We start from the raw sequence: 53,798 nt of genomic DNA, 5'->3' as shown, positions 1-53,798 counted from the left end.
CGGCGGATGCTGTCCCCGTCGAAGCCCCGTCGGGCCAGCAGGTCCGCAGCCTTGCGACGCTGCGCCAGGTCCTGCGGGCCGGTTTCGCCGAAGCGGCGGCGGACCAGGTCGCGGGCGTTCTCCTGCCAGTCGCCTTCATAACTGTCCATTGCCGCGGCGATCGCCTCGCTGTCCAGGCCATGGGTGCCGAGCTCGGCGCGCACGTGGATCGGCCCGTAGCCGGTATTGGCACGCATCCGCACCAGGTTCTCGGCAAAGCGGGTGTCATCCTGCCAGCCCGCCTCGGTCAGCTTGGCAACAGCGGCTTGCGCGGCCTCATCCTCGATGCCACGGGCGGTCAGTTTGCGGGTCAGCTCTTTGCGCGAGTGTTCGCGGCGGACCAGCAGGCCCAGCGCCCGTTGTACGGGGGTCTGCTCACGCGGCCGTCGCTTGCGGCCGGCGGGAATGTCTTCGGCGTCGGACATCGGTGCTCCAGGGGTGGCGCCATCCGTGGCGCCCTGCCCGTCCATGGGCGATTCGAACCTGCGGAGCAGGGCGACGTCACTGACGGCGCCACCCTGCCCCACAGCAAGCCTTATTCGTCGTCGCCTTCGTCGTCGCCTTCTTCGCGGGCAGCTTCAGACGGCTGGAACTTCTCGCGCAGCTCGGCTTCGAGCTTGGCGGCGACGGTCGGGTTGTCGCGCAGGTAGCCACGGGCATTGTCCTTGCCCTGGCCGATACGCTCTTCGCCGTAGCTGTACCAAGCGCCGGCCTTCTCGACCAGCTTGGCATCCACGCCCATGTCGATCAGTTCGCCTTCGCGGCTGATGCCTTCGCCATACAGGATCTCGGTGATGACCTGCTTGAACGGCGGCGCCAGCTTGTTCTTGACGACCTTGATCTTGGTCTGGTTGCCGATGATCTCGTCGCCCTTCTTGATCGCGCCGATACGGCGGATATCCAGACGCACCGAGGCATAGAACTTCAGCGCGTTGCCGCCAGTGGTCACTTCCGGGCTCTGGCCCGGCATCATCACGCCGATCTTCATGCGCAGCTGGTTGATGAAGACCACCAGGGTGTTGGAGCGCTTGATGTTGCCGGTCAGCTTGCGCAGCGCCTGGCTCATCAGGCGGGCCTGCAGACCCGGCAGCTGGTCGCCCATCTCGCCTTCGATTTCGGCCTTCGGGGTCAGCGCGGCAACCGAATCGACCACCAGGATGTCCACCGAGCCCGAACGGACCAGCATGTCGGCGATTTCCAGCGCCTGCTCGCCGGTGTCCGGCTGCGACAGCAGCAGGTCGTCCACGTTGACGCCCAGCTTGGCGGCGTAGATCGGATCCAGCGCATGCTCGGCGTCGATGAAGGCTGCAGTGCCGCCCAGCTTCTGGCACTCGGCGATGGCCTGCAGGGTCAAGGTGGTCTTGCCCGACGACTCCGGACCATAGATCTCAACGACACGGCCCTTCGGCAGGCCACCAATACCCAGCGCGATGTCGAGCATCAGCGAACCGGTCGGAATGGCTTCGACGGGTTCGACCACGCGGTCGCCCATGCGCATCACCGAGCCCTTGCCGAACTGCTTTTCGATCTGGCCCAGAGCTGCAGCGAGGGCGCGCTTCTTGTTCTCGTCCATCGGATTGGTCCTTGCAGAGGTCGTGTCGTTGGAGGTGCTGTCTTTGGGGGTCTTCTTTGCCATGGGTTCACTTTAAGTCGGACGTATCGCACAGGCTGAGATTCTGCCCGGCGCTCTGAAAAGAATTATCGGACATCCGTACCAACCTCAGTGGAACCAGAGAATCGCCACAAAAGACCGCGGGGTAATGCGCTATGGAACAGGTCAACGGTTGGGTCGTAACAGGCCGCAATAGAGGCCTTCGATCGAGAAGTCCTGGTCCGGCAGCACCTCGATCGGCTTGTAGTCGGGGTTGCGTGGCAGCAGGCGGATACGGTCCTTGGCGATCTTCAGCAGCTTGACGGTGATCTCGTCATCGATGCGGGCCACCACGATCTGCCCGGAATGGGCATCGCGGGTGCGGTGCACGCCGATCAGGTCACCGTCGAAGATGCCCTCGTCGATCATCGAATCGCCCTGCACCTTGAGCAGGTAATCCGGCGCCGGCGAGAAGAACACCCGGTCCAGCACCACGAAATCATCCGAGCCGATGTCGGCACCGATCGGCAGACCTGCTGCGACCCGGCCGAGCACCGGCAGGCGCAGAACGTTGTCGGGCAGGCCCGGCTCGGCCAGCTTCTCCAGCGGTGGCGCCTGCACCAGGCGGATGCCTCGGGCCTGGCCCGGAATGCGACGGATCGCACCGGCCTGCTCCAGGGCTTCCAGGTGGTACTGGGCCGCGCGGACGCCCTTGAAGCCGAATGCACGCGCGATTTCAGTCTGCGACGGCGGTGCGCCTTCGCTCTCGATACGCTCGGCGATCAACTGCAGGATCGCCTGCTGGGTGTCGGTCAGGTCCATGATTAGTAGTATTACTACTAACGAACGGGACTGCAAGTGCTGGTTGCGACACGGCGGGATGCAGGACTGACGGGGAACGACCTATTGCGCCGAGCCATGCTCGGCGCCGTCGCCGTCGCCGGGCATGGCCCAGCTGGTAGGGGCAAAAGCAAGAGCAGCCGACCAGCGGTCGGCTCTACAGGAATCGCGCAGCGATTCCGCAGTTCCCGTTGGGAACCGCTGCGGCAAGCACACTAGGTGTGCTTGCCGCTTCTCCATATCGAAAACAGGATCCACACGCCGCAGAAGCCGGCGCCGATGAAACCGCATACGCCCAGCGCCAGCAGCCAGCGGCTGGAAACCCCGCCGACGCTGTGCATCACGATGGATGAGCCGATGATCAGGGCGGCGGTGACGATGCCCATCACCAGCCGGTTGGCGGCGCGGTTGACCTGTTCGCCGAAGCCCTGCAACGCCGTGGTTTCCACCTTCAGCTGCAGGCGCCCACGGCGTGCGGCCTGGACCAGCTTGCGCAGGTCACGGGGCAGTTCGCCGGCGAAATCAACCAGGCCCAGCAGGCTGCGCCGGCCACGCTTGAGCAGCGCCTTGGGCGCATAGCGCTGCAGCACCACCCGCTCCAGGAACGGTCGCGCGGCGCTGGCCATGTCGAAATCCGGGTCCAGCTGCCGGCCCATGCCTTCCAGGGTCAGGAACGCCTTGATCATCAGCGCCAGGTCGGCCGGCAGGGTCAGGCTGTAGCTGCGCAGCAGCTGGGTGATGTCGCCCAGCATCAGGCCGATGCGCAGGTCCTTCAGTGGCACGCCCCGGTACTGGTCGACGAACTGGCTGATGTCGTGCTGCAGCCGGTTTTCGTCCACTTCCACGCCGCCGGCCCAGTCCAGCAGCACGTCGGCCACGCCCTGCGGGTCCTGCTCGACCAGCCCGTGCAGCAGCTGCGCGACCTGGAAACGACGCACTTCGGACAGCGCACCGACCATGCCGAAATCGATCACGCCGATGCGGCCGTCGCGCAGGTAGATGATGTTTCCCGGATGCGGATCGGCGTGGAAGCTGCCGTCCTCCAGCACCATCTTCAGCACGATGTCGGCACCACGCCGCGCCAGTTCGCGCCGGTCCAGCCCTGCGGCGTCGACGCCGGCCAAGTGGCGGCCGGGAATGCCATCAACGTAGTCCTGCACATTCAGGCTTTCGCAGGTCCACTGCCAATGCACGCTGGGAATCAGGATATCGTCGCGGCCTTTGAAGTTGCGCGCGATGCGCTCGGCGTTGCGGCATTCGGCGGCGAAATCCAGCTCGCGGCGCAGCGACACGGTGAACTGCTGCACGACCTCGGCCGGACGGTAACGATGCAGATCCGGAAGGCGCGCCTCGACGATCTCGGCCAGGCGCGCCAGCAGCCGCAGATCGGCCTCGACCACATCGCGGATGCCGGGGCGACGTACCTTCAGCACCACCTCCCGACCGTCCTGCAGGCGCGCGCGATGGGCCTGCGCCAGTGAAGCCGCAGCCATGGGCGTTTCATCAAGGAAGGCGAACACCTCCTGCGGCGACGCACCGAGGTCGGACTCGAGCTGCTCGCGGATGTCCGCGTACGGCAAGGCCGGCACTGCGTTCTGCAGTTCGGAAAGCTCGGCGATCCATTCCGGCGGCAGCAGGTCGACGCGCGTCGCCAGCACCTGGCCAAGCTTGACGAAGGTTGGGCCGAGATCCTGCATGGCGCTGCGCACGCGCACCGGTGCGGTCATCCGCAGCAGTTCCTGGCGCTCTTCGTTCCAGTGCAGCAGGCGCCCTGCCCGCTCCAGCACCGTGGCCAGGCCGATGCGCCGCACCACATCGCCGAAGCCATAGCGGATCAGGACGACGGCAATTTCCTGCAGTCGGCCCAGGTCACGGACCGTGCCCAGCGTTTCCCACATCATGCGTGCTCCGGACGATTACCGGAGCAGCATGTCACAGCTGGGCGTCGATACCGCGCAATGCCGCGGACACGGTTTGCCGGCGGATGGCTTCGCGGTCGCCATCGAACTGGAACAACTCGGCGCGGGCGTAACCTCCACGGCGCTTCCAGCCGATCCAGACGCTGCCGACCGGCTTGTCAGGGCTACCGCCACCAGGGCCAGCGATACCCGTCACCGCCACGGCGATGCCGGCGCCGGAATTGACCAGCGCACCGGACACCATCTCCAACACGGTTTCGCGGCTGACCGCACCAAACTGCTCCAGGGTCTGCGCGCGCACGCCGAGCAGACGCTGCTTGGCCTCGTAGCTGTAGACCACCATGCCACAGTCGAAGAACGCCGAGGAACCGGCGATGTCGGTCATGCACTTGGCGATCCAGCCGCCACTGCAGCTCTCGGCGGTCACCAGCTGCAGCGAGGCCTGCTGCAGGCGCTGCCCGAGCGCGGCGGACAGGGCATTGAGTTCAGCGTCGGTGGGAATGGGCATCGGCATGACGGTGGGGTGAAGAACCTGCACGTTGTACCGCAGATGACGGCCGCGTGTCGCGGGCCTCCGTGACGGCAGTCGCCGGGCAGGGCCCGGCGCTACCTCACCACTCCGGCAGTTTCTCAGGCAGCAGCGCCCGGATCGGCGCGCCGTCGGCACTGGCGGCCAGCTTTTCGGCTTCGGCGATAGGCAGGTCGACCTGCAGCAGCCAGCCGTCTTCATCGGCCTGCTCGCTGCGGATCACTTCCAACTGGTGCAGGCGCGCGCGCAGACGGCCGGCATCCGGCGGCAGCCGCAGTTCACCGGTCACGTGCTGCAGGCCAAGGCGCTTGCCCAGCACGCTCTGCAGCAGGTCCAGGCCGTGTCCATCGCGTGCGGAAATCCACACCCGCTCGCGGCGTGACTCGTCGGGAACGCCGTCCTGGCCATCGTGGCGGACGTCAGCACCGTCGATGCGGTCAATCTTGTTGAACACCAGCAGCTGCGGCAGATCGCCGGCACCAACCGCGGTCAGCACCTCGTCCACCTGGGCGATGCGCTCCTCGCGGTGCGGATCGGCGGCATCAACCACGTGCAGCAGGAAATCGGCCTCGCGCGCCTCGGACAGAGTCGAGCGGAACGCGGCGACCAGATCATGCGGCAGATCACGGACGAAGCCGACGGTGTCGGCCAGCACCACGTTGCCGCCCGGCACCGCGATGCGGCGCACGGTCGGGTCCAGCGTGGCGAACAGCTGGTCGGCGGCATAGGCCTCAGCGCCGGTCATGGCGTTGAACAGGGTCGACTTGCCGGCGTTGGTGTAACCCACCAGGGCCACGCGCGGCAGCTCGCTGCGCACACGCGCACGGCGCATCTGGGTGCGCTGCACTTCCACCTTTTCCAGCCGCTTCTGCAGCTGTTCCACCCTCTTCTGCAGCAGGCGGCGGTCGGTTTCCAGCTGGGTTTCACCCGGGCCGCGCAGGCCGATGGAACCGCCGCGCTGGCGCTCCAGGTGGGTCCAGCCGCGCACCAGCCGCGTGGCCAGGTGACGCAGCTGTGCCAGCTCGACCTGCAGCTTGCCTTCGTGGCTGTGCGCACGCTGGGCGAAGATGTCCAGGATCAGACCGGTACGGTCGATCACCCGGCGCTCCAGAAACCGTTCCAGGTTGCGCTCCTGGCCCGGGCTCAACGCATGGTTGACCAGGATCAGGTCGGCGCCAGAGGCATCTGCCGCAGCCTTGATCTCGTCAAGCTTGCCGCTGCCGATCAGGGTCGACGGATTGGGCCGATCCAGGCGCGCGGTGATCGTGGCGGCGATGCTGGCCCCAGCCGAGCGGGCCAGATCACCGAACTCTTCCAGCACATCGTCTTCCAGCTTGCCGAAATGCGGCTGGATCAAGAGGGCGTGTTCGCCCTTTTTCGAGCGGTCAAACATTCACCGCTCCAGTCTTACTCGTCTGCTTCATCACCCGCCTGACCACCTTCACCCGACTGCACATAGCCACCACCCGGTCCGACCTTCACGTTGCGTGCCGGTACCACCGTGGAAATGGCGTGCTTGTAGACCATCTGGCTGACCGTGTTGCGCAGCAGGACCACGAACTGGTCGAACGACTCGATCGTGCCCTGCAGCTTGATACCGTTGACCAGGTACACCGAAACCGGCACGCGCTCGCGCCGCAGTGCGTTCAAGAAAGGATCCTGCAGCGATTGTCCCTTGGACATTGCACACTCCTGATTATTGTTCTTATTGGGTTGCCGACGGTTGCCGCGGCCCCCGAGCCGCCCACCGACCGATGATGTTACACGGCTGGCGGGGGTTCAGCGTGCGACGAAGGCCGACACCGCGCCGGCAAGGCGCTCCTGGTCGATATGGGGGTCGAACCAGCGCGCATCAAGTTCACCGCGCAGCCAGGTCAGCTGGCGCTTGGCCAGCTGCCGGGTGGCGAAGATCGCCTTGTCACGGAAGCGGGCGGCATCGCCCTGCCCGTCCAGGTACTCCCAAGCCTGGCGATAGCCGACCGCGCGCACAGCCGGCAGGTCCAGTGGCGCCTCCGCGGCGGCCAATTCCGGCATCGCGCGCAGCGCCCGCACCTCGTCAAGGAAACCCTGCGCCAGCATGGCGTCGAAGCGCGCCTCGATGCGCTGGTGCAGTACCGCGCGGTCACGCGGGGCCAGGACCAGCTTGAGCGTGCGCACCGGCAACGGCGCCACGCCCGGCCGGCGCTGCCACTCCGTGATGGGGGTACCGGTCAGGCGATAGACCTCCAGCGCCCGCTGGATGCGCTGCGGGTCGGTGGCATGGATGCGTGCGGCGGCCGCCGGATCAACCTTGGCCAGTTCCGCATGCAGTGCCGCCCAGCCGCGTTCGGCGGCTTCGGCGCTGAGCGCTTCGCGCGTCGCCGGATCGGCCTCCGGCATCGGCGACAGGCCCTGCAACAAGGCGCGGAAGTACAACCCGGTGCCGCCGGCCAGGATCGGCATCTTGCCGCGCGCCAGGATGTCGGCCACGACGCGACCGGCATCGGCCGCGAACTCGGCCGCCGAATAGGTCTGCCAGGGATCGCGCAGATCCAGCAGGTGGTGCGGCGCCTGCGCACGCTCGGCCGCATCGGGCTTGGCCGAGCCGATGTCCAGGTGGCGATAGACCAATGCCGAATCGACGCTCACGATCTCGCCATCCAGCTGCCGGGCCAGGGCGATCGCAGTCGCGGTCTTGCCACTGGCGGTCGGTCCCATCACGGCGATCGCCAGCGGCCGCTGGTCGATCCCCATCAGTCTTCGTCCGGCCAGCGGATCGTCGGCGTGGCGTCGGCGCGCGGCGTCGGTACGGCCTCCACTGCCTGCCAGATCTTCAGTGCGTCGACCGTGGCGGCCACGTCATGCACGCGCACGATGCCCGCACCTCGCTGAACTGCGATCAGGTGCGCGGCAACCGAAGCAGCCACTCGCTCAGACGGCGTGTCGCGACCGGTCAGTTCACCCAGGCTGCGCTTGCGCGACAGGCCAGCCAGCATCGGCACGCCCAGTTCCAGGAAGCGCTCCGAACGCGCCAGCAGGGTCATGTTGTGGGCGGTGGTCTTGCCAAAGCCGAAGCCGAGGTCGATCAGCAGGTTTTTCTTCTCGATGCCCGCCATCTCGGCAGCGAACAGGCGCTGCACCAGGAAACCGTGCACCTCGGCGACCACATCGTCGTAATGCGGATCGGCCTGCATGTGGCCCGGCTCGCCCTGCATGTGCATCAGCACCACCGGCACGCCGGCCTCGGCAGCCGCGTCCAATGCGCCTTCCTGGCGCAGGCCGAAGATGTCGTTGATCATGCCGGCGCCGGCCGGCACTGCCGCCCGCATCACGTCGGGCTTGAAGGTGTCGATGCTGATCGGCACCTGGGTTCGGGCAGCCAACTGCTCGATCACCGGAATCACCCGGCGCAGCTCCTCCTCCACCGATACCGGCGCAGCGCCCGGCCGGGTCGATTCGCCGCCGATGTCCAGCAGGTCCGCGCCCTCCTCGACCAGCTTGAGGCCATGTGCGACCGCGGCCTCGGTGGTGTCGTGCGCGCCGCCATCGGAGAACGAGTCCGGGGTGACGTTGACGATGCCCATGACCCGGGCACGGTCGAGACGCAGGATGCGGCCGGCGCAATCGAGCTGGGGCGAGGTATCGAACATGGGCAATCCTGCAGGGACAACGGCGGGTAGTTTAGTTCGGCAGGGCGGCGCCCTGCACCCGCAGAGGCAACGGCCACAGCAAGAGCCCAAGCAACAGCAGAAGCTGGTTTCCTGAGGGTAGCCGGGGTGGGTCCGGTTGCGGGAGACGCCGTAAACCCATCCATGGGGGCTTGGCCGCGGCATCCATGCCGCGGACACTCCCGCAACCGGACCCACCCCGCCTTCGACAGATTTCTGCGATCTTTCGGAGCAGCTCTTGGGGTCAGATCCGTTTTCCTGCGGAAAACGGATCTGACCCCATTCTTGTACATCGATATCTGACAGATGTGTCGACCAAGGTCGACACCTACCAACAGCTCCCGAAATCTGTCAGAGGTGGGGCGGTGTCGGAGTGCGGGGTGTCAGCCGCATGGATGCGGCTGCCAAGCCTACAGGGACGTACTCGCGGCGTCCCCGCACTCCGACACCGCCCCGCCAAACCACGGAATGCACGCTGTTGCCGTTGCCGTTGCCGTTGCTCTGGCTCGTAGCAGGTGCAGGGCGCAGCCCTGCCGATACCCATCAACGGCGGCGGCGCTTGCGGTCCACGTACAGGGTCTTGGCGATGCTCAGCACGATGCCGACACCGATACCCACCACACAGCCCAGCAACAGGTTGTCGGCACCAAGGCCTACACCCACGCCGACCACGGTGGCGATGACCATCTCGACGGTGTGGGAAATCGGTTCGGGCTTCGGGGTGGACATGCGGGCTCCAGCATCAGAACGGTTCTTCGGGATGGGCCAGTGGCCCGGAAACAACGAGGCCGGGTTGCCCCGGCCTCGTCTGGTATTACCTGCAGCGGGCCGTCAGTGCGACTCGGCCGGGCCTGCGATCGGCGGCAGCGGACGGGCGTCGCCACCCTTGTCGTTGCCACCATCCTTGTTCGACTTGTTCCAGCCGGCCGGCGGCGGCGGATCGCGGCCTTCCATGATGGCGTCGATCTGCGGCGCGTCGATGGTCTCGTACTGCAGCAGCAGCTGGGACATCGCGTGCAGCTTGTCCAGATTGGCCGTCATCAGCTCGGTGGTGCGTGCGTAAGCCTCGTCGAGGATGTTGCGCACTTCCTCGTCGATGCGGCGCGCGGTGTCGTTGGACACGCTCTTGTGCTGGGTGACCGAACGGCCCAGGAACACCTCATCGTCCTCTTCGCCATAGGCGATCGGGCCGAGCTGGTCGGACAGGCCCCACTTGGTGACCATGTTGCGGGCCATCTTGGTGGCACGTTCGATGTCGTTGGAGGCACCCGTGGTGACTTTGTCGGCACCGAAGATCAGCTCCTCGGCCACGCGGCCACCGTACAGCGAGCACAGCTGCGACTTGATCGCCACGCGGTTCATCGAGTACTTGTCGCCTTCCGGCAGGTACATGGTCACACCCAGCGCACGGCCGCGCGGGATGATGGTGACCTTGTAGACCGGATCGTGCTCGGGCACCAGACGACCGACGATGGCGTGACCGGCTTCGTGGTACGCGGTGAGGGTCTTCTCCTCCTCGCTCATGGCCATCGAACGACGCTCGGCACCCATCAGGATCTTGTCGCGGGCACGATCGAAGTGGTCCATGCGGACCTCCTTCTCGTTGCCACGGGCGGCGAACAGGGCGGCCTCGTTGCAGAGGTTGGCCAGGTCGGCACCGGAGAAACCCGGGGTACCACGCGCGATCACCATGGGCACGACGTCGTCAGCCAGCGGCAGCTTGCGCATGTGCACCTTGAGGATGTGCTCGCGGCCCTTCACGTCCGGCAGACCGACCACCACCTGGCGGTCGAAACGGCCCGGACGCAGCAGCGCCGGGTCCAGCACGTCCGGACGGTTGGTCGCGGCGATCACGATCACGCCTTCGCCGCCTTCAAAACCGTCCATTTCGACCAGCAGCTGGTTCAGGGTCTGCTCGCGCTCGTCATGACCGCCGCCCAGGCCGGCACCACGGTGACGGCCGACGGCGTCGATTTCATCGATGAAGATGATGCACGGCGCGTGCTTCTTGGCCTGCTCGAACATGTCGCGCACACGGCTGGCGCCGACGCCGACGAACATTTCCACGAAGTCCGAACCGGAGATCGAGAAGAACGGCACCTTGGCTTCGCCGGCGATGGCCTTGGCCAGCAGCGTCTTGCCGGTACCCGGCGGGCCCACCATCAGCACGCCACGCGGAATCTTGCCGCCCAGCTTGGTGAACTTGGACGGGTCGCGCAGGAAGTCGACCAGCTCGCCCACTTCTTCCTTGGCCTCGTCGCAGCCAGCGACGTCGGCGAAGGTGACCTTGATCTGGTCTTCGCCCTGCAGCTTGGCGCGCGACTTGCCGAAGGACATCGCGCCCTTGGCACCGCCGCCACCGCCCTGCATCTGGCGCATGATGAACAACCAGAAGCCGATGATCAGGATGACCGGCAGGAAATTCATCAGGATCGCGCCGAGGGAGATGCCGCTGGACGGCTCTTCCTGCACGATTTCCACGTTCTTGGTACGCAGCACGTTGATCAGGTCACGATCGAACGGTGCGGTGATGGTGGCCGACTGGCCGCCACGGGTGGTGTAGGTCAGCTGGCTGGTGCCGCCGCGCATGTCGCCGCCGAAGGCGACCTTCTGCACGTTGCCGCTGTCCACCTGGTCCAGGAACTGCGAATACGACGCGCCCTGCGCCCCAGCCCCGGAGGTCTTGGGCGAGAAGCTCTGGAAGACCACCATCAGCACGACGGCGACGACCACCCATAGCAGGAGGTTCTTGGTCAAGTCGTTCATCCTCATTGGCTCCGGTGTTCCTCTTAGTGCTGGCGTTGCGTTGGGGTCGAACTTGCGTACGTTGCGAGCTTACTTCATGTGGGCGCGTTTTCCCTGACCCAAGGCATACACCTCGGGAGAGCGCTTGCGCGACGCTTCCGGCTTGCGGATGGAGACCTTGTCGTACCGGCGGCGCATGTCACGCACGTAGTCGTCAAAGCCTTCGCCCTGGAACAGCTTGATCAGGAACGCCCCACCGGTCTTCAGGTGGTTGTCGGCAAAATCCAGGGCCAGCTCCGCCAGGTGCATCATCCGCGGCTGGTCGACCGCGCCTACACCACTCTTATTGGGGGCCATGTCCGACAGCACAAGGTCTACCGGCTGATCACCGAGCATGGCTTCAAACTGCGATAGGACGGTTTCTTCCCTGAAGTCACCGTGAAGGAACTCCACGCCGGCCAGCGGCGGCATGTCCAGGATGTCCAGGGCCAGCACACGGCCAGTATCGCCGATCTGTCTCCGAACCTGCTGAGACCAACCGCCCGGGGCCGCGCCAAGGTCGACCACGACCATGTGCGGCTTCAGCAGCCGGTCACGTTCGAGCAGCTCTTCAAGCTTGTAGGCGGCGCGCGAGCGCATGCCTTCGGCCTGCGCCTTCTTCACGAAGGGGTCGGAGAAATGTTCCTTGAGCCAGCGCTGGCTGCTTTTGCTGCGGGTAGCCATTGAAAATAGGGGCTGATGGGGTCCTCATGATACCCTGATCGCCCCATTCAACCGTGTTTTCCTGCATGTCCATCGCCCTGACCGCTTCCCAGACCCGTTTCCTGCGCGGCCAAGCCCACGACCTGAAGGCGCTGCTGCAGACCGGCGGCAAGGGCGTGACCCCGGCCTTCATCGCTGAGCTGAATGAAGTGCTGGAGCGCCACGAGCTGGTCAAGGTGAAGGTCGCTGCCGAAGACCGCGACGCCCGGGACGTGATGATCGGCGAGATCGTCGAAGCCACCGAGAGCGCGTTGGTGCAGCGCATCGGCCACGTCGCCGTGCTGTATCGCCCGAGCAAGGAACAGCGCCAGATCGTGCTGCCGCGCGGCTGATCGCCCGACTCCCATGCAGCTGAACCACGAACCGCCCGATTACGCCTACAGCCTGCGCGCTGCCGACGGGCGCTCGGCCAGGGTCAACGACCAGGTGCTGGGCAGCAGCTTCTTCCTGACTCCGGACCAGCTGGTCGCGCAGTGGCCGGTGACACGTGCCGCCGAGCTGCAGCTGGCCGACCTGGAGCCGATCCTGGCACTGAATCCGGTGCTGATCGTGCTGGGCACCGGCGACCGCCAGGTGTTCCCGCCGGCGGTGGTGATGGCTGCATGCCTGAGCCGTGGCATCGGTCTGGAAGTGATGAACAACCCGGCCGCCGCGCGCACCTTCAACATCCTGGCCGGCGAAGGCCGTAAGGTCGCTGCCGCCTTCATTCTGGAAGGCTGAGGAACAGAGCCGCCAGGCATGGCCCGGCGCTACCTTGGATCACACGTAGCCTGTAGCGCCCGAGCCGATGCTCTGGCGGCGTTGTTTACCGGCGAAGAGCAGCCGAGCATGGCTCGGCTCTACACACACAACGCAGCTCCGGCACCTGTAGCGCCCGAGCCCATACTCGGGCGGCGCCGCTTCGCGGCGGAAAGACGCCGGGCATGGCCCGGCGCCATCAACGTCAACGCGCCGGCAGGTACTGCTGCGGGTCGACCGGCTTGCCGTTGTAGCGGGTGCGCCGACGGCGTTTGCGGCCCATGGGCCGCGCCGACGGCAAACGCCCGGCGTGCTACGCCGGGCCGGGGATCCGCCCAGATGGCGAATCGACGATCAACGCGCCGGCAGGTACTGCTGCGGGTCGACCGGCTTGCCGTTGTAGCGGGTGCGCCGACGGCGTTTGCGGCCCATGGGCCGCGCCGACGGCAAACGCCCGGCGTGCTACGCCGGGCCGGGGATCCGCCCAGATGGCGAATCGACGATCAACGCGCCGGCAGGTACTGCTGCGGGTCGACCGGCTTGCCGTTGTAGCGGGTGCGCCGACGGCGTTTGCGGCCCATGGGCCGCGCCGACGGCAAACGCCCGGCGTGCTACGCCGGGCCGGGGATCCGCCCAGATGGCGAATCGACGATCAACGCGCCGGCAGGTACTGCTGCGGGTCGACCGGCTTGCCGTTGTAGCGGATCTCGAAGTGGACCATGTCGCGGTTCGCGCCGGTACGGCCCATCTCCGCGATCTGCTCGCCAGCCTTCACGCTCTGTCCTTCATTCACCAGGCGCTTGCGATTATGACCGTACGCCGAAAGCCACTGGTCGCTGTGCTTGATGATGATCAGCTCGCCGTAGCCGACCAGGCCGGCACCGGAATACACCACCACGCCATTGGCGGTAGCCTTGACTGCCTGGCCGCTGGTGCCCGCGATGTCCACGCCCTGCTTGGTCGCATCACCCGCAACGTAGCGGCCCACGACGGCGCCATCGGCCGGCCAGCGCCAAGCGATGTTGCTCTTCACCGGACCGGCCGGCGCCGTGGTCGGCGCGGTACTGCCTGCGGTGCTGCCGCCGGAGCGCGGCGGGGTCACCACCGTGGTCGGTGCGCGGCCACCGCTGGCACCGGCCGGATACAGGCGGATCACCTGCCCCGGATGGATCGATGAGGGATTGTCCAGGCTGTTCCAGGCAATCAGGTCAGCCGGGGTGATGTCGTGGATGCGGGCCAGCGCATAGATGGTGTCACCCTTGCGAACGACCACGGTCTGGCCCGGCTTGGGCACCGAGGTCTTCGGCGTGGTCACGCCGCCACCGGTGCTGCCCCCACCAGGACGAACCACGGTAGCGGTGCCGCAGGCGGCCAGGGTGGAAACCAGCAACGCCAGCGCGCCGATGCGCACTCCCTTGCTCAGACGATCAGGATTCATGCGAACTTCGACCTCCATACAAGCCAGGCGATCAGCACCACCACCAACGCGGTGGCGATCCAGCCCAGCGGTTCAATCCAGCGACGCAGCGCCGCTTCGGCACGCGCACCACCGATACGGATGACCGCAGCCAGCACGAACACGCGCTTGCCACGACCGATCAGCATGCTCAACAGGTACTGCGGCATCGGTACGCCGACGATACCCGATGCCCACGTGAAGACCTTCATCGGGATCGGCATGAAGCCGCCCAGCACCAGGAAGGTGAACACCGCCCACGGCGACTCGGCCATCTTGGCCTGCACGGTGGTGATGCCCTGCTCGATCGCCGGCAGCATGCCCAGTGCCTCGAACAGTGGCTTGATCGCCTCGAAGGCGAAATGACCCAACGCGTAGCCGACCACCGCACCGACCATTGAACCGGCCAGGCTGAGAGTCGCGAACCACCAGCCGCGCTTGGGCTGGGCCACGCACATCGGCGCCAGCATCACTTCCGGCATCACCGGGAAAATGATCGCCTCGAAGAAACTCAATACCGTGAGGTAGGTCGGCGCGCGTTCGTGCGCCGCCCACTTCATCGCCCGCTCGTACAGCGGCCCGAAAATCTTCATGCAACCCTGCTCCGTGGATTAGTCCAGCATGCCAGACAGCAGCGGTACGAAGGTGACCGGCGCCAGCACGTGTTGTTCGATGCTGCCGTCGGCCTTGCGGTCCAACTGCACCAGCGACTGCGCACTGGGGCCGCCGACCGGGGCCACCAGGCGGCCGCCTTCGGCGAGCTGCTCGATCAGTACATCGACCAGCGCCGGCGCCGCTGCGGTGACCACGATGGCATCGAACGGACCGTGCTCGGCCCAACCGACGCGGCCGTCATCATGCTTGGTACGGATGTTCATGCCCAACGCACGAAAACGCTTGCGCGCCTGGCGCAGCAGGTCTCCGATGCGCTCGACGGTGTACACCTCCAGACCCAGTGCACCGAGCACCGCGGCCTGGTAGCCCGAACCGGTACCCACTTCCAGCACCCGCTTCGGTGCCACCTGCAGGACAGCCTCGGTCATCCGAGCGACCACCCAGGGTTGCGAAATGGTCTGGCCATGGCCGATAGGCAGTGCGGTGTCTTCGTAGGCCCGTGACGCCAGCGCCTCATCGATGAAAAGATGGCGCGGCACCACCCGGATCGCATTCAAGGTTGATTCGTCGGCGATGCCCGCTTCACGCAGGCGATCGACCAGGCGGTCACGCACACGTTGCGAGGTCATGCCGATGCCGACAGCTTCCGGTTGCAGGCGCAGGCGCGGGCTCATGCCGGCTGGTCCAGCGCAGCACTGAGGCCGCCGACCCAGCTGGCCACCTTCTCCAGTGCCTGGTAGCGGGTCAGGTCGACCTGGATCGGCGTGATCGAGATGTGGCCGGTGCGCACCGCATGGAAATCGGTGCCGGGGCCGGAGTCCTGCTCGCGGCCAGCTGGCCCGATCCAGTACACATCATTGCCGCGCGGGTCTTTCTGCGCGATGCAGCCTTCGGCGCGATGGCGGTTGCCGAGGCGGGTGACCTCGAAGCCCTTGACCTCGTTCCACGGCAGATCCGGCACGTTGACGTTGAGGATGGTGTCGGCGGGCAGCGGGTCGGCCTTGAGGCGGGCAACGATCTCGACTGCGGCACGCGCGGCGGTCTCGAAGTGCTTCGGATCGTGATTGCGGCTGACCAGCGAGACCGCTACTGCCGGCAAGCCGAGGAAGCGACCTTCCATCGCCGCCGAGACGGTTCCGGAATAGATCACGTCGTCGCCGAGGTTGGCAGCGTTGTTGATGCCGGACACGACAATGTCAGGTTCGAATTCAAGCAGGCCGGTCAGCGCCAGATGCACGCAATCGGTCGGCGTGCCGGCTACAGAGACGGTGTAGTGGTCGATGCGCTTGAGGCGGATCGGCAGGTCCAGGGTCAGGGAGTTGCTGGCGCCGGAGCGGTCGCGGTCAGGTGCGACCACCGTCACTTCGTGACCGGCTTCGCGCAGGACCGAGGCAAGCATCCGGATGCCTGCGGCGTCGACACCATCGTCATTGCTGACCAGGATTCGCATCTTCGATTTAACCGCTTGATTTTCCAAGAATTCGATTCCATCACCGTGCAGTGTGGGCGGGACCGTCGCGCTTCCCTGCGGAAGCCGTCGACCCTGCAAGGGCATCGTCTATTGTGCCGCATGCGAGCCGCCGGTCCTACCCTGCCGGCGGTCACGGCCGACTTCGAATCGTCATAGGCAGGCTCACGCCAGCGGTTTACCCTGTGCGCATGTCGCACCCTGAAGATGAAGATCCGGCCGCGTTGTTCCGTGCAGCCATCGGCGAAGTGACGCCGCTGCGTAAGGATGCCGAGCCGGCGCCCGCCGCGCCGCGGCCGAAACCGCGCGCGCGCATGGCCGAGCGTGACGAGGCGGAAGCCGCTGGCGAGTTCGCCCGGCTGTTGCGCGACAGTACGCCGCTCGAAGCCGGCGACGTGGCCAGCTATCGACGCGACAACCTGCCGCCGCGGGTGTTCCAGCGCCTCAAGCGTGGCCAGTACTCGGTGCAGGACGAGCTGGACCTGCATGGTGCAACCGCAGCGCAGGCAGAGGCGTTGCTGCGCCAGTTCCTGCTGGAAGCGCATGCGCAAGAATACGGCTGCGTGCGCATCATCCACGGCAAGGGCCTGCAGTCCGATGGCGGTGCGCCGGTACTGAAAAACCTGGTCGATCGCCTGCTGCGGCTGCGCAACGACGTGCTGGCGTTTCATTCGGCGCCGACCGGACAAGGCGGCACCGGCGCGATGCTGGTGCTGCTGGCACGCAGATGAAAAAGGGGACGGAGGGAATTAAGTCGTTTGTGCCACAAACGACTTAATTCCCTCCGTCCCCTTTTTCTGTCAGGCCTGCGAGGCGTCTTCGACCGGGCCGAGCTCGTGCAGCACGGCAGTGGCATAACAGCCCGGCGGCAGTGCGAACGATAGTTCCAGCACGTCATCCGCCAGCCACTGGTGCTGCAGCAACGCTGGACGCAGGCGCAGTGCGCGGCGCTCCTGCTTCAGGCGCGCGTCTTCCAGGCCGGCACGCAGCGCCTTGGATTCGTCGTCATCCAGCGTCGCCAGCTCCAGCGCGCGTGCCGCTTCGGTGCTGCGCAGTTCACCCTCGCCCCACAGCGGTGCGCTGGGGTGGATGTCGAAGCGCGCCAGGCGCTCGGCCAGTACATCGGTGTACGGCTCGGGGCCGAACACGCTGCGGCTGCCATCGAGCATCCACACTTCGCCATCCAGCGGCTGGTCCCAGTTGCCCTGCTCCACGCGCGCGGCCAGCACGCGGTTGAACAGCGCCGAGCGGGCCGCCGACAGCAGCAGTGAACGCTGGTCCTTTCGCATGCGGCGGCCACCGAACATCGCCAGCGCCGCCGGCACGTTGCCACCGTCGCGGCCAAAACGCTGCTCGCCGAACCAGTTCGGCAGGCCCCGCTCTGCGATCTGCTGCAGGCGCTCACTGATCGCGGCGGCATCACCCTGCACGTCGCGCAGCACCAGCTTGAAACGGTTGCCGGCCAGCGCACCGCGCTGCAGCTTGCGGTTGTGCCAGGTGGATTCGATCACTTCGATTTCATCACTGGCCAGCGATGCCAGGTCAGGCGCCACGCGCTTGGGCAGGTGCACGCTGAAGCGCTGGGTGGTGACCGCGTGCCGATCCTTCATGCCGGCGTAGCTCACCGCCATTTCCGGCAGGCCAGCCCATGCGGCCAGCAGCTTGGCCACGTGCACGGTGTTGGCACCGCGCTTGCGGATGTGCAGCAGCAGGTGCTCACCTTCGCCGGTGGCCTCGAAGGCCGGCAGTTCATCAACCTGGAAATCTTCCGGCGTAGTGCGGATGCGTGCGCTCAGCAGCGGCGCGCCGAACGCGAGCGGCAGCGGAATCATGCCGCCACCAGCAGCACCACCGCCTGCGCGGCGATGCCTTCGCCACGGCCGGTGAAGCCCAGCTTCTCCGAGGTGGTGGCCTTGACGCTGACCGCGTCCAGCGGCAGCTGCAGCAGTTCGCCGATGCGTTCGCGCATGGCCAACGCGTGCGGGCCGACCTTCGGCCGCTCGCAGATCACGGTGATGTCGGTGTTGCCGACGCGCCAGCCGCGCTCGCGCAGCAGGCTGTCGCAGTGGCGCACGAAATCGCTGCTGTCGGCACCCTTCCAGCGGTCGTCGCTGGGCGGGAAATGCTGGCCGATGTCGCCCAGCGCGATCGCACCCAGCATGGCATCGCACAGCGCATGCAGGATCACGTCGCCATCGCTGTGTGCGAGCACTCCGCAGCTGTGCGGCACGTTCACTCCGCCGAGCATGATGTGGTCGCCTTCACCGAAGGCATGGACGTCGTAGCCCTGGCCGATACGGACGGGCGGGAACGGTGCGGTGCTCATGGATACAGCCCTTGCAGCAGGGCCGCGCGGGCGATCAGCCGGCGCGGCGGGAAAGTACGAATTCAAACCGGTCCAGATCGGCCGGGGTGGTGACCTTGAAGTTGTCCTCGCTGCCTTCGACCAACAGCGGGCGCTGGCCCTGGCGTTCCATGGCCATGGCCTCGTCGGTGACTTCCACACCGGCGGCAGCGGCTTCGGACAGCGCGCGACTGAGCTGGTGGCGGCGGAACAGCTGCGGCGTCAATGCGCGCCACAGACGCTCGCGCGGCTCGGTACCATCGATGCCACCATCGTCGCCAGCGCGCTTGAGGGTGTCACGCACCGGTGCCGCGAGAATCGCCCCGACCGGGTCGGCACGACCGACTTCGAGCAGGCGGCCGAGATCGGCCGGCGACAGGTTCGGGCGCGCCGCATCGTGGACCAGCACGAATTCATCGGCGCGCACCGTCTCCGGCAGCGCCTGCAATCCGGCCAGCACAGAGGCCGCACGGGTAGCGCCACCGATACAGGTCAGCACCGGCTTGCCGGCCCATTCGCTCCAGCCCGGCCAGTCGGCATCGTCCGGGCCGATCACCACCATCGCTCCGGCCACCGCCGGATGCGCCAGCAGTGCATCCAGGGTGTGGGCGAGCAGGATCTGCCCACCCGCCTGCAGGTACTGCTTGGGCAAGGGCGCACCGAAACGGGCGCCACGACCGGCGGCCGGAACCACCACCCAGATCGCCGCGCTCATGGCACGTCCGCCGGATGATCGCCCGCCTGCGCGCTGACACCCGTCGCGGGCTGTACCGGATGGACCGGTGCATCCTCGACCACGCGGTAGAACTTCTCGCCAGGCTTGATCATGCCCAGTTCGCTGCGCGCGCGCTCTTCGATGGCGGACTGGCCTTCCTTGAGGTCCTTCACTTCGGCAGCCAGCGCGTCATTGCGCTGCTGCAGGCCCTCATTGTCACGCTCTTGGTTGGTGACTTGGGCTTCGAGCATCATGACTTCACCCGAATTGCCCGGACCAAACCAGAAGCGATACTGCAGCCAGCCCAGCAACAGGGCCAGCAACAGCAGCATCCAGCGCCAGTCGCGCATCGGATCAGCGCTTCAGCGAAACGAACGCGTCACGACCGGCGTAACGCGCGCCGGCGCCGAGAGCTTCCTCGATGCGCAGCAGCTGGTTGTACTTGGCCACGCGATCGCTGCGGCACAGCGAGCCGGTCTTGATCTGGGTGGCGGTGGTGGCCACCGAGATATCGGCAATGGTGGTGTCTTCGGTTTCGCCCGAGCGGTGAGAGACGACGGCGGCATAGCCGGCGCGGTCGGCCATCGCGATCGCTTCCAGGGTCTCGCTGAGCGTACCGATCTGGTTGACCTTGATCAGGATCGCGTTGGCGGTGCCCGAGTCGATGCCTTCCTGGAAGATCTTCGGGTTGGTCACGAACAGGTCGTCACCCACCAGCTGCACCTTCTTGCCGATGCGATCGGTCAGCAGCTTCCAGCCGGCCCAGTCGTTCTCGGCCAGGCCGTCTTCGATGGTGATGATCGGGTACTGCGCGGCCCAGTCGGCGAGGAAGTCGACGAACTGCTCGGAGGTCAGGCGCTTGTTCTCGCCGACCAGGTTGTACTTGCCGTTCTCGAAGAATTCGCTGGAGGCCACGTCCAGGCCCAGCAGCACATCTTCACCGGCGGTGTAGCCGGCCTTGCCGATCGCTTCGAGGATGGTGTCCAGCGCCTCGACGTTGCTGCGGAAGTCCGGCGCGAAGCCGCCTTCGTCGCCAACCGCCGTGCTCAGGCCGTGGCCCTTCAGCACCGACTTCAGTGAATGGAAGATTTCGGTGCCGGCGCGCAGGGCTTCGGAGAACGAGGTGAAGCCGACCGGCAGCACCATGAATTCCTGGAAGTCGACGTTGTTGTCGGCATGTGCGCCGCCGTTGATGATGTTCATCATCGGCACCGGCAGCGACGGGGTCACGCCAGTCCTGGCGGCCAGGTACTGCCACAGCGCCTGCTTGCTCGATGCAGCGGCGGCATGCGCGGCGGCCATCGAAACACCCAGCAGCGCGTTGGCGCCGAGGCGGCCCTTGTTCTCGGTGCCGTCAAGGTCGATCAGGCGACGGTCGAGGCCTTCCTGGTCGGAGGCTTCAAAGCCCTTCAACGCGTTGGCGATGGTGGTGTTGACGTTGTCGACCGCCTTGCGCACGCCCTTGCCCAGGTAACGGGTCTTGTCGCCGTCGCGCAGCTCCACCGCTTCCTTGGTGCCGGTGGAGGCACCGGAGGGAACTGCGGCGCGACCGAACGAACCGTCCTCCAGGGTGACTTCGGCTTCCAGCGTGGGGTTGCCACGGCTGTCGAGGATTTCACGGGCATGGATGCTGCGGATCGTACTCATGGTCGGGCCGGTTACCTGTATGGAGAGGGGGCGACAAAAACGAATGCCGCGTGATTATCCCCGGCTACCCGCCGCTTGCCAAATGGCCTGATCGGCATCAGCCCCAGCTGGACCCGATCACGATCAGCACCAGCGACACCAGCATCACCAGCAGGGCACCGGCAATCGCCGCCCAGATGGGTCCTCGCTGCCGCCGCCAGGCCAGCACCATCGCCACCAGACTGCCCAGAAAGGACAGCACCAGCGTGACCAGCGCGCCCAGCACCCACCACTGCATGGCCTGCACGCCGTTGTCGCCGTCCCCCGGGGGACGGAAGCTGGCTGCAAAGGCCACTACGGCGGTCAACAGGCTGCTCCAAGCGAGCACCGACAATCCCAGGGCGACCAGGCCCCAGGGCCAGCCTCGTGGCGGTGTCGTCGTATTCATCAGAACAGGTCGTGCAGCAGCACGCCAAGCCACAGCGAGAGCAGGACCATGGCAAGCGCGGCGGCCGCCCTGCCCCGGTTCAGTCGCCAACCCAGCACCGACGCAACGATGCCGGCGGAAACAGTGAACAGTTCGGCCACGGCGAGGGTGATGACATAGGGCTTCAGGTTGAGGCCCGCGCCGTCACCGGGCGGGCGCATCGCCGCTCCCACCAGCATGAAGATGAAGAACGCACCCGACAGCGACAGCAATGCCAGGCCAAGTGCGATCAGGCCCCACGGCCACTGCTTCCAGTGCCAGCGACGACGCTGGGTTGCCAGCGCCGCCCACGGGTCACGACTCACGCGAAGCGCGAGAAGCCGTGCTTCTTGGTCACTGCATCCAGCTCCATCAGGGTCTCGAGCAGCGCTTCCATCTGGTCCAGCGGCCATGCATTGGGGCCATCGGACAGCGCCTTGGACGGGTCCGGATGGGTTTCGGCAAACAGGCCGGAGATGCCCACGGCAACCGCGGCACGCGCCAGTACCGGCACATGCTCGCGCTGGCCACCGGAACTGGTGCCCTGCCCGCCCGGCAACTGCACCGAATGGGTAGCGTCGAACACCACCGGGCAACCGGTATCGCGCATCACCGCCAGCGAGCGCATGTCGCTGACCAGGTTGTTGTAGCCGAAGCTGGCACCGCGCTCGCAGACCATGATCTGCTCGTTGCCGGTGGCCTTGGCCTTTTCCACGACCGGCTTCATGTCCCACGGCGCCAGGAACTGGCCCTTCTTGATGTTGACCGGCTTGCCGGCCGAGCACACCTTGCGGATGAAGTCGGTCTGGCGGACCAGGAACGCCGGGGTCTGCAGCACGTCCACCACCGAGGCCACTTCATCCATCGGGGTGTATTCGTGGACGTCGGTCAGCACCGGCACGCCGATCTGCTTCTTGACCTCGGCCAGGACCTTCAGGCCCTCTTCCATGCCCGGGCCGCGGAACGCGGTGCCCGAGGTGCGGTTGGCCTTGTCGAAGCTGGACTTGAAGATGAAGTTGACACCGAGCCGGTCGGTGACTTCCTTCAACTTGCCGGCGGTATCGAGCTGCAGCTGCATCGACTCGATCACGCAGGGGCCGGCGATCAGGAACAGGGGCTGATCCAGCCCGACCTCGAATCCACACAGTTTCATGGCATTTCCTTGGTTGTCCACGGCAGCGGCCGGGCCGATGCACTGGGGTTGAAGCGAGCAAGATGGGGGCTCAGGGCCCCCATCACAAGTCAGGCGCGGACTTCCTGCAGCAGCTTGCCGCCGGCCTTGCGCTCGCGCGCGGCACGGATGAAGCCGATGAACAGCGGGTGGCCATCACGCGGCGTGGACAGGAATTCCGGATGTGCCTGGCAGGCCAGGAACCACGGGTGCGCATCGCGCGGCAGCTCGACCACTTCCACCAGGGTGTCGTCCATCGACTTGCCGGCGATCACCAGGCCCGCATCTTCCAGCTGGGTACGGTAGCGGTTGTTGAACTCGTAGCGATGGCGGTGACGCTCGGCCACCACGTCCTTGCCATACAGCTCACGAGCCAGCGTGCCCGGCTTCAGGCGCTGTTCCTGCAGGCCCAGGCGCATGGTGCCGCCCAGGTCACTCTTGTCGTCACGCTTCTCGACGTCGCCGGTGGCAGTGCGCCATTCGGTGATCAGGCCGATCACCGGGTTCGGCGACTGGCGGTCGTTCTCGGTGCTGTTGGCACCCTCCAGGCCGACCACGTTGCGCGCGTAATCGACCACCGCGGCCTGCATGCCATAGCAGATGCCGAAGTACGGCACCTGCTGCTCGCGGGCGAACTTCGAGGTCAGCACCTTGCCTTCGAAACCACGGTCGCCGAAACCACCCGGCACCAGGATGCCATCGACATCGGCCAGCGCGGCCATATCGGTGCCTTCCAGATCCTGCGCTTCCAGCCACTTCAGGTTGACCTTGGTGCGCTGGCGCAGGCCGCCGTGCTTGAGTGCCTCGCCGACCGACTTGTAGGCGTCCTGGTGGTCGACGTACTTGCCGACCACGGCGATGGTCACTTCGTCCAGCGGGTGCAGGGTCGCGTCGACCGCGTCTTCCCACATCGACAGGTCGACCGGACCGACCTTGTCGGCCAGCTTCAGCTGGTTGACGACGATCTCGTCCAGGCCCTGGGCATGCAGGCCCGACGGAATGCGGTACAGCACGTCCACGTCCGGCACGCTGATCACCGCGCGCTCGGAAACGTTGGTGAACTGGGCGATCTTGCGGCGCTCCGAATCCGGCACGGCCTGTTCGGAGCGGCACAGCAGCACGTCCGGCTGGATGCCGATCGAGCGCAGCTCCTTCACCGAGTGCTGGGTCGGCTTGGTCTTCAGCTCGCCGGCGGCGCCGATGTACGGCACCAGGGTGAGGTGCATGAAGAGTGCCTTCTCCGGGCCACGCTCGGTGCGCACCTGGCGGATCGCTTCCAGGAACGGCAGCGATTCAATGTCGCCGACAGTGCCGCCGATCTCGACCAGGGCCACGTCGTAGCCTTCGGTGGCTTCATCGATGCAGCGACGGATCTCGTCGGTGATGTGCGGGATGACCTGCACGGTTGCGCCCAGGTAGTCGCCGCGGCGCTCCTTGCGGATCACGTTCTCGTAGATGCGACCGGTGGTGACCGAGTTCTTGCGGCTCAGGCGGGTGCGCACGAAACGCTCGTAGTGGCCCAGATCGAGGTCGGTCTCGGCGCCGTCGTCGGTGACATAGACCTCACCGTGCTGGAACGGGCTCATGGTGCCCGGGTCGACGTTGATGTACGGGTCGAGCTTCATCATCGTGACCTTGAGGCCACGGGCTTCGAGAATGGCGGCCAGCGACGCGGCGGCAATGCCTTTGCCGAGCGAGGACACCACGCCGCCGGTTACGAAAATCAAGGGAGTCATGGCTGCAAGCATCCTGTCTGGAAATGGAAAACGGCAGCACCACGCGCACCCGGAGGGCGGGCATGGTGCTCAGAGGGGGTTTTCCGGTTCGCTGGGACAGCGAGGGAGGTGCCGTTCCATGCGGCGGCAGGCGCCGGACGGGGACCACCGTGCGAGGTCGGGGTGGCCGTGCCGGTCAAATCGACCGTCACCTGCGACCCGCCATGCTGGAAGCCACGCTTGGCCGCTCCAGCCCATTCGCAAATGGTGGACACGCACTTACTCCCGGAAAGCCATAGTTTACAGATTGATGGCCGCCAACCCAAGGGGCTTGTGCGTCCCATCCAACAAAAAACGCCCCGCTGGGCGGGGCGTTCCGGAGCGCAACCCTTGTCGCAAGGGCGCCTGGCAGGTTGTGGGATCAGCGCTTCTTGCGCGCTTCTTCCTCTTCTTCCTGCTGCGGGACCGGCTGGCCCTTGGCCTTCATTTCGGCATTGGCCTGGGCGCGGCGCTTGGCCTTGGCGTCCGCCTCGGACTGCGCCTTGTCGGCCTGGTCGCCCTGCTGCGGGGCCGGCTGGCCGGCGTTCTGCGCCAGCACCAGCGGCACTGCAACGGCAGCGGCGGCCAGGATCGCAATGGTCAGCAACTTCTTCATGGAGTCCTCCTCGCGGTATGGCTTGGACATATCGGTCCAACTAGGGGCGCCGGCGTTCAGATTCCAGCGGGTGCCATTTTACCCCCTTGCGCGCTCCAAGGCTGAACCGCAGGCGTGCAAAATCACGGGCCAGACCGCACACTTGCGCGTCGCTCCAAGCTTTCGAAGACAGATGAACGCCCGCTATAACGCCGCCGATATTGAAGTCCTGTCCGGCCTTGACCCGGTCAAGCGCCGCCCCGGCATGTATACCGACACCGCGCGCCCGAACCACCTGGCGCAGGAAGTGATCGACAACTCGGTGGACGAAGCCCTCGCCGGCCACGCCCGTTCGATCGAGATCACCCTGTTCAAGGACGGCAGCGTAGAGGTCAGCGATGACGGCCGCGGCATGCCGGTGGACATCCATCCGGAAGAGAAGATCCCGGGCGTCGAGCTGATCCTCACCCGCCTGCATGCCGGCGGCAAGTTCAACAACAACAACTACACCTTCTCCGGCGGCCTGCATGGCGTCGGCGTCAGCGTGGTCAATGCGCTGTCGACCCTGGTGGAAATCCACATCAAGCGCGAAGGTGCCGAACACCGCATCACCTTCCGCAACGGCGACCGCGCCTCGCCGCTGGAAGTGGTCGGCACCGTCGGCAAGAAGAACACCGGTACCCGCCTGCGCTTCTGGCCGGATCCGAAGTACTTCGATACGCCCAAGTTCGCCGTGCGTGCGCTCAAGCACCTGCTGCGCGCCAAGGCCGTGCTGTGCCCGGGCCTGACCGTGAAGCTGACCGACGAAGCCACCGGCGAAGTCGATACCTGGTACTACGAGGACGGCCTGCGCGATTATCTGAAGATGGAGCTGGGCGACCGCGAATCGCTGCCGGCCGATCTGTTCGTCGGCAACCTGAAGAAGGACACGGAGATCGTTGATTGGGCCGTGGCCTGGCTGCCGGAAGGCGAGCTGGTGCAGGAAAGCTACGTCAACCTGATCCCGACCGCGCAGCACGGCACCCATGCCAATGGCCTGCGCACCGGCCTGACCGAAGCGCTGCGCGAGTTCTGCGATTTCCGCAACCTGCTGCCACGCGGCGTCAAGCTGGCCCCGGAAGACGTCTGGGACCGTGTGTCGTTCGTGCTGTCGCTGAAGATGACCGACCCGCAGTTCAGCGGCCAGACCAAGGAACGCCTGTCCTCGCGCCAGGCCGCCGGCTTCGTCGAAGGCGCCGCGCATGATGCGTTCAGCCTGCTGTTGAACCAGAACGTGGAACTGGGCGAGAAGATCGCGCAGATCGCCATCGAGCGCGCCAGTGCGCGCCTGAAGACCGAAAAGCTGGTCGTCCGCAAAAAGGTCACCCAAGGCCCAGCCCTGCCCGGCAAACTGGCCGACTGCATCAGCCAGGACCTGTCGCGCACCGAACTGTTCCTGGTCGAAGGTGATTCGGCAGGCGGCAGCGCCAAGCAGGCCCGCGACAAGGATTTCCAGGCGATCATGCCGCTGCGCGGCAAGATCCTGAACACCTGGGAAGTCTCGTCCAACAGCGTGCTGGCCTCGGAAGAAGTACACAACCTGGCCATCGCCATCGGCTGCGATCCGGGCAAGGATGACATCAGCGGCCTGCGCTACGGCAAGGTGGTGATCCTGGCCGACGCCGACTCCGACGGCCTGCACATCGCGACCCTGCTGACCGCACTGTTCCTGAAGCATTTCCCGGCGCTGGTCGATGCCGGCCACGTGTTCGTGGCAATGCCGCCGCTGTTCCGCATCGACGTGGGCAAGCAGGTGTTCTACGCCCTGGACGAGGAAGAAAAGCGCTCGATGCTGGACAAGATCGAACGCGAGAAGATCAAGGGCGCGGTCAACGTGACCCGCTTCAAGGGCCTGGGTGAAATGAATCCGCCGCAGCTGCGTGAGTCCACCATCCATCCGGATACCCGCCGGCTGGTGCAGCTGACCGTGGACGATCGCGAGCAGACCAGTTCGCTGATGGACATGCTGCTGGCCAAGAAGCGTGCGTCCGACCGCAAGGGTTGGCTGGAAAGCAAGGGCGACCTCGCTTCGCTGGAAGCCTGATCGCTGAGCGGGGTCAGAGCCGTTTCCCACCGGTGAACGGCTCTGACCCCGTTAACCGGTGGTGCCAGCCAGCGGCCGGCACCACCGGTTCATGCGCCACGGTGCCATTACACCCCCATCGGCAAACCCTGCGGGTCCATAATGCGCGCTCATCTGCGTGGACGACTGAATTGCCCGCCAACTCGCTGCTGTTCCCCGGCCTGCCGCTGCACAGCGCGCGCCTGATCCTGAGCCCGATCCGCCGTGATGACGCGGCTGCGCTGTTCACGCTGCAATCCGACCCGGCGGTGATGCGCTGGTGGAACCATCCGGCCTGGAAACGACCTGCCGAAGCCCGCGAGCAGATCGACGACGACCTCGCGGCACACGCCACCGGCACCCAGCTCAAGCTGGCCGTACGCGAATCGCTGGAGGGGCCACTGCTGGGCATCTGCGTGGTATTTGCCGTCGACCGTGACGCTGCCCGCGCCGAGATCGGCTACCTGCTGGCGCCTGGCCTGCAGGGTCAGGGTTACATGCACGAAGCGTTGCAGCAGGTGCTGGCCTACCTGTTCCACACCCTGCGCCTGCATCGCGTGGAAGCCGAAATCGATCCGCGCAACGCGGCCTCCGCGCACGTGCTTGAACGCCTCGGTTTCCACCGTGAGGGCCTGCTGCGCCAGCGCTGGCGCATCCAGGGTGAACTGGCCGATTCGGCGGTGTACGGGCTGCTGGCCGACGACGAAGCGGCCGCCGCCCTGCCCACTTGACCCAATCTGGCCGCAACAGGCGACAACGCCTGGCCATGGCTTTGGACACATACGGCGCGGCACCGTAGCGGCCTAGCATCGGAACCCCTTCCGCTGCCGATCCGGTGCCATGAAGTCCCTGCTGCACACTGCCGCGCTCTGCGTCGGCCTGCTCATTGCTCCCGCCAGCGTGCTGGCCGCGCCCGCCGCCGAAACCAAGTCCGATGCCAAGGACGACAAGACCGAGGTACCTGCGCTGCCGGCCGATGCGTCCGCTCGCCAGAGCATCCGCCTGGCCGGTCGCGCCCTCGACTACACCGCCACCGTTGGCACCCTGCCGGTGCGCGATGAGAAGGGCAAGGTGATCGCCGATGTGGTGTTCACCGCCTACACGATGCCGGGCAAGGACCGGCCGGTGACCTTCGCGCTCAATGGCGGCCCCGGCGCTTCGTCGGTCTACCTCAACATGGGCGCGATCGGTCCCAAGGTGGTGACCTTCGGTTCGGAAGGCGACAGCGCCTCGGCGCCGGCCACCCTGCACGACAACCCGGGCACCTGGCTGGACTTCACCGACCTGGTATTCATCGATCCGGTCGGCACCGGCTTCAGCCGCGCACGCATCGGCGATGACGAGGCCAAGGAGCAGTTGTACAACCCCAACGCCGACATCGAGTACCTGTCGCGCTCGATCTACGACTGGCTGCTGCGCAACCAGCGCATGGCCTCGCGCAAGTACCTGACCGGCGAAAGCTACGGTGGCTACCGCGGCCCGCGCATCACCCACTACCTGCAGACCCGGTTGGGCGTGGCGATGAACGGCCTGGTGCTGGTGTCGCCGTACCTGAGCCCGACCCTGGAAGACAACGCCGATGTCTCGCCGATGGCGTGGATGCAGACGCTGCCGTCGATCGCCGCCGCGCACCTCGAGCGCCAGGGCAAGCTGACCGACGCGGCGATGCGTGACGTGGTCGAGTACACCCGCGGCGACTACGCCACCGCGCTGATGAGGGGCCGCAGCGATCCGCAGGCCACCGAGGCGATGCTGCGCCGGGTGACCGAGCTGACCGGCCTGGATCCGCAGTTCGTGCGTCGTGCCGGTGGCCGTCTGGAAACCCAGGCGTACCTGCGCGAGGTGTTCCGCGACAAGGGCACGCTGGGCAGCCGCTACGATTCCAACGTGACCGCGTTCGATCCGTTCCCGAACGATCCGGAGCAGCGTGCCAACGATCCGCTGCTGGACAGCATCATCGCGCCGACCACCACGGCGATGGTCGACTTCGTCACGCGCGTGGTCGGCTGGAAGGTGGATTCCCGCTACCAGGCGCTGAACTACGAGGTGAACCGGTTGTGGGACCGCAACGGTGATCTGCGCCAGGGCGCGGTGACCCAGCTGCGCCAGGCGGTGGCGATCGATCCGCACCTTCAGGTCTTGATCGTGCATGGCTGGAACGACCTGTCGTGCCCGTTCATGGGGTCGATCCTGACGGTGGACCAGATGCCGGCGATGGGCAGCAATCCGGACCGGGTACAGGTACGCAGCTATCCGGGCGGGCACATGTTCTACAGCCGGGCGGACAGCCAGGCGGCATTCCGGAAGGATGTGCAGGCGTTGTTCCAGCGTAACTGAGGGGTTCGGCCGCGCCTGCGGCCCGGCACCCGCCGGATCAACTGCAACTGCAACAGCCGGGATTTCGTGGGTTGGCGGGGTGGGTCCGATTGCGGGGGACGCCGTAAACCCGTCCATGGGGGCTTGGTCGCGGCATCCATGCCGCTCACACCCCCGCAACCGGACCCACCCCGCCTTCGACAGTTTCCTGCGATCTGTCGGAACGGCGCGGGGTCGGATCCCGTTGCCTGGCAACGGGCTCTGACCCCGGTTCTGCTCTGGTAGGCGTCGACCTTGGTCGACACGATGGGTGCAGAAAAAATGTTCCTCCAATGAAAAAAGCCCGCCGGAATCCGGCGGGCTTTTTCGTTTACCGGGCTGCTGGCCTCAGGTCCAGCCGAACAGCTCGAACAGCTTCAGGATCAGGTACGCACAACCACCTGCTGCCGGAATGGTCAGGATCCAGGCCCAGACGATGCGTTCGATCACGCCGAACTTCAGCGAACGCGGGTTCTTGGCGAAGCCGACGCCCATGATCGCGGTGGAGATGCTGTGCGTGGTCGAGACCGGCATGCCGAAGTGGGCCGCCAGGGTCAGGATGGTGGCCGAGCTGGTCTCTGCGGCGAAGCCATGGATCGGGTGCAGCTTGACCATCTTGTGACCCAGGGTCTTGATGATCTTCCAGCCGCCCGAAGCGGTACCGGCAGCCATCACCACCGCGCAGGTCAGCACGATCCACATGGCGATGCCATCGCCGGCATGCGCGTCCGGATGCATGAAGGCCAGCCACGACGGCAGGTCATTCAGTGCACCGGTTGCTTCGGCACCGATCAGGGTCATCGCAATGATGCCCATGGTCTTCTGCGCGTCGTTATGACCGTGTGCGAAGCCCATGTAGGCCGCCGAGGCGATCTGTGCCTTGCCGAAGAAGGCGTTGACGATGCGCGGACGGGCCAGGCGGCCGATGGCACCACCGATCTTGGCCAGGCCGGCGATCAAGCCCCACAGCAGCACCATCACCACGATGCCCAGCAGGAAGCCGGCGATCGGCGAGGTGATCATCGGCACGAACACCTTCCACAGCAGGCCCTTGTTCTGCGCCCAGCTGCCCAGGCGCTCGGACCAGATCAGCGCGTCCCAGTTGTTGTGGGCCGCAGCCAGGCCGGCGCCGCAGAGGCCACCGATCAGGGCGTGCGAAGACGAAGACGGCAGGCCCTTCCACCAGGTGATCAGGTTCCAGATGATGCCGCCCAGCAGCGCGCACAGGATCACCTGCGGGGTCACGTCGACCACGTTGGTGTTGAGCAGGCCCGAAGCGATGGTCAGCGCCACCGCTGTACCGGTCAGTGCACCGATGAGGTTCATGAAGGCGGCCAGCATCACCGCCCAGCCGGGCGAGAGCACTTTGGTCGCCACCACAGTGGCAATGGAGTTGGCGGTGTCGTGGAAGCCGTTGATGAACTCGAAGACGAGTGCGGCCAGGATCACCACCAGGACAAGGGTCAACATGCGGCGGCGTCCGTCAGCTGTTCTTCAACACGATCTGGTATGCCACCACGCCGGCCTCGCGGCAGCGGTCGATGGCCTTTTCCAGGATCTCGAAGAATTCCTTCAGCAGGAACATCTGCAGGTTGTCCAGGCGGCCCGAATAGATGTCGCGGTACAGCTCGAGCATCAGGCGGTCGGCCTCGTTCTCCAGCGAGCGCAGCTTCTCGTTGAGCGCGGTCATCCGGTCCAGGTTCATGTGGCGCAGGTCGGCCACCATCTCCACCACCACGCCGGCAGCCTGCTCCAGCATCGCCGCGCGCGGCGCGAAGTCGATGTGCTCCAGGTGGGTCGTGGCCAGCGAATAGCGATCGGCGAACTTCTCGATCTGCTTGGGAATCTTGTACAGCGCCGAGCCCAGCGCTTCGATGTCCTCGCGCTCGATCGGGGTCATGAAGCTGTCCACCAGCGCCTGGCTGATCTTGTCCGAGGCCGCGCGTTCGCGCAGGCGGGCCAGCTTGAAAGCGTCCAGCGCGGGCTGGCGGTCGGCCTCGCGCAGCATGGAGTGCAGCGCCTTGGCGGCATCGGACGCCGCGACGGCAGCCTCATCGAGCAGGGTGTAGAACTGTTTGCCGGAACCGAAAATGGTCTGCAGAGAGAACATTGAGAAACCTGTCAGCCGTCGCGGGAAGGACGGCACCAGACGGAATTATGACGGCTAGATGACCATCTCGGGTATCCCCGCCTCCTTTCGGGGGCTGGGGACCCTCAACCTGAACAGGCGGTTGCCACCCTGCCACGGCCCTTTGCTAAGATGCCAGCGCGCCCTCGGGCGCACCTTATGGACGACGACCCTTATCCCCCTGCGCCGCGCCGGACCCTGTTCCTGAGCGCCTGCCGCCATCGCAAGCACCCGCCCTCCCTGCCACCAACCGGGGACGATGCCCGTGTTTGAAATGATCCTGATTGTCTTCGCGCTGGTTCTGTTGAACGGCTTCTTCGCCATGTCCGAGATGTCGGTCATGACCTCGCGCAAGAGCCGCCTGAAGCAGATGGCCGGCACCTCCAAGCGCGCTGCCAAGGCACTGGAGCTGTCGGAGAAGCCGGAGAGCTTCCTGTCCACCGTGCAGATCGGTATCACCGTGATCGGCGTGCTGACCGGCTACCTCGGCGGTGAAGCGCTGGGTGAAGCCTTCGCCGGCTGGATCCAGGGCCTGATGCCCGGCTTTGCCTACGCCGGCAACGTCGGTACCGCGCTGGCGGTCAGCCTGATCACTTTCATTACGCTGATCTTCGGCGAACTGGTGCCCAAGCGCTTGGCGCTGACCCGTTCGGAGGCCATTGCCAGCCTGGTGGCGATGCCGATGAGCTGGCTGGCCAAGCTGGCCCTGCCCTTCGTCTGGCTGCTGTCCAAGACCACCCAGCTGGTGCTGCGCCTGTTCGGCCTGGGCAAGGATGAAGTCGCCTCGGTGACCGAAGAAGAGATCCGCATGCTGGTGGCCGAAAGCCACGAGGCCGGCGTGATCGACGCCCACGAGCGCGACATGATGAACCGCGTCATGCGCCTGGGCGATCGTACCGCCGACAGCCTGATGACCCCGCGCAACCGGATTGCCTGGCTGGACACGCAGGGCGGTCTGGACAAGAACCTGGAGATCATGGCCGAGCATGAGTTCTCGCGGTACCCGGTGTACCGCGACAACGACATGGACGTGGTCGGCGTGCTTGAACTGAAGTCGTTGGCCACACGTATGGCGCGCGGTGACAACGCGCTGTTCCAGACCCTGCGCGAGCCGCTGTACGTGTCTGAATCCACCCACGCGATGAAGCTGCTGGAGATCTTCCGCGAGGAACAGCAGTCGATGGCGCTGGTGGTGGACGAGTACGGCGAGATCCAGGGCCTGGTGACCATCAGCGATCTGATGGGCGCGGTGGTTGGCCGTCTGCAGGCCACCGAAAATGCCGACGAAGATGCGCTGGTGGTGACCCGCGAGGACGGCTCGCTGCTGGTGGACGGCTCGCTGCCGATCGAGGACCTGCGCGAGCTGATCGGCAGCAACGACCTGCCCGATGCCGAGGATGGCGACTACTACACGCTGGCCGGCATGTGCATCCACTACTTCGGCCGTATCCCGCACGCGGGCGAGTACTTTGACTGGGCCGGCTGGCGCTTCGAGGTGGTCGACCTGGACGGTGCCCGCGTGGACAAGCTGCTGCTGCGCACGCTGTCGGACGAGCAGGCCGATGAGCTCACCGCCTGAGGCCGGCCAGGGTCCGGGCGTTGAGCGCCCGGCCTACCGCAACGAGGGCATCCGCACCCTGCTGGAGATGTTCGCCTCCGGCGACCCGGCCGAGCACATGCCGCTCGGCCAGATCCTGTGCAACCTGCAGCAGAGCGCCTTCGGCGTGTTCCTGTTCGTGGCGATCCTGCCATCGTTCATCCCGATTCCGGGCATGGGAGGCGCGGTCAGCGGCCCACTGGTAATTCTGATCGGAGTGCAGATGCTGTGCTGCCTGCGCCGGCCCTGGCTCCCGGGCTTCATTGCCCGCCGCGGCCCCAGACGCAGCACCATGCACCGCTTCCTCGACCGCATCGATCGCCCGCTGCGGCGGCTGGACCGGATGTTGAAGCCACGGCTGCCGCAACTTCTCACGCCACTGCCGGCGCATGCCTTCACCGGCCTGCTGCTGGTGCTGCTGGGCCTGCTGCTGTCGCTGCCGATCCCGTTCACCAACTTCCTGTTCGGTTTCCAGCTGCTGCTGTTCTCGCTGGCACTGCTGGAACGCGATGGCGCGCTTATGCTGTTCAACTGGATCGCAGCGCTGGCAGCGATCGCGTTCTTCGGTATCAGTTCCGGGCAGCTGGTGGGCTATACGGTGGAGTTGTTCCAGCGCTGGTTCTGAGCCGGAACCCGTTACAGCCGGCCGCTGGCCGGCCGCCACGTTTCCAGGATTGCCGGCCAGCGGCCGGCACTACCAATACCGGACATCGGCCATCACCGAAGGTCAATGAACCCGTTGTCGGCCAACTGCCCGGGCTCGTCCTGCACTGCTGACAACACGAACGTCAGCGCCTTGCCCAGCAACGTGCCCGGGCCATCCCAGTACTCGGCCGAATCGGCGCGCACATGGATCAGGCGAAGGTTGGGATCATCCTTGCCACCGGGGAAGAACAGTTTCATCGCCGGCGACCACAATTCCTCGATCTTTGCGCGGTCATCGACGACGCGCGCACGCCCCGCGACCGACACGTAAGTATTCTTCGACGGCGAGGCATAGGCCACGTTGACGTGCGGATCGAGCGCGATTTCAGCCACCTTCGGACTGTCGGCAGTGATGACGAACCACAGGTCGCCGTCGAAGGCGACCTGCTGGGTGGCCAGCGGCCGGCTGTAGAGGCGGCCATCGACACCGGTGGTGGTGAACATCGCCACCTCCACGTCCCTGATCAGTTCAGCCAGCTGGGCAATGTGTTCAGTGCGGGCGTTGGACATGTGGGGGCTCCATGAGTGGGAGCCCCATCAGACCGTGCATCGCTGCAACAGCTCGTGACGCAATTGTTCAGCCCGCGTGGCGGGCGTGCCAGGCCTGCATCGCCAGTTCGAACGAGCGCAGGCGCGCGCGGTGGTCGTACAGGTTCGCGGTGAGCATCAGCTCGTCGGGCTTGTGCCGCTCAACGAAAGCGGCGATGCCCTCGGCCACCTGCTGCGGATCGCCGAGGACGGTGCAGGCCAGTGCCCGCTCCACGCCCAGCTTCTCATGCGGCTCCCAGAACGACTCGATGTCGTCGATGGGTGCCGGAATCTTGCCCGGGCGGCCGCGACGCAGGTTCACGAAACTCTGCTGCTGGCTGGTGAACAATCGACGCGACTCGGCTTCGCTGTCGCTGGCGACAACGTTCAAGGCCAGCATGGCGTGCGGTTGCTTCAACGTCGCCGAAGGGCGGAACTCACGGCGGTACACGGCCAGCGCTTCGTCCATCACGTCCGGTGCGAAGTGCGAGGCGAACGCGTACGGCAGGCCCATCGAGGCGGCCATGCGCGCACCGAACAGGCTGGAACCGAGGATCCAGGTCGGCACCCGCAGGCCACCACCCGGAACGGCCTGCACCGCTTGCCCGGGCTGCACCGGCTCGAAGTAGTGCAGCAGCTCGCGAACGTCCTGGGGGAACTGGTCGGCGCTGTCGAAGTAGCGGCGCAGTGCACGCGCGGTCGGCTGATCGGTGCCCGGCGCACGGCCCAGGCCGAGATCGATGCGGTCCGGATACAGCGAGGCGAGCGTGCCGAACTGCTCGGCCACCTGCAGCGGCGCATGGTTGGGCAGCATGATGCCCCCTGCACCGACGCGGATGCGCTTGGTGCCGCCGGCGACATGGCCGATCAACACCGCAGTGGCGGCGCTGGCGATGCCGGGCATGTTGTGGTGTTCGGCCAGCCAGTAGCGGCGGTAGCCCAGCCCATCAGCATGCTGGGCCAGCTCCAGCATATTGGCGAAGGCGGCGGTGGTGTCACTGCCCTCGCAGACCGGGGCCAGGTCGAGAATCGACAATGGAATCATCAGGCGGTTTTCCGTCACAGGATTCCCCATGCATGGGGACGGCGAGGCGCGGCGGCCAGTGACGGTAGCGGGATGCTGATTCCCGTGGGGCGGGTTCAGGGCCGCCGGGCATGGCCCGGGGTGCCATGCGTGTTGGATAGTGCCGGTCGCTGGCCGACAGGCGGAGAGCCCTTGCAGCCGGCCAGCGGCCGGCTCTACCGGCGCCCTGTCAGAACGCGCTGGGGCGCGGCTCCGGCATCGGCTGGTCGACCATCGGCTTCAACTCGGCATCCAGCGCCACGCGCTCGTCGAACACGAAACAGCGCCCTTCGTAGCCCTCGCCCCCCACCTCCTCGAAGTAACCGAGGATGCCGCCGTCGAGCTGCAGCACGTTGTCCATGCCGTCGTTGACCATCCACAGCGCAGCCTTCTCGCAACGGATGCCACCGGTGCAGAAGCTGACCACGGTGCTGTCCTTCAGCGCCTCGCGGTGCGGCGCCAGCGCCTCGGGCAGGTCGGTGAACTTGTGGATGGGCAGCACCAGCGCATCCTTGAAGGTGCCGTACTCCACTTCCTGCAGGTTGCGCGTATCGAGCATCACCACCGGCTTGCCGACGTCGTCATGCCCCTGCCGCAACCAGCGCTGCACGGTGGCCGGATCGATCGCCGGCGCGCGCGGGTAATCCAGCGGCTGGCCGTCGTCGCGACGGAAGCTGATGATCTCGTCCTTCACCTTGGCCTTCAGCCGCGCGAACGGCTGGTGCTCACTGAGACTGGTCTTGACCCGCATATGTGCAAAGCGCGCATCGGCACGCAGCGCCACATAGAAACCCTCGACGGCCCCAGGCGCACCGGCCAGGAACAGGTTCAGCCCCTCGCCTGCCACCAGGATCGTGCCCCGCAGCCCAGCCGCCTCGGCACGCGCCAGCAGCTGGTCGCACAGGGCCTGGGGGGCGTCGATGACGGCGAAATGGTAGGCGGCGGTATTGGCGATCATCCCGCCATTTTAGCGCCTCCCGCCAGCACGGACAGATTCAGGGGTCAGAGCCCTCTGCGCAGCAGAGGGATCCGACCCCAAGCCCGGCAGACACCCGGAATCTGTCAGGGGTGGGGCGGTGTGGGCAGGCGGGGGCGCAGAGCACCATGGGCCCGGGGCATGCGCCGGGCGGGTTGGGCAGGACGCCCAACCCCGGTCTTGCCGTGTGCGCAGGACAGCGCACACGAGCAAGGCGCTCTACGAGGCAGGCAGGAGCAATTTTTGCCGTCCCCCGCCTGTCTACACCGCCCCGCCCTCCCACTTAAGCCCGGCTTTTGACGTTGCCGTTGCCGTTGCGGGTGCCGGGTGCAACCCGACCGGAAGTCCCCCTTACCCCCGCAACAGCACGAACGGCAGCAGCACCAGCGCCGCCGCACCGGCCATCGCCAGCAGCACCAGCACCACATATGCCGGTCGGCGCCGGAACAGGCTGCCGAAGGTCTCCGCCGTGCCCTCGCGCAACGCCTGCTCGCGCTCGGCACGGATGCGCGGCCCGCGTTCGGCCTGGTATTCGGCCATCAACGCCTTGGCGCGCGGATGATCGGCATCCTCGCGCAGCCACAGGCCGCCATTGGAGATGCCCCACGGGCTGGGTTCGGTGCGATACCAGGCGATGCCGTGCTGGTCGAGCAGCGTGCAGACATCGGCATATTCGTCGTTGCCGACATTGCGCAGATTGAGCAGGAGTTTTGCCATGCGCCCATGATACCCGGCGCCGATGCGCTACCCTTGCCGCCCTCGCCCTGCGCCCTTCCGGAGACGCCCGATGCGCCGCCTGCTGCTTCCCCTGCTGCTGTCCCTCGCCGCCGTTGGCTGTTCGAGCGAACCCGCCGGCCCGCCGCCGGGCGGCACCCTGACCACCTTCGAGCGCATCGATACCGTGCCTGGCACCGGCACCGAAGCCGTTGCCGGCAACAAGGTCACCGTGCACTACACCGGCTGGATCTACGACAACCGCACCGAAACCAAGCACGGCAAGACCTTCGACAGCTCGGTCAGCCGTGGCGAACCGTTCACCTTCGCGCTCGGCGCCGGCCAGGTCATCCGCGGCTGGGATGAAGGCGTGGCCGGCATGAAGGTCGGTGGCAAGCGCACCCTGATGATTCCGCCGGACTACGGCTACGGCGACCGTCGCGTCGGCCCGATCCCGGCTGGCTCGTCGCTGGTGTTCGATGTCGAGCTGCTCGATGTCAAACCGTAATACCGCAACGCCACACCGGGTCGCCGTCGTCGGCGGTGGTCCGGCCGGCCTGTTCGCCGCGGAGCGCCTGCGCGCGGCCGGGCTGGAGGTCGACCTGTACGAGGCCAAGGGTTCGCCCGGCCGCAAGTTCCTGATCGCCGGCAAGGGTGGGCTCAACCTCACCCACTCCGAGCCGCGCCCGTTGTTCGACAGCCGCTACCGCGAGCAGGTCGCCACGGTCGGCCGATGGCTGGATGGCTTCGACGCGCAGGCGCTGCGCGATTGGGCCGCCGGTTTCGGCGTGGAAACCTACGTCGGCAGCTCCGGCCGCGTGTTCCCGGTCGACCGCAAGGCGGCACCGCTGCTGCGCGGCTGGGTGCGCCGATTGAGGGAACAGGGCGTGCGCCTGCATGCCAACCATCGCTGGATCGGATGGAGTGACGACGGCGCCCTGCGCTTCACCACGGAAGAGGGTGAGATCGCGGTCCACGCCGATGCCACCGTGCTGGCAGTAGGTGGTGGCAGCTGGCCGCAGCTCGGCAGTGACGGCGCCTGGGTCACACCATTGCAGGCACATGGCGTGGACATTGCCCCTCTGCAATCAGCCAACTGCGGCTTCGACGTCGACTGGACGCCGTTCTTTGCCCAGCGCAACGCCGGCGCGCCGCTGAAGCCGGTGGTTGCTCACTGGATCGACCTGGACGGCCAGCCGCGGTCGCTGCAGGGCGAATGCGTGGCCAGCGAGTACGGCATCGAAGGCAGCTTGGTCTATGCGCTGGCGGCCGATCTGCGCGAGACCATCAACCGCGATGGCCACGCCATGCTGTGGTTGGACCTGGTGCCGGGCCGCGACGAGGCACGCCTGCTTGCCGACCTGTCGCGCCCGCGCAAGGGCCGTAGTTTTGGCGAGCATCTGCGCCGCCAGGCCGGCCTGGATGCAGTGAAGGCCGCGCTGGTGTTCGAGCTCCTCGGCAAGGAAGCGGGCAACGATCTGAGCGCCGTGGTGGCCACGCTCAAGCGCCTGCCGCTTCGGCTGCTGCGCCCGCGGCCGATGGCCGAAGTGATCAGCACCGCCGGTGGCGTGCGCCTGGATGCGATGGATGAGGGCTTGATGCTACAGGCGCTGCCCGGCGTGTTCTGTGCTGGCGAGATGCTGGACTGGGAAGCCCCCACCGGGGGCTATCTGCTGACCGCGTGCTACGCCAGTGGCCTGCGTGCTGCGGAAGGCGTGATCGGGTGGTTGGCCGAGCGTTGAGGCCTACCACGTAGAGTCAAGCTTGCTCGGCTGCGTTGCGTTGTAGAGCCGAGCTTGGGCTCGGCTCTACACGCTGGTCACCACGGCCTGCGCATGCTCACCGAGGCCAGCGAAACACCACTGGGATGCGGGTAAGCCTCTTCGCGCACGCTGACGAAGCCCTGCCGCTGGTAGAACGGCACGGCATTGAGCGAGGCCGACAGCACGACCTCGCGCTCCTGGTCGGCCATCGCCAACAGGCGCTGCATCAGGGCCTGGCCGATGCCCCTGCCACCCTGATCCGGGTCGACGAACAATGCATCCACTTCGTTGGCCTCTAGATCAAACACGCCGAAACCCAGCAGGTCTCCCTGCGTGTCCTCGGCCACCACGCAACCGCCCTGCCCCAGCAACCGCGTGTACTGCACCGGCGGTGGTGAAGCCGACCAGGGGGCGATCACCTCCGGCGGGTAGTGGCTGCTGCAGGTTTCGCGCACGCAGCGCGTACGCAGCGCCCACAGCGTGGCCACATCGGCCATGGTGCCGGTCCTGAACTGCATGACACCTCCTTGTAGAGCCGAGCCCATGCTCGGCTGTTCTTCGTTCCAACGTCGCCATGCCTGATTGAAAGGCAGTCGGGCATGGCTCGACTCTACAGAAGCGTCATCGCGATTTGCTGGCGCGCAACGCCTGGATCTTCGGCGGTGGCTGGAACGAGTCGCTGCGTGCATCGGCCCAGAACGCATGGAACACCGCGTGGTCCGGCACTTTGTGCAGCAGCTCGCCCGGTTCCAGATAACGGTACAGCGACGCCAGCGAACGGATCTCAACCGGCGAAACACGACGCAGGATGTGCTCCGGACCCAGCTCCGCCGGGTCATTCAAACCTGCAGCGCAGAGCAGCTCCTTCAAGGCGTGCAGCGTGTGCTCGTGGTAGCTGTACACACGCGTTGCCTTGTCCGGCGCATCGAGGTGCTTCCAGCGTGCCGGGTCCTGGGTGGCGATGCCGGTCGGGCACTTGTCGGTGTGGCAGCTCAGCGACTGGATGCAGCCCAGCGCGAACATGAAGCCACGGCCGGCATTGCACCAGTCGGCCCCCAGCGCGACGGTCCGCGCGATGTCGAACGCACTGGTGATCTTGCCCGCCGCACCGATACGGATGCGGTCACGCAGGTCCAGGCCGACCAGCGTGTTGTGTACCAGCAGCAGCGCCTCGTGCATCGGCACGCCAACATGGTCGACGAACTCGGCCGGGGCTGCACCGGTGCCGCCCTCGGCACCATCGACCACGATGAAATCTGGCAACAGGCCAGTCTCCTGCATGGCCTTGGCGATACCGAACCACTCCCAGGGGTGACCGATCGCCAGCTTGAATCCGACCGGCTTGCCACCGGACAGCTCGCGCAGGCGGCCCACGAACTGCAGCAGCTCCACCGGCGTGGAGAACGCCGAGTGACGCGAGGGCGACACGCAGTCCACGCCCATCGGCACGCCACGGGTCACCGAAATCTCGGCGGTCACCTTCGGCGCCGGCAGCACGCCGCCGTGGCCGGGCTTGGCACCCTGCGACAGCTTGATCTCGATCATCTTGACCTGGTCATGGGTGGCATTGGCAACGAAGCGCTCCTCGCTGAAACCGCCCTTCTCGTCGCGGCACCCGAAGTAGCCCGAGCCGATCTCCCACACCAGGTCACCCCCCATTTCGCGGTGATAGGGTGAAATCGAGCCTTCGCCGGTGTCGTGGTAGAAGCCGCCGCGCCGCGCGCCTTCGTTCAGCGCACGGATCGCATTGGCCGACAGCGAGCCAAAGCTCATCGCCGAGATATTGAACACGCTGGCCGAATAGGGCTTGGCGCAGTTGGCACCGATCAGCACGCGGAAGTCATGCTTGGCGATGGCCGTCGGCGCCAGCGAATGGTTGATCCACTCGTAGTCCACAGCGTACGTACTGCGCAGGGTGCCGAACGGCACCGTGTCCATTTCGTTCTTGGCGCGCTGGTAGATCAGCGCGCGCTGCTGGCGCGAGAACGGCACGTCCTCCAGGTCGCTCTGCACGAAGTACTGGCGGATCTCCGGGCCGATCGATTCCAGGCCGTATCGGAAGTGCGCCATCACCGGATAATTGCGGCGCAGCGTGCTGCGCTTCTGCAGCAGGTCCCAGGTCCCCAGCGCCACCATCGCGGCAGTCAGGCCGACGCCCCAGTACCAGGCCGGCCATATCACGGCCAGCCACAGGCAGATCGGGAACATCAGGATGGCGAGCAGGTAGACGATATACCGGTGCATGGCTTTCCTCGGTTGCAACTGCCCCCGAGTCTACCGCGCCGACTGCCGCCGGGGTTTACAGTCGATCGTCAACCACGTTGCGCGGCCAGGCCGACTTCACGTCGTAGACCAGGCCACCGGGCGCCAGCAGGCTGCGGATCCGTGTTTCATCCATCGCCTTGAAGTGGGCGTGTGCCACGGCCAGCACCACCGCGTCGTAGCAGCCTGCCGCTGGCTCGGCAAGCCACTGCACACCTTCGTCGGCCAATGTAGCGGGGCCGACCCATGGATCGCTGACCTCGACCTGGGCACCGGCATCGCGCAGGCGTTGCGCCAGTTCCAGCGCGCGGCTGTTGCGCAGGTCCGGGCAGTCTTCCTTGAAGGTCACGCCCAGTACCAGGATGCGCGCCTGCGCCGGTGCGCGGCCGCGTTCGGCCAGCATTGCCAGCACCCGCGTCGCCACATGCTCACCCACGCGGTTGTTGACCTGCCGCGCGGTATGGATCAGGTCCGGGTGGAAACCCACGCTCTCTGACTTGTGCAGCAGGTAATACGGATCCACGCCGATGCAGTGGCCGCCAACCAGACCCGGCCGGAACGGTAGGAAGTTCCACTTGCTGCCCGCCGCGTCGAGCACGTCCTGGGTATCGATGCCGAGCCGGTCGAAGATCAGTGCCAGCTCGTTGACCAGCGCGATGTTGACATCACGCTGGATGTTCTCGACCACCTTGGCCGCTTCGGCCACGCGCATCGACGGCGCCGGGAACGTACCGGCAGCAATGATGCGCTGGTACAGGCCGTCGATCACCGCAGCAACTTCCGGTGTCGAGCCGGAGGTGATCTTGCGGATGTCAGCCAGGCGTCGATGGCGATCACCGGGGCTGACCCGCTCCGGGCTGTAGCCGCAGTAGAAGTCTTCGTTGAAGCGCAGGCCGGAGCCCTGCTCCAGCAGCGGCACGCACACTTCTTCGGTGGTGCCGGGATACACCGTGGATTCGTAGATCACCAGGTCGCCAGCACGCAGGTGGCTGGCGATCAGCCGCGTGGCCGAGCGCAGCGGCTCCAGGTCGGGCTGCTCGTAGGCATCGATCGGCGTCGGCACGGTCACGATATAGACGTTGCACGCGTCAAGCAGATCCGGATCGCTGCCGTACTCCAGCAGCTGCGCACTGGCCAGCTCGTCGGCTTCCATTTCCAGCGTGTGATCCACGTCGTTGCGCAGCTCGGCGATGCGCCCGGCATCAATGTCGAAACCCAGCGTCGGCCAGTGCCGGCCGAAGGCCACCGCCAGCGGCAGCCCGACATAGCCCAGGCCGATCACCGCAAAACGGGGTGCGTCGGCCGCTGCAACAGGCACATTCATCGGCACGCCCAGTGCAACAGGCAAGGCTTCACGTTCGCATCCATCGCTTCGGCCAATACGCTCATTCGCTGTACCACTCGGAGGAACCCACGCCGGAAAGGCTACAGCGTAACGGCCTCGCCCCCCGCCGCCAAGGCAGTTCAGGACCCCAGTGCGACCGCTGCCGGTTCGAGTTCGCCATCGGCACCGGTCCAGGCCTGGCGCAGGCGTTCGAAGCCACCGCTGCCCTGCAGGAAGCCTGGCCAGGCGGCATCGACGATCTGCGCCAGCAGGTCCGCTTCGATCCGTCGCGTGCCCATCGACCAGCGCGGGAATGCACGCTGCGCTACCGGCGCACGGCACAACACCTTCAGCTGCCCATGGCTGCGCGCGTTGAGGATGCGCGGGAACACCGAATCGATGCCATCTTCCGGACCTTCCAGGTATTGCAGGAAGCGCGTGCCGTCGAACATCAGCACGCCGGTGACGCCGGCTACACGATTGAATGCCGAGGCATCGGCCAGCAGGCGGTCAAGATCGGTTGTCTGCAGATCGGCGCGGGCCTCACTGGCATAGGCAATCGCGTGCAGCGACATCAGGTGGCTCCCCCCCTGGGAACGATGGTTGGGACTATGACATGAACAGGCACAACAGTTAAGCACGTCCCCGCAGGTCACTGCTCCGGTGCAATCCAGCCGTCGTGCGGCAGGTGGGCTACAATCGGCGCCGCGCTGCAGGCCCGGATGGCGAAACTGGTAGACGCATCGGACTTAAAATCCGCCGGGGGCAACCCCATGCCGGTTCGATTCCGGCTCCGGGCACCACACGCGCACAGCGCAGCAAGCCGTCAGATCGCCCGCGAATAACGCGGCTGCTCATGCGCCGCACGCAGGTACGGATCGAAGCACATCGCCAGCAGCCGCAGCAGCGGTCGTCCCGGTTCACTGGCGCGCACCACACCCTCACGGTATTCGGCCAGACCGTCGTCCTGCAGACGTTGCACCGAACGCAGGTCTTCGGCGAAGTACTGCTCGAAGTCGACACCATGGCGCTGGCCCAGCACGGCACCATCCACCTCGCCCTGGCACATCAGCTGCTGGATCAGTTCCGCGCGCAGCTGGTCGTCGTTACTCAGTGCCACGCCACGCCAGACTGGCAGTTGGCCGTGGTCCACCGCATCCTCCCAGGACGGCAGGTCACGCGGATTCTGGCTGTAGGTCGCGCCGATGTGGCTGATCGCACTCACGCCCAGGCCGAGCAGATCGGTATCGGCGTGGGTGGTGTAGCCCATGAAGTTGCGATGCAGCTGGCCGGCACGCTGCGCACGCGACAGGTCCTCTTCCGGCAACGCGAAGTGATCCATGCCGATGTACTGGTAACCGGCGGCCGACAGCCTCTCCACCGCCAGCCCCAGCAGCGCCAGCTTGTCTTCCGGCGACGGCAACCGGCTTTCGTCGATCTGCTTCTGCGCGCGGAAAAGATGCGGCAGGTGCGCATATCCGTAGACCGCCAAGCGGTCCGGGCGCAGCGCCAGCACCAGTTCCAGTGTGCGCCCGAAGCCCTCCAGACTCTGCCCCGGCAGGCCATAGATCAGGTCGACGTTGACCGAGCGCATGCCGCTGTCGCGGCAGGCGCGCAGGATGTCCAGCGTCTGCTGCACGCCCTGCACGCGGTTGATCGATTCCTGCACCTGCGGGTCGAAATCCTGCACGCCCAGGCTTGCGCGGTTGAACCCCAGCCGGGCCAGCATCGCTACGTCTCGGGTATCGATGAAGCGCGGATCGAGCTCGATGGAGAAATCGCGCTGTGATGAATCGCTGAAGTCGAAACGTCGGCGCAGCCCTTCGATCAGTGTGGTCATCGCCTCGGCATCGAGGAAATTCGGCGTGCCGCCGCCCAGGTGCAGCTGGATGACTTCGCGACCATCCTCGAACTGCGGCGCCAGCAGGTCGGCCTCGGCCAGCACGCGCGAGACGTAGCTGTGGCCACGGCCGCGATCACGGCTGATCACCCGGTTGCAGCCGCAGTAGAAGCAAGGGCTGGAACAGAACGGCACGTGCACGTACAGCGACAGCGCGCGGGCCAGTTGGTTGCTGTCGGCAATTGCCTGGCGCAACGCCGGCGCGTCGAAGCCATCATGGAAATGCGGCGCGGTCGGATACGAGGTGTAGCGCGGCCCCGGACGGTCGTGCCGACGCAGCAGGTCGGGGTCGAAGTTCCAGGCCAGGCCGCCAGCGGCGGGAGAGAACGTGTCCATGGCGCCAGCATCGCGCCGGGCGGCCTGCGCCGCCTTGACCCAAATCAATCCTTGGCGGGGATCCCCAGCACCGGCAGGCCGACCTGAGGCCAGCGCAGCATCTGGTAGCGCTTCCAGAAAGTGTCACCGATGCGTGCGGCCACATCGTTGGCCAGTTCCTGCATCGGCGGGTTGTTGCATTCGGCAGTGGTGATCCGGAACAGCACCAGCCAGCGGTCGAACAGATCCTTGTCCAGTTCAATGGCCATGTGCTTGGACATCGGCGAGCCTTTGAAGCGGCGCGTGCCGCGCAGCATCGCCGACCAGAAGTCGACCAGCTGCGCAAGATGCTCCGACCAATCGTGGACGTGCGCGCCGAACACCGGCCCCAGCCGTTCTTCCTCGCGCACGCGGGCATAGAAGTCGTGGACCAGGCGGGTCACTTCCTGCTCGGTACACAGCTCCGGCGAGGCGACGGGAAGGACTGGCGGAGGTATTGCGGTCATCGGGGCACCCAAAGCTTGCCGGCAGTGTGCCGCAGCCGGCCATCACCACCGTTGATCCAGATCAATGTCGGCGCAGTCCGCTGCACCTAGGCTGGCACGCTTGCAGGAAGCATGCCCTGCGGATGCTGCGCCAGCCGGCGGAGTATACGCGCCGCCCACTTTTCGAACCGGGACAGCATGAACAGACCTTCTCCCAGCCGCCGCCAGCGGCTGATCCAGCATTGGGGCGCCATCCTCTGGCCCAGCTTCATTGCCGCCGGCGTGGCCAGCGTGGTGTTCTTCGCCTTCGTCGATCCATTGCGCCTGCAGGCGATCAGCTTTCCGGACACGGCGATCAGCCGCGAGCTGGGCTATAGCGCTGGCTTCTTCATGTTCTGGGCAGTGACAGCACTGTCCAGTGCAGTCACCTGGTACCTGCAACGACCGATGCCGAGCGACGACGACGACGAGCTGCCGCTGGGATGAGCACGACCTGCACCACAACACCCAGACCGTGGCACTGGCGCGGCCCGCTCAGCGCCGCCCTGCTGGTGCTGTTCTATGCGCTGCCGTGGCTGCGCTGGGACGGCCGCCAAGCCCTGCTGCTGGACATCAACACTCGACGCTTCGACCTGTTCGGCTGGACGCTGTGGCCTGGCGACGCCGGCGTATTGATCGGACTATTGTCGGCGCTGGCGGTGGGCTTTGCGCTGCTCACCCATCTCGCCGGGCGCATCTGGTGCGGCCACGCCTGTCCGCAGACGCTGTGGCGCCGTGCCTTCGACTGGATCGCACGCGCCGTGGCCCGCGTGCTGCCAGCATCAATGGCGCGCCCCGCCACGCAGGTGGCCTGGGGACTGTTGTCGCTATGGACCGGGATCACCTTCGTCGGCCTGTTCAGCCCCATGGCCGAACTGGTGGCCGCTGCGCCCCACGCCGACTGGAGCCGTTGGGAAACCTTTTGGGTGCTGTTCTATGCGGCCGCTACCTGGGGCAATGCCGGCTTCCTGCGCGAGCAGGTCTGCCGCTCGCTGTGCCCGTTCGCACGCATGCAGCCGCTGCTGACCGATCCACACACGCCGCGCATGCTGTACGACGCGCGTCGGGGTGAACCACGTGGGCCGCGTCCATCCGGCCTGGGCGGCGTTCTCGGCCGCGGTCGTGGCCTGCTCGATCCAACAACTGCGCAGGACTACGTGTTCCGTGCTGCGCATCCGTTGCTGGCCGGGCCCATGCCCGTCTTCAGTGCCGACCGCCTGGGCGACTGCACCGACTGCGCCGCCTGTGTCAGCGCCTGTCCGATGCAACTGGACATACGCCACGGGCCGCAGGCCGATTGCCTGGCCTGCGGCGCCTGCCTGGAAGCCTGCGCACAGCAACAGCACCAGGCCGGCTTCGGTCCGGGGCTGGTGCGTTACTGCAGTCCACAGGCGATGGTCGGGCAACCGCGGCGCTGGTGGCGACCGCGGACCCTGGGCCTGATTTCAATGCTGCTGGCGCTGCTTGCCTGCGGCGCCTGGCGCCTGCTCTGAATCAACGCGGCCCGCTGGCGTTAGGCGGGACCAGCTGTGCACGTCGGACGATGCCCAGCTGCTCGATGATCAGCGCCATTTCATTGGTGACTTCGGTACGCTCGGTCCCCTGCGGGACCAGGCGGTCCAGCACCTGCTGGTAGGTATCCCAGAACGCCGGACCGCATCCGTGTTTGTGATAGCTGGCTTCCAGTTCGCGGCGTACCCGTTCAGCCAAGCCATGCATGCCGTATTCCATACGACCTCCGTTGGACTTGTTCTGCATTGTTGACGGTCTACCGACTCACTTGCGTGCTACTGAAAGACTCCCGGGCTTCACGCCCAGTTGATGCCAATTAGTCATAGATTTCACGACAGGTCAATTACATGCAGCGACATTCGTGATCGAAATTATTAATCGTTCACGAAACTGCATACGGGCCCACGGGGTCGCCGGATGGTCCGAAGCCGACACGCGACCTGTCTTGACCGCCCCGCCCGCCAGTAGACGTCACTGATCGGCAATCCCAAATTGATCGAATTTGCCTATGTTGCTAAGCATACTTAACAAAAAGTGCTTAGAGTGCTAGATGCGACAGAATGCGGCGCAGATCAGATGGATTTACCTTCCGCCGCCTCAGTTACGGGGAACAGATTCGGATAGCGCTGGTGCAGGATGTATTGCCTCAACGCCGGAATTGGAAAGTCCCTGGGCCATTGCGACACTGCGGATCGGCTTATGCCGAAGAAGCGCGCCAGTTCGGCATCGGTCCGGAAGCCCAACCGGTTACGCACCTGTCTCTTGCTCCAGAATTCGGTCATGGCCGGCCCTTCTGTTAACCAGCCTTATTCTTGCGGCAAGGATTCTTCGCATTCCACGCGTTAAGCTGGCTTGCATAGATGAATACTCTCGGCCAACGACTCGCCACCGCCATGAAGAAAGCCGGGCATCCACGCCCGGCCGACCTGGCCCGTGCCGCGCACTCGACGACGGCAACCATCAGCAACTGGCTCAACGACCATGTCAGCCCCTCGCATGTGAAGGCCGAACAGCTGTTCCGCATCGCCGATGCGGCCAAGCTGGACGCGCGTGAACTGCTGTACGGCATCAGCGGGCTCGGCGTCGGTGAGCCCGGCAATGCCTACATCCCCAGCCAGGCCCACCTGGACGTCTGGCAGGACGCCTACGAACTGGTCAGTCACCTGGTTGCCGAGAACGGGCTGGAGATCGATCACCGCCGTCACGCGGCGCTGGACCTGCTCGCGTTCGAGCTGTTGATGGACGGCTTCAGCCGCAGCAAGGTCGCCCGCGTGCTGATGACCTCGATGACGTGAGCGCACCGCCGCTGGTAGCATAGGCGGCGATGGGGATGGGGCTCCCCCGATAACCGCCTGAGAAGGCTGATGGCTCCTGCCAGGACGAACCCGGCGTTCGTCGACGGCAGGTCGTGCCTGCCCTCGCCGTTCGCCGTCGAACCAGCGAATCCGCACGCGAGGCACGCCATGCAAGCTCTGAACAATTACTTCCTGGTCTTCATTGGCGGCGGTCTCGGCGCCTGCCTGCGCCATGCCTGCAACCTGATCGGCGCGCGGGTGGCGGTCGGCAGCCCCTGGCCGTGGTCGACCTTCCTCATCAACATCAGCGGCGCACTGCTGATGGGCGTGGTGGTCGAGGTCTTCGCGATGCGCAATGGCGCCTCGCCGCAGCTTCGCCTGCTGCTGGCCACCGGCATCCTCGGCGGCTACACCACGTTTTCCACCTACGCGCTGGAAATCGGCCTGCTGCTGCAGCGCGGCCAGCACGGACTGGCGGCGTTGTATGCCGGCGGCTCGGTGGCACTGGGCCTGGCCGGCCTGTTCGGCGGGATGAAGCTGGCCCGGCTGGTGCTGGGCTGAGGCTCAGGCTGCAGTGGCACGGGCCTGCCCGCGCCACTGCCGTGGCGACTGCCCGGTGTGCGCCTTGAAGGCGCGCGACAACGCCGCTTCGCTGCCATAGCCCACGTCGTCGGCAATCCGCTTCAGCGGCCTACCCTGGCGTAGTGCCTGCTGCGCCAGGCCCACCCGCCAGCCCTGCAGGTACTGGCCCGGAGTGGTTCCCATGGCCTCGCGGAAGCTGGCCGCGAACACACTGCGCGACATGCCGGCGACATCGGCCAGATCTTCCAGCGTCCACGCCTGTGCCGGTGATTCGTGCATGGCCACCAGCGCCAGCCGCAGTCGCGGATGACCGAGCCCGGCAAACAGGCCACCGCGCATCTCGCCACCTTCCATCAGCTGGCGCAGCACCTGGATCATCACCACCTCGAACAAGCGGTTGACCATGGCCGCACGGCCACAACGCTGCTCGAAGGCCTCTTCGAACAGTAGTTCCAGCGCCGCGTGGCCGCCATACAGATCCGCCAGCGGCAGGCAGATGAAATCCGGCAGTGCCGCGCTGATCGGATTGAGCCGGCCCCCTTCGAAATACAGGTTGGCGCAGGCCATGTCGGCGCCGAGCTGCGGGTCGGTGCTGAAGCGGTGCGGCATCGGTCGCGGATACAACAACAGGCTGGGCACCTCGACCTGGACGGCCTGTTGGCCGTGCCTGACCTGCACCGGCCCGCGCCGCACCAGGTGCAGCTGGCCGGCCTCATCTTCACTCTCCAGGGTGTTGATACCGCACAGCGCACCCGCATGGAACACCGAGGCGGTGACCGAAAAGCGCTCAAGCAGAATGGCGAGACGGTCGACCATAACGAGACTCCGGATCAAGCGGAAATGGTTCAATACGTCAGATCGTATCGGAATCGCCACTGTGATGGACGATTGAACGCTGTCCGCCCCGGACCCTCACCCATCCTGCAAATGGCGGATCGCCCCGAAGCCCTCCGCCGCCGCAGGCGCCACAAAGTGGCGGGTGATCTGCTCGAACGCTTCATCGCTGGCCTGGAACGGGTGCTCACCGCGTGCGTTGCGGGCACGCAGCCGCGCCTTGCAGATGGGGGCGGGAACGTCGAGAAAATGGAGCTGATGGGCAACGCCGGCCGACGCGAACAGTTCGCGGCCCCGTGCACGGGTGCCGGGTCCACGGCTGCCAGGCAATCCCCTGCGGCAGTGCAGCGCGCGCAGGATTTCGCCGGGTTCTATGCTCGGCGCGATTCCCGGATGGAATGACCGTGATGCGTCCCTTGCTTCGATGCACCCTCGCCCTCGGCCTACTGCTGTCTTCGACACCATTGCTGGCCGCACTACCCACTGCACCGCGCACCCTGAGCGGAGAGCTGCAGAGGGCACCGTGGCGGCTGGATGTGCCAGCGAGCTGGAATGGCGACCTGGTGATGCTGGCCCACGGCTATGAGCCGGTAGGCATGCCACGCACTACGCCGATGACCGCCAATGACAGCACCGCACCATTGCTGGCCGCTGGCTACGCCGTCGCACAGAGTGCCTATGCCAGCCAGGGCTGGGCAGTGTCCGATGCGATCAGCGATATGGAACGGCTGCGCCAGCACGTGCTGGCTGAACTCGGGCACGTGCGCCAGACATGGATGCTGGGATTCTCGATGGGTGGCGCCGTGACGATCGGCAGCCTCGAGCGCTTCCCGCAGCATTACGCGGGTGGGGTCTCGTTGTGCGGCGCCAATCTCAGTGGTGAACGGATCGCGGCCGACCTGCTGACCACGCTGGTCGCGTTCGACTATTTCTTCCCAAAGGCCGAAGGCCTGCCAAGGACCGGCCTTGTCTCGCGCGAAACCGCCACACTGCCGCAGGGCGAGTTGTACCAGGGTATCGCCAACGCGCTGCAGCGCGCACCGTCACATGCGGCGTTGCTGGCGCGGCGGCTGCAGGTCTCCACTGAAGACCTGGCCGGCACGATCAGCCTGCACGCACTGGTCCTGCATGAGCTGGCCACCCGCAGCGGCGGAATGCCGACCGGCAATGTCGGCATTGTCTACAGCGGCTTCGGTGATGACGCCGCATTCAATGCCGGCGTGCAGCGCATCGATGCCGTGCTTTCCGCACAGGCCCATGCGCGCGGAAATCCTGCACTGACCGGTGCGTTGAAGCGACCGCTGGTGATCCAGTTCAACCACAACGACCCGACCATCGTGCCGCACATGCAGGCGGTGTATCCGCAACTGGCCGCACAGGCTGGTGCCCATCCGCTGCCGCAGGTGCTGCCGGCCGTGGGCGAAGGGCATTGTGGCTTCTCTGAAGCGCAGGTGGTCGAAGCATTAAAGGCGGTGCAGCGCTGAGGCCGGCGCATGCCGCAGCGCATCAGGACCGTGCCGGTCGGGCTGCTATGGTAGCCCGGCCCATTGAAGGGCAGACAAAGGACTGACGTGATGATCAAGACGACCTTGAAGACCGTGATGCTCCTTGGCATGGCCGTGACCGGCCTGGCCTTCGCCGCCGGAACCTGCGAGTTCTGCACGCTGAAGTACGAGCAGTGCCTGCGCACTTCGCACGGACCGTTGGGCAAGACCGCGGAGCAGTGCCTGGCCGAGTACAGGATGTGCCGTGAAATGGACTGCCCGTCTCCCTGATTGGCGTCCAGCCGGCTCCTGCGGGAGCCGGCTCAGCCCACAGCGATACCAATCACTTACGTTGTAGGAACTGGTGGGTTTCCCAATCTCGACTGACCGCGTACCTGTCCGGCATGCACGAAGGCGAGTGGCTGGGCTTCGACACCTCGATGTACTTCGGCCACAAGGGCCTGGGCCTGACCCGCACGGCGCTGCATGATGCGCGCGGCCCGATCGGGGCGTCGTCAACCGCCCAGCGTTCCCATGGTGAAGGTGTAACCGGAAGTCATCAGGAACTCGCGCATGCGCATCTCCGCGCGCCGCGGTGAGGCCAGGTTTGCCGGGGCGTACAGGGCATAGACCAGGCCCGATCCTTCGATATGCTCGCGGCGGACCTCGCAGCGGGCGGTTTCCGAGGCAATCACCCATCCGTCTTTCAGCCGATCCGGCCCGATGGATTGCCCGTTCTTCAAACGGAAGGTCAACCAGCGCACATCTGCCATGATTTTGCTCATTTCCGATTCGCTCCGTGCCCGAAGCGATCCGAGGTGTCCTTGCTCGCCATTGCAGCTCCCTAAGACGTGGAACTCGACCATAACGCCTTTCCATGTCGCAGGTGGCTGAGACTGACCCCGCGGCTCAGGTCGCCAGGGTGAACAGTCGCCACAATGCCTCGCGCCCCGGCGGAGTCAGGCGTAGTTCGCGCCGGCCCTCGACGCGTCGGAGCCAGTCGTTGCTCACGAAGCTGTCCAGCATCGCCTCGCCGACCAGGCCCGCCAGATGTGGACGCCGCTCGGTGCAGTCCAGGCACCCCCGGCAGTAGCGCGCGGGCTTGGCCGTGACCGGCTGCCGAAGTACATCGGCCAGTGGCTGGCCCAGTCCTCGCAGGAAGTCAGCGCCGTGCTCACTCACCCGCCAATGTCCGTCACCCGGCAGCACATGACCCGCCCTCAGCAGATGCTCGGTGATGGCCACCGCGTGCACGCCGGCCAGGTGTCGATAGCAGGAACGTGCCTGGCGCAGCGCCGGCAGGGTGCGCGATGCTGCAGCCGTGCACGAGGGCGTACGATCGGCCACGCGCAGGATGCCTTCGAGCATGTCGGCCACCTCGCTTGAGGCCAGCCGATGGTAGCGATGGCGCCCTTGCGCGACGGCAACGAGAAGGTCGCCCTCGACCAGCCTGCGCAGGTGCGAGCTTGCCGTCTGCGGCGTCACCCCTGCCACGCGCGCCAGTTCCATCGCGGTGTAGGCACGCCCATCCATCAATTGCAGCAGCATGGCGGCGCGCGCTTGGTCACCGACCAGGGCACCAACGCTGACAAGGGAACCGGAGGTGTGGACCATGCCCGCATTGTGGCACGCCCCCGTATACCGATAGTTCGATGCAGGCCGAAGCGTCGGCGGCCACTGCCACGTCAAAGTTGCCGCCCCAACACCGTGAGACCTGTCGTGAAGAATGCTTCGATCCATCGTCGCTGCATCACCCCTTCGGTCCTGTATCCAGGCACACCGGTGCTGTTGATGACCACGCTGAACGACGACGGCAGCAGCAACATCAGCCCGCTTTCTTCGTTCTGGGCACTGGGCAATCGCGTGGTGCTGGGCCTCGGCGTGCAGGGCCAGGGCTACCGCAATCTGCAGCTGCGCAACGAGTGCGTGCTGAATTTTCCTTCGTCCGCGCAGGCCGCGCAGGTCGAGGCCATTGCAAGGGCGACCGGCTGTGACCCGGTGCCGGCCGCCAAGCAGGCGATGGGCTACGTGCACGTGCGCGACAAGTTCGCCTTGGGCAGGTTCAGTGAAGTCGCATCGACGCAGGTCGCGCCGATGGCGATTGCCGAGTGCCCATTGCAGGTAGAAGTCAGCGTAATGGCAATGCACCCGCCTGGCGGGGACGATGGCCAGGGCTTTGTGATCGTCGAAGGTCGTATCCGCTGCGTGCATGCCCACGAGGACATCACCGTGGCCGGCACCCAGCACATCGACGTGGCGCGCTGGAAGCCGTTGATCTATCTGTTCCGTCACTACCTGGGCGTGAGCGAAGTGATCGGGCGCAACTTCCGCGCGGAGACGCCGATGCGCGATCCCGCCTAGCGACCAGGACGGTTTCACCCTGTAGGTCGAGCACGCGCGTGATCCATAGCCTCGCCCCCAATGCGGCAACCATGCTGCCACGATTCGAGCCGGCACTTGAGCTGGGCGTTCGCGCTGGATGCCTTGCCGCAGCCGCTGACGCAGGCCACGATTCAGGCGTTGGCCCGGCGGTAGCTGTGATCAACCTTGAACATTCACGGGCAATCCGTCCGCCAAAGAAAAAGCCCTGACCGGAGTCAGGGCTTTTCAATATGGAGGCCTCAAGCGGAATCGAACCGCTGTAAACGGATTTGCAATCCGGTGCATAGCCACTCTGCCATGAGGCCAACGTACTGCGCGTCAGGAACTGAGCCCTGACATGACAAAACCCCGTGATGGGGCCTGTCCGAACATGGAGCGGGAAACGAGACTCGAACTCGCGACCTCAACCTTGGCAAGGTTGCGCTCTACCAACT

60 protein-coding genes, 2 tRNA genes, 1 pseudogene and 1 riboswitch (1 of these 64 running past the window's edge) are annotated in these 53,798 nt (G+C 66.0%); of the genes and pseudogenes, 18 read left to right on the top strand and 45 right to left on the bottom strand.

What is annotated here, in order from left to right; genetic code table 11:
- The 12 genes from recX to rlmE all read right to left on the bottom strand — a co-directional run.
- A protein-coding gene (recX, locus tag AC13GA_RS19680) for a recombination regulator RecX (protein WP_253078933.1) crosses the window boundary here: on the bottom strand, nt 1-464 show its 5' portion. The gene continues 28 nt to the left of window position 1, outside the view; 464 of the gene's 492 nt are visible here — the first part of the coding sequence; the start codon lies at nt 462-464; its stop codon lies beyond the left edge, outside the window.
- Nucleotides 465-574: 110 nt separating this feature from the next.
- The gene (gene recA / locus AC13GA_RS19675) at nt 575-1,612 is read right to left on the bottom strand and encodes a recombinase RecA (protein ID WP_012510666.1); all 1,038 of its coding nucleotides are present in this window, start codon (nt 1,610-1,612) and stop codon (nt 575-577) included.
- Between the two features lie 204 nt (nt 1,613-1,816).
- The gene (gene lexA / locus AC13GA_RS19670) at nt 1,817-2,452 is read right to left on the bottom strand and encodes a transcriptional repressor LexA (protein ID WP_012510665.1); all 636 of its coding nucleotides are present in this window, start codon (nt 2,450-2,452) and stop codon (nt 1,817-1,819) included.
- A gap of 233 nt (nt 2,453-2,685) precedes the next feature.
- Nucleotides 2,686-4,368: a 2-polyprenylphenol 6-hydroxylase gene (ubiB, locus tag AC13GA_RS19665; protein ID WP_482998802.1), complete on the bottom strand. Its 1,683-nt coding sequence runs from the start codon at nt 4,366-4,368 to the stop codon at nt 2,686-2,688.
- Nucleotides 4,369-4,402: 34 nt separating this feature from the next.
- Nucleotides 4,403-4,897 (bottom strand): CinA family protein, encoded by a 495-nt coding sequence (locus AC13GA_RS19660; RefSeq protein WP_482998792.1) that lies wholly within the window; start codon nt 4,895-4,897, stop codon nt 4,403-4,405.
- Between the two features lie 103 nt (nt 4,898-5,000).
- On the bottom strand, nt 5,001-6,311 hold the full coding sequence (hflX, locus tag AC13GA_RS19655) for a ribosome rescue GTPase HflX (protein ID WP_447781110.1): 1,311 nt from the start codon (nt 6,309-6,311) through the stop codon (nt 5,001-5,003).
- A 14-nt stretch (nt 6,312-6,325) separates the two neighbouring features.
- A complete protein-coding gene (gene hfq / locus AC13GA_RS19650) occupies nt 6,326-6,601 on the bottom strand; it encodes an RNA chaperone Hfq (RefSeq protein ID WP_004152891.1) in 276 nt (91 codons plus the stop codon).
- A 96-nt stretch (nt 6,602-6,697) separates the two neighbouring features.
- Nucleotides 6,698-7,651 (bottom strand): tRNA (adenosine(37)-N6)-dimethylallyltransferase MiaA, encoded by a 954-nt coding sequence (gene miaA / locus AC13GA_RS19645; RefSeq protein WP_482998791.1) that lies wholly within the window; start codon nt 7,649-7,651, stop codon nt 6,698-6,700.
- Nucleotides 7,651-8,547, bottom strand: coding sequence for a dihydropteroate synthase (gene folP, locus AC13GA_RS19640; RefSeq protein ID WP_482998790.1), 897 nt, complete (start codon nt 8,545-8,547; stop codon nt 7,651-7,653). The genes miaA and folP overlap by 1 nt, the downstream gene beginning before the upstream one ends.
- A 561-nt stretch (nt 8,548-9,108) precedes the next feature.
- A complete protein-coding gene (locus tag AC13GA_RS19635) occupies nt 9,109-9,294 on the bottom strand; it encodes a hypothetical protein (protein WP_004152872.1) in 186 nt (61 codons plus the stop codon).
- Between the two features lie 102 nt (nt 9,295-9,396).
- Nucleotides 9,397-11,331 (bottom strand): ATP-dependent zinc metalloprotease FtsH, encoded by a 1,935-nt coding sequence (gene ftsH / locus AC13GA_RS19630; RefSeq protein WP_169050334.1) that lies wholly within the window; start codon nt 11,329-11,331, stop codon nt 9,397-9,399.
- A gap of 69 nt (nt 11,332-11,400) precedes the next feature.
- Complete coding sequence (gene rlmE, locus AC13GA_RS19625) at nt 11,401-12,033, bottom strand: 23S rRNA (uridine(2552)-2'-O)-methyltransferase RlmE (RefSeq protein ID WP_004152870.1); 633 nt, start codon at nt 12,031-12,033, stop codon at nt 11,401-11,403.
- Nucleotides 12,034-12,098: 65 nt separating this feature from the next.
- Between rlmE and yhbY the strand changes: the two genes are divergently transcribed.
- Nucleotides 12,099-12,404 carry a ribosome assembly RNA-binding protein YhbY gene (gene yhbY, locus AC13GA_RS19620; protein ID WP_004152868.1) on the top strand — a complete coding sequence of 102 codons (306 nt, stop codon included), beginning with the start codon at nt 12,099-12,101 and terminating at the stop codon, nt 12,402-12,404.
- 13 nt (nt 12,405-12,417) lie between these two features.
- Complete coding sequence (locus AC13GA_RS19615) at nt 12,418-12,792, top strand: Mth938-like domain-containing protein (protein WP_482998789.1); 375 nt, start codon at nt 12,418-12,420, stop codon at nt 12,790-12,792.
- A 670-nt stretch (nt 12,793-13,462) separates the two neighbouring features.
- Here the strand turns inward: AC13GA_RS19615 and AC13GA_RS19610 are convergent.
- Genes AC13GA_RS19610 through surE form a run of 4 tightly spaced genes read right to left on the bottom strand, consistent with a single transcriptional unit; the run spans nt 13,463 to nt 16,331 of the window.
- Nucleotides 13,463-14,248, bottom strand: coding sequence for a peptidoglycan DD-metalloendopeptidase family protein (locus tag AC13GA_RS19610; RefSeq protein ID WP_295378428.1), 786 nt, complete (start codon nt 14,246-14,248; stop codon nt 13,463-13,465).
- Entirely contained in the window at nt 14,245-14,859 is a 615-nt protein-coding gene (locus AC13GA_RS19605; RefSeq protein ID WP_004152860.1) for a YqaA family protein, read from the bottom strand. The genes AC13GA_RS19610 and AC13GA_RS19605 overlap by 4 nt, the downstream gene beginning before the upstream one ends.
- 18 nt (nt 14,860-14,877) lie before the next feature.
- Complete coding sequence (locus AC13GA_RS19600) at nt 14,878-15,555, bottom strand: protein-L-isoaspartate(D-aspartate) O-methyltransferase (protein ID WP_004152859.1); 678 nt, start codon at nt 15,553-15,555, stop codon at nt 14,878-14,880.
- Entirely contained in the window at nt 15,552-16,331 is a 780-nt protein-coding gene (gene surE / locus AC13GA_RS19595) for a 5'/3'-nucleotidase SurE (RefSeq protein ID WP_478475137.1), read from the bottom strand. Before surE ends, AC13GA_RS19600 begins: the two co-directional genes overlap by 4 nt.
- Nucleotides 16,332-16,540: 209 nt before the next feature.
- Between surE and AC13GA_RS19590 the strand changes: the two genes are divergently transcribed.
- Nucleotides 16,541-17,080 carry a Smr/MutS family protein gene (locus AC13GA_RS19590; protein WP_482998788.1) on the top strand — a complete coding sequence of 180 codons (540 nt, stop codon included), beginning with the start codon at nt 16,541-16,543 and terminating at the stop codon, nt 17,078-17,080.
- A 69-nt stretch (nt 17,081-17,149) separates the two neighbouring features.
- Here the strand turns inward: AC13GA_RS19590 and truD are convergent, their stop codons facing one another.
- The 10 genes from truD to AC13GA_RS19540 all read right to left on the bottom strand — a co-directional run bounded on the left by truD (nt 17,150) and on the right by AC13GA_RS19540 (nt 25,041).
- Complete coding sequence (truD, locus tag AC13GA_RS19585) at nt 17,150-18,181, bottom strand: tRNA pseudouridine(13) synthase TruD (RefSeq protein WP_253078634.1); 1,032 nt, start codon at nt 18,179-18,181, stop codon at nt 17,150-17,152.
- Nucleotides 18,178-18,675, bottom strand: coding sequence for a 2-C-methyl-D-erythritol 2,4-cyclodiphosphate synthase (ispF, locus tag AC13GA_RS19580; protein ID WP_065722302.1), 498 nt, complete (start codon nt 18,673-18,675; stop codon nt 18,178-18,180). Before ispF ends, truD begins: the two co-directional genes overlap by 4 nt.
- Before the next feature lie 34 nt (nt 18,676-18,709).
- Nucleotides 18,710-19,408, bottom strand: coding sequence for a 2-C-methyl-D-erythritol 4-phosphate cytidylyltransferase (ispD, locus tag AC13GA_RS19575; RefSeq protein ID WP_046984414.1), 699 nt, complete (start codon nt 19,406-19,408; stop codon nt 18,710-18,712).
- Entirely contained in the window at nt 19,405-19,758 is a 354-nt protein-coding gene (ftsB, locus tag AC13GA_RS19570) for a cell division protein FtsB (RefSeq protein ID WP_136638592.1), read from the bottom strand. Before ftsB ends, ispD begins: the two co-directional genes overlap by 4 nt.
- A 4-nt stretch (nt 19,759-19,762) precedes the next feature.
- A complete protein-coding gene (eno, locus tag AC13GA_RS19565) occupies nt 19,763-21,055 on the bottom strand; it encodes a phosphopyruvate hydratase (protein ID WP_136638593.1) in 1,293 nt (430 codons plus the stop codon).
- Nucleotides 21,056-21,152: 97 nt separating this feature from the next.
- Nucleotides 21,153-21,482, bottom strand: a complete 330-nt coding sequence (locus tag AC13GA_RS19560) for a hypothetical protein (RefSeq protein WP_046984411.1) — start codon at nt 21,480-21,482, stop codon at nt 21,153-21,155.
- Entirely contained in the window at nt 21,482-21,826 is a 345-nt protein-coding gene (locus AC13GA_RS19555; RefSeq protein WP_046984410.1) for a hypothetical protein, read from the bottom strand. The genes AC13GA_RS19560 and AC13GA_RS19555 overlap by 1 nt, the downstream gene beginning before the upstream one ends.
- Nucleotides 21,823-22,653, bottom strand: coding sequence for a 3-deoxy-8-phosphooctulonate synthase (gene kdsA, locus AC13GA_RS19550; protein ID WP_012510652.1), 831 nt, complete (start codon nt 22,651-22,653; stop codon nt 21,823-21,825). Before kdsA ends, AC13GA_RS19555 begins: the two co-directional genes overlap by 4 nt.
- 89 nt (nt 22,654-22,742) lie before the next feature.
- Nucleotides 22,743-24,407 (bottom strand): CTP synthase, encoded by a 1,665-nt coding sequence (locus AC13GA_RS19545; protein ID WP_004152841.1) that lies wholly within the window; start codon nt 24,405-24,407, stop codon nt 22,743-22,745.
- Between the two features lie 400 nt (nt 24,408-24,807).
- Nucleotides 24,808-25,041, bottom strand: coding sequence for a hypothetical protein (locus tag AC13GA_RS19540; protein WP_032969519.1), 234 nt, complete (start codon nt 25,039-25,041; stop codon nt 24,808-24,810).
- Between the two features lie 172 nt (nt 25,042-25,213).
- On the opposite strand from AC13GA_RS19540, the gene parE reads away from it, so the two are divergent.
- The 3 genes from parE (at nt 25,214) to AC13GA_RS19525 (ending at nt 29,458) form a co-directional block, all read left to right on the top strand.
- The gene (parE, locus tag AC13GA_RS19535; RefSeq protein WP_046984409.1) at nt 25,214-27,103 is read left to right on the top strand and encodes a DNA topoisomerase IV subunit B; all 1,890 of its coding nucleotides are present in this window, start codon (nt 25,214-25,216) and stop codon (nt 27,101-27,103) included.
- Between the two features lie 170 nt (nt 27,104-27,273).
- A complete protein-coding gene (locus AC13GA_RS19530; protein WP_482998787.1) occupies nt 27,274-27,852 on the top strand; it encodes a GNAT family N-acetyltransferase in 579 nt (192 codons plus the stop codon).
- Nucleotides 27,853-27,961: 109 nt separating this feature from the next.
- Nucleotides 27,962-29,458: a S10 family peptidase gene (locus tag AC13GA_RS19525; RefSeq protein ID WP_482998786.1), complete on the top strand. Its 1,497-nt coding sequence runs from the start codon at nt 27,962-27,964 to the stop codon at nt 29,456-29,458.
- 366 nt (nt 29,459-29,824) lie between these two features.
- Here the strand turns inward: AC13GA_RS19525 and AC13GA_RS19520 are convergent, their stop codons facing one another.
- On the bottom strand, nt 29,825-30,946 hold the full coding sequence (locus AC13GA_RS19520) for an inorganic phosphate transporter (protein ID WP_006431323.1): 1,122 nt from the start codon (nt 30,944-30,946) through the stop codon (nt 29,825-29,827).
- Between the two features lie 13 nt (nt 30,947-30,959).
- Entirely contained in the window at nt 30,960-31,586 is a 627-nt protein-coding gene (locus tag AC13GA_RS19515) for a DUF47 domain-containing protein (protein WP_004152833.1), read from the bottom strand.
- A 292-nt stretch (nt 31,587-31,878) separates the two neighbouring features.
- Here AC13GA_RS19515 and AC13GA_RS19510 point away from each other — a divergent pair, with 292 nt between their 5' ends.
- Nucleotides 31,879-33,183, top strand: a complete 1,305-nt coding sequence (locus tag AC13GA_RS19510; RefSeq protein WP_041864498.1) for a hemolysin family protein — start codon at nt 31,879-31,881, stop codon at nt 33,181-33,183.
- Complete coding sequence (locus AC13GA_RS19505; RefSeq protein ID WP_482998785.1) at nt 33,167-33,826, top strand: exopolysaccharide biosynthesis protein; 660 nt, start codon at nt 33,167-33,169, stop codon at nt 33,824-33,826. Before AC13GA_RS19510 ends, AC13GA_RS19505 begins: the two co-directional genes overlap by 17 nt.
- Before the next feature lie 92 nt (nt 33,827-33,918).
- On the opposite strand, the gene AC13GA_RS19500 is transcribed toward AC13GA_RS19505, so the two are convergent.
- From AC13GA_RS19500 to AC13GA_RS19485, 4 genes are all read right to left on the bottom strand, one after another.
- Nucleotides 33,919-34,416 carry a pyridoxamine 5'-phosphate oxidase family protein gene (locus AC13GA_RS19500; protein ID WP_046988220.1) on the bottom strand — a complete coding sequence of 166 codons (498 nt, stop codon included), beginning with the start codon at nt 34,414-34,416 and terminating at the stop codon, nt 33,919-33,921.
- Between the two features lie 67 nt (nt 34,417-34,483).
- Nucleotides 34,484-35,479 (bottom strand): LLM class flavin-dependent oxidoreductase, encoded by a 996-nt coding sequence (locus tag AC13GA_RS19495; RefSeq protein ID WP_046988222.1) that lies wholly within the window; start codon nt 35,477-35,479, stop codon nt 34,484-34,486.
- A 208-nt stretch (nt 35,480-35,687) separates the two neighbouring features.
- Nucleotides 35,688-36,455, bottom strand: coding sequence for a sulfurtransferase (locus AC13GA_RS19490; protein WP_428709128.1), 768 nt, complete (start codon nt 36,453-36,455; stop codon nt 35,688-35,690).
- A gap of 369 nt (nt 36,456-36,824) precedes the next feature.
- Nucleotides 36,825-37,190 carry a DUF6164 family protein gene (locus AC13GA_RS19485; RefSeq protein ID WP_046988229.1) on the bottom strand — a complete coding sequence of 122 codons (366 nt, stop codon included), beginning with the start codon at nt 37,188-37,190 and terminating at the stop codon, nt 36,825-36,827.
- A gap of 70 nt (nt 37,191-37,260) precedes the next feature.
- On the opposite strand from AC13GA_RS19485, the gene AC13GA_RS19480 reads away from it, so the two are divergent.
- Nucleotides 37,261-37,695, top strand: coding sequence for an FKBP-type peptidyl-prolyl cis-trans isomerase (locus AC13GA_RS19480; protein WP_046988230.1), 435 nt, complete (start codon nt 37,261-37,263; stop codon nt 37,693-37,695).
- On the top strand, nt 37,682-38,929 hold the full coding sequence (locus AC13GA_RS19475) for a TIGR03862 family flavoprotein (protein WP_253078640.1): 1,248 nt from the start codon (nt 37,682-37,684) through the stop codon (nt 38,927-38,929). Before AC13GA_RS19480 ends, AC13GA_RS19475 begins: the two co-directional genes overlap by 14 nt.
- A 77-nt stretch (nt 38,930-39,006) precedes the next feature.
- On the opposite strand, the gene AC13GA_RS19470 is transcribed toward AC13GA_RS19475, so the two are convergent.
- The 4 genes from AC13GA_RS19470 to AC13GA_RS19455 form a co-directional block, all read right to left on the bottom strand.
- Nucleotides 39,007-39,468, bottom strand: a complete 462-nt coding sequence (locus tag AC13GA_RS19470) for a GNAT family N-acetyltransferase (protein ID WP_482998784.1) — start codon at nt 39,466-39,468, stop codon at nt 39,007-39,009.
- A gap of 103 nt (nt 39,469-39,571) precedes the next feature.
- Nucleotides 39,572-41,194, bottom strand: coding sequence for an FMN-binding glutamate synthase family protein (locus AC13GA_RS19465; RefSeq protein ID WP_046984926.1), 1,623 nt, complete (start codon nt 41,192-41,194; stop codon nt 39,572-39,574).
- 55 nt (nt 41,195-41,249) lie between these two features.
- Complete coding sequence (locus tag AC13GA_RS19460) at nt 41,250-42,536, bottom strand: nucleotide sugar dehydrogenase (protein WP_482998783.1); 1,287 nt, start codon at nt 42,534-42,536, stop codon at nt 41,250-41,252.
- Between the two features lie 140 nt (nt 42,537-42,676).
- Entirely contained in the window at nt 42,677-43,111 is a 435-nt protein-coding gene (locus AC13GA_RS19455; protein WP_046984924.1) for a BLUF domain-containing protein, read from the bottom strand.
- Nucleotides 43,112-43,252: 141 nt separating this feature from the next.
- Here AC13GA_RS19455 and AC13GA_RS19450 point away from each other — a divergent pair.
- Nucleotides 43,253-43,339 (top strand) — tRNA-Leu (locus tag AC13GA_RS19450).
- A gap of 23 nt (nt 43,340-43,362) precedes the next feature.
- On the opposite strand, the gene hemN is transcribed toward AC13GA_RS19450, so the two are convergent.
- Together hemN and AC13GA_RS19440 are read right to left on the bottom strand one after the other, a co-directional pair.
- Nucleotides 43,363-44,772, bottom strand: coding sequence for an oxygen-independent coproporphyrinogen III oxidase (gene hemN / locus AC13GA_RS19445; RefSeq protein WP_430766393.1), 1,410 nt, complete (start codon nt 44,770-44,772; stop codon nt 43,363-43,365).
- Between the two features lie 44 nt (nt 44,773-44,816).
- Nucleotides 44,817-45,257 (bottom strand): group III truncated hemoglobin, encoded by a 441-nt coding sequence (locus tag AC13GA_RS19440; RefSeq protein ID WP_482998782.1) that lies wholly within the window; start codon nt 45,255-45,257, stop codon nt 44,817-44,819.
- 177 nt (nt 45,258-45,434) lie between these two features.
- Between AC13GA_RS19440 and AC13GA_RS19435 the strand changes: the two genes are divergently transcribed.
- Both AC13GA_RS19435 and AC13GA_RS19430 read left to right on the top strand, forming a co-directional pair.
- The gene (locus AC13GA_RS19435; RefSeq protein ID WP_046984922.1) at nt 45,435-45,722 is read left to right on the top strand and encodes a hypothetical protein; all 288 of its coding nucleotides are present in this window, start codon (nt 45,435-45,437) and stop codon (nt 45,720-45,722) included.
- Nucleotides 45,719-46,768, top strand: a complete 1,050-nt coding sequence (locus AC13GA_RS19430; RefSeq protein WP_337301963.1) for a 4Fe-4S dicluster domain-containing protein — start codon at nt 45,719-45,721, stop codon at nt 46,766-46,768. The genes AC13GA_RS19435 and AC13GA_RS19430 overlap by 4 nt, the downstream gene beginning before the upstream one ends.
- A gap of 1 nt (nt 46,769) precedes the next feature.
- Here AC13GA_RS19430 and AC13GA_RS19425 read toward each other — a convergent pair whose 3' ends face one another.
- Together AC13GA_RS19425 and AC13GA_RS19420 are read right to left on the bottom strand one after the other, a co-directional pair.
- On the bottom strand, nt 46,770-47,006 hold the full coding sequence (locus AC13GA_RS19425; protein WP_012510634.1) for a hypothetical protein: 237 nt from the start codon (nt 47,004-47,006) through the stop codon (nt 46,770-46,772).
- Nucleotides 47,007-47,359: 353 nt separating this feature from the next.
- Nucleotides 47,360-47,569 (bottom strand): helix-turn-helix domain-containing protein, encoded by a 210-nt coding sequence (locus AC13GA_RS19420; protein ID WP_046984920.1) that lies wholly within the window; start codon nt 47,567-47,569, stop codon nt 47,360-47,362.
- Between the two features lie 111 nt (nt 47,570-47,680).
- On the opposite strand from AC13GA_RS19420, the gene AC13GA_RS19415 reads away from it, so the two are divergent.
- Together AC13GA_RS19415 and crcB are read left to right on the top strand one after the other, a co-directional pair.
- Nucleotides 47,681-48,082, top strand: coding sequence for a helix-turn-helix domain-containing protein (locus AC13GA_RS19415; RefSeq protein WP_012510633.1), 402 nt, complete (start codon nt 47,681-47,683; stop codon nt 48,080-48,082).
- Between the two features lie 22 nt (nt 48,083-48,104).
- Nucleotides 48,105-48,168, top strand: a riboswitch (Fluoride riboswitch).
- Between the two features lie 82 nt (nt 48,169-48,250).
- The gene (gene crcB, locus AC13GA_RS19410) at nt 48,251-48,643 is read left to right on the top strand and encodes a fluoride efflux transporter CrcB (protein ID WP_012510632.1); all 393 of its coding nucleotides are present in this window, start codon (nt 48,251-48,253) and stop codon (nt 48,641-48,643) included.
- 3 nt (nt 48,644-48,646) lie between these two features.
- Here the strand turns inward: crcB and AC13GA_RS19405 are convergent, their stop codons facing one another.
- Both AC13GA_RS19405 and AC13GA_RS19400 read right to left on the bottom strand, forming a co-directional pair.
- Entirely contained in the window at nt 48,647-49,480 is an 834-nt protein-coding gene (locus AC13GA_RS19405) for an AraC family transcriptional regulator (RefSeq protein ID WP_428709133.1), read from the bottom strand.
- A 96-nt stretch (nt 49,481-49,576) separates the two neighbouring features.
- A pseudogene (locus AC13GA_RS19400) lies at nt 49,577-49,810 on the bottom strand (P-loop nucleotide/nucleoside kinase family protein); the annotation flags it as partial.
- Nucleotides 49,811-49,905: 95 nt separating this feature from the next.
- Here AC13GA_RS19400 and AC13GA_RS19395 point away from each other — a divergent pair.
- A complete protein-coding gene (locus AC13GA_RS19395) occupies nt 49,906-50,982 on the top strand; it encodes an alpha/beta hydrolase family protein (protein WP_482998781.1) in 1,077 nt (358 codons plus the stop codon).
- A 90-nt stretch (nt 50,983-51,072) separates the two neighbouring features.
- Nucleotides 51,073-51,273: a hypothetical protein gene (locus AC13GA_RS19390; RefSeq protein ID WP_046984916.1), complete on the top strand. Its 201-nt coding sequence runs from the start codon at nt 51,073-51,075 to the stop codon at nt 51,271-51,273.
- 224 nt (nt 51,274-51,497) lie between these two features.
- Here AC13GA_RS19390 and AC13GA_RS19385 read toward each other — a convergent pair whose 3' ends face one another.
- Complete coding sequence (locus tag AC13GA_RS19385) at nt 51,498-51,767, bottom strand: hypothetical protein (RefSeq protein WP_046984915.1); 270 nt, start codon at nt 51,765-51,767, stop codon at nt 51,498-51,500.
- Between the two features lie 124 nt (nt 51,768-51,891).
- On the bottom strand, nt 51,892-52,596 hold the full coding sequence (locus AC13GA_RS19380) for an ArsR/SmtB family transcription factor (RefSeq protein ID WP_482998780.1): 705 nt from the start codon (nt 52,594-52,596) through the stop codon (nt 51,892-51,894).
- Nucleotides 52,597-52,701: 105 nt separating this feature from the next.
- Here AC13GA_RS19380 and AC13GA_RS19375 point away from each other — a divergent pair, with 105 nt between their 5' ends.
- The gene (locus tag AC13GA_RS19375) at nt 52,702-53,343 is read left to right on the top strand and encodes a flavin reductase family protein (protein ID WP_428709135.1); all 642 of its coding nucleotides are present in this window, start codon (nt 52,702-52,704) and stop codon (nt 53,341-53,343) included.
- A gap of 252 nt (nt 53,344-53,595) precedes the next feature.
- Here the strand turns inward: AC13GA_RS19375 and AC13GA_RS19370 are convergent.
- A tRNA-Cys gene (locus tag AC13GA_RS19370) sits at nt 53,596-53,669 on the bottom strand.
- Between the last annotated feature and the right edge of the window lie 129 nt (nt 53,670-53,798).

This window comes from Stenotrophomonas sp. 22DLJC03, assembly GCF_056861405.1.
The sequence above is the reverse complement of the archived record's forward strand: the minus strand, read 5'-3'. Positions and strand labels throughout refer to the sequence as shown.

Bases quoted from the DNA above. Each gene is read 5' to 3' on its own strand.
- recA (WP_012510666.1), bottom strand. From the start codon at position 1,612: ATGGACGAGAACAAGAAGCGCGCCCTCGCTGCAGCTCTGGGCCAGATC.
- lexA (WP_012510665.1), bottom strand. From the start codon at position 2,452: ATGGACCTGACCGACACCCAGCAGGCGATCCTGCAGTTGATCGCCGAG.
- ubiB (WP_482998802.1), bottom strand. From the start codon at position 4,368: ATGTGGGAAACGCTGGGCACGGTCCGTGACCTGGGCCGACTGCAGGAA.
- AC13GA_RS19660 (WP_482998792.1), bottom strand. From the start codon at position 4,897: ATGCCCATTCCCACCGACGCTGAACTCAATGCCCTGTCCGCCGCGCTC.
- hflX (WP_447781110.1), bottom strand. From the start codon at position 6,311: ATGTTTGACCGCTCGAAAAAGGGCGAACACGCCCTCTTGATCCAGCCG.
- hfq (WP_004152891.1), bottom strand. From the start codon at position 6,601: ATGTCCAAGGGACAATCGCTGCAGGATCCTTTCTTGAACGCACTGCGG.
- miaA (WP_482998791.1), bottom strand. From the start codon at position 7,651: ATGGGGATCGACCAGCGGCCGCTGGCGATCGCCGTGATGGGACCGACC.
- folP (WP_482998790.1), bottom strand. From the start codon at position 8,547: ATGTTCGATACCTCGCCCCAGCTCGATTGCGCCGGCCGCATCCTGCGT.
- AC13GA_RS19635 (WP_004152872.1), bottom strand. From the start codon at position 9,294: ATGTCCACCCCGAAGCCCGAACCGATTTCCCACACCGTCGAGATGGTC.
- ftsH (WP_169050334.1), bottom strand. From the start codon at position 11,331: ATGAACGACTTGACCAAGAACCTCCTGCTATGGGTGGTCGTCGCCGTC.
- rlmE (WP_004152870.1), bottom strand. From the start codon at position 12,033: ATGGCTACCCGCAGCAAAAGCAGCCAGCGCTGGCTCAAGGAACATTTC.
- yhbY (WP_004152868.1), top strand. From the start codon at position 12,099: ATGTCCATCGCCCTGACCGCTTCCCAGACCCGTTTCCTGCGCGGCCAA.
- AC13GA_RS19615 (WP_482998789.1), top strand. From the start codon at position 12,418: ATGCAGCTGAACCACGAACCGCCCGATTACGCCTACAGCCTGCGCGCT.
- AC13GA_RS19610 (WP_295378428.1), bottom strand. From the start codon at position 14,248: ATGAATCCTGATCGTCTGAGCAAGGGAGTGCGCATCGGCGCGCTGGCG.
- AC13GA_RS19605 (WP_004152860.1), bottom strand. From the start codon at position 14,859: ATGAAGATTTTCGGGCCGCTGTACGAGCGGGCGATGAAGTGGGCGGCG.
- AC13GA_RS19600 (WP_004152859.1), bottom strand. From the start codon at position 15,555: ATGAGCCCGCGCCTGCGCCTGCAACCGGAAGCTGTCGGCATCGGCATG.
- surE (WP_478475137.1), bottom strand. From the start codon at position 16,331: ATGCGAATCCTGGTCAGCAATGACGATGGTGTCGACGCCGCAGGCATC.
- AC13GA_RS19590 (WP_482998788.1), top strand. From the start codon at position 16,541: ATGTCGCACCCTGAAGATGAAGATCCGGCCGCGTTGTTCCGTGCAGCC.
- truD (WP_253078634.1), bottom strand. From the start codon at position 18,181: ATGATTCCGCTGCCGCTCGCGTTCGGCGCGCCGCTGCTGAGCGCACGC.
- ispF (WP_065722302.1), bottom strand. From the start codon at position 18,675: ATGAGCACCGCACCGTTCCCGCCCGTCCGTATCGGCCAGGGCTACGAC.
- ispD (WP_046984414.1), bottom strand. From the start codon at position 19,408: ATGAGCGCGGCGATCTGGGTGGTGGTTCCGGCCGCCGGTCGTGGCGCC.
- ftsB (WP_136638592.1), bottom strand. From the start codon at position 19,758: ATGCGCGACTGGCGCTGGATGCTGCTGTTGCTGGCCCTGTTGCTGGGC.
- eno (WP_136638593.1), bottom strand. From the start codon at position 21,055: ATGAGTACGATCCGCAGCATCCATGCCCGTGAAATCCTCGACAGCCGT.
- AC13GA_RS19560 (WP_046984411.1), bottom strand. From the start codon at position 21,482: ATGAATACGACGACACCGCCACGAGGCTGGCCCTGGGGCCTGGTCGCC.
- kdsA (WP_012510652.1), bottom strand. From the start codon at position 22,653: ATGAAACTGTGTGGATTCGAGGTCGGGCTGGATCAGCCCCTGTTCCTG.
- AC13GA_RS19545 (WP_004152841.1), bottom strand. From the start codon at position 24,407: ATGACTCCCTTGATTTTCGTAACCGGCGGCGTGGTGTCCTCGCTCGGC.
- AC13GA_RS19540 (WP_032969519.1), bottom strand. From the start codon at position 25,041: ATGAAGAAGTTGCTGACCATTGCGATCCTGGCCGCCGCTGCCGTTGCA.
- parE (WP_046984409.1), top strand. From the start codon at position 25,214: ATGAACGCCCGCTATAACGCCGCCGATATTGAAGTCCTGTCCGGCCTT.
- AC13GA_RS19525 (WP_482998786.1), top strand. From the start codon at position 27,962: ATGAAGTCCCTGCTGCACACTGCCGCGCTCTGCGTCGGCCTGCTCATT.
- AC13GA_RS19520 (WP_006431323.1), bottom strand. From the start codon at position 30,946: ATGTTGACCCTTGTCCTGGTGGTGATCCTGGCCGCACTCGTCTTCGAG.
- AC13GA_RS19515 (WP_004152833.1), bottom strand. From the start codon at position 31,586: ATGTTCTCTCTGCAGACCATTTTCGGTTCCGGCAAACAGTTCTACACC.
- AC13GA_RS19510 (WP_041864498.1), top strand. From the start codon at position 31,879: ATGATCCTGATTGTCTTCGCGCTGGTTCTGTTGAACGGCTTCTTCGCC.
- AC13GA_RS19505 (WP_482998785.1), top strand. From the start codon at position 33,167: ATGAGCTCACCGCCTGAGGCCGGCCAGGGTCCGGGCGTTGAGCGCCCG.
- AC13GA_RS19500 (WP_046988220.1), bottom strand. From the start codon at position 34,416: ATGTCCAACGCCCGCACTGAACACATTGCCCAGCTGGCTGAACTGATC.
- AC13GA_RS19495 (WP_046988222.1), bottom strand. From the start codon at position 35,479: ATGATTCCATTGTCGATTCTCGACCTGGCCCCGGTCTGCGAGGGCAGT.
- AC13GA_RS19490 (WP_428709128.1), bottom strand. From the start codon at position 36,455: ATGATCGCCAATACCGCCGCCTACCATTTCGCCGTCATCGACGCCCCC.
- AC13GA_RS19485 (WP_046988229.1), bottom strand. From the start codon at position 37,190: ATGGCAAAACTCCTGCTCAATCTGCGCAATGTCGGCAACGACGAATAT.
- AC13GA_RS19480 (WP_046988230.1), top strand. From the start codon at position 37,261: ATGCGCCGCCTGCTGCTTCCCCTGCTGCTGTCCCTCGCCGCCGTTGGC.
- AC13GA_RS19475 (WP_253078640.1), top strand. From the start codon at position 37,682: ATGTCAAACCGTAATACCGCAACGCCACACCGGGTCGCCGTCGTCGGC.
- AC13GA_RS19470 (WP_482998784.1), bottom strand. From the start codon at position 39,468: ATGCAGTTCAGGACCGGCACCATGGCCGATGTGGCCACGCTGTGGGCG.
- AC13GA_RS19465 (WP_046984926.1), bottom strand. From the start codon at position 41,194: ATGCACCGGTATATCGTCTACCTGCTCGCCATCCTGATGTTCCCGATC.
- AC13GA_RS19460 (WP_482998783.1), bottom strand. From the start codon at position 42,536: ATGAATGTGCCTGTTGCAGCGGCCGACGCACCCCGTTTTGCGGTGATC.
- AC13GA_RS19455 (WP_046984924.1), bottom strand. From the start codon at position 43,111: ATGTCGCTGCACGCGATTGCCTATGCCAGTGAGGCCCGCGCCGATCTG.
- hemN (WP_430766393.1), bottom strand. From the start codon at position 44,772: ATGGACACGTTCTCTCCCGCCGCTGGCGGCCTGGCCTGGAACTTCGAC.
- AC13GA_RS19440 (WP_482998782.1), bottom strand. From the start codon at position 45,257: ATGACCGCAATACCTCCGCCAGTCCTTCCCGTCGCCTCGCCGGAGCTG.
- AC13GA_RS19435 (WP_046984922.1), top strand. From the start codon at position 45,435: ATGAACAGACCTTCTCCCAGCCGCCGCCAGCGGCTGATCCAGCATTGG.
- AC13GA_RS19430 (WP_337301963.1), top strand. From the start codon at position 45,719: ATGAGCACGACCTGCACCACAACACCCAGACCGTGGCACTGGCGCGGC.
- AC13GA_RS19425 (WP_012510634.1), bottom strand. From the start codon at position 47,006: ATGGAATACGGCATGCATGGCTTGGCTGAACGGGTACGCCGCGAACTG.
- AC13GA_RS19420 (WP_046984920.1), bottom strand. From the start codon at position 47,569: ATGACCGAATTCTGGAGCAAGAGACAGGTGCGTAACCGGTTGGGCTTC.
- AC13GA_RS19415 (WP_012510633.1), top strand. From the start codon at position 47,681: ATGAAGAAAGCCGGGCATCCACGCCCGGCCGACCTGGCCCGTGCCGCG.
- crcB (WP_012510632.1), top strand. From the start codon at position 48,251: ATGCAAGCTCTGAACAATTACTTCCTGGTCTTCATTGGCGGCGGTCTC.
- AC13GA_RS19405 (WP_428709133.1), bottom strand. From the start codon at position 49,480: ATGGTCGACCGTCTCGCCATTCTGCTTGAGCGCTTTTCGGTCACCGCC.
- AC13GA_RS19395 (WP_482998781.1), top strand. From the start codon at position 49,906: ATGCGTCCCTTGCTTCGATGCACCCTCGCCCTCGGCCTACTGCTGTCT.
- AC13GA_RS19390 (WP_046984916.1), top strand. From the start codon at position 51,073: ATGATCAAGACGACCTTGAAGACCGTGATGCTCCTTGGCATGGCCGTG.
- AC13GA_RS19385 (WP_046984915.1), bottom strand. From the start codon at position 51,767: ATGAGCAAAATCATGGCAGATGTGCGCTGGTTGACCTTCCGTTTGAAG.
- AC13GA_RS19380 (WP_482998780.1), bottom strand. From the start codon at position 52,596: ATGGTCCACACCTCCGGTTCCCTTGTCAGCGTTGGTGCCCTGGTCGGT.